The sequence below is a fragment of the Celeribacter halophilus genome (assembly GCF_900114135.1).
Taxonomy (GTDB): Bacteria; Pseudomonadota; Alphaproteobacteria; order Rhodobacterales; family Rhodobacteraceae; genus Celeribacter; species Celeribacter halophilus.
In genome coordinates this window covers 129,825-186,285 of sequence record NZ_FORY01000007.1, presented here as the reverse complement: position 1 = coordinate 186,285, position 56,461 = coordinate 129,825, and the positions used below count along the sequence as shown (strand labels likewise).

Annotated in this window: 54 protein-coding genes (1 of these 54 running past the window's edge); 21 read left to right on the top strand and 33 right to left on the bottom strand. The window is 59.0% G+C overall.

The genetic code is table 11. The features are described from left to right. Positions 1-486: the 3' portion of a glycosyltransferase family protein gene (locus BM152_RS09490; RefSeq protein WP_066604207.1), read on the top strand. Its footprint begins 735 nt before the window's first position; only the last 486 of its 1,221 coding nucleotides appear in the window; the start codon falls outside the window, past its left edge; it ends in the stop codon at positions 484-486. 22 nt (positions 487-508) lie between these two features. Here the strand turns inward: BM152_RS09490 and BM152_RS09485 are convergent, their stop codons facing one another. From BM152_RS09485 to BM152_RS09475, 3 genes are all read right to left on the bottom strand, one after another. After that, complete coding sequence (locus BM152_RS09485; protein WP_066604209.1) at positions 509-1,288, bottom strand: 3'(2'),5'-bisphosphate nucleotidase CysQ; 780 nt, start codon at positions 1,286-1,288, stop codon at positions 509-511. Beyond that, entirely contained in the window at positions 1,275-2,621 is a 1,347-nt protein-coding gene (locus BM152_RS09480) for a TldD/PmbA family protein (RefSeq protein ID WP_066604210.1), read from the bottom strand. Before BM152_RS09480 ends, BM152_RS09485 begins: the two co-directional genes overlap by 14 nt. An 87-nt stretch (positions 2,622-2,708) precedes the next feature. After that, a complete protein-coding gene (locus BM152_RS09475; RefSeq protein ID WP_066604211.1) occupies positions 2,709-4,259 on the bottom strand; it encodes a hypothetical protein in 1,551 nt (516 codons plus the stop codon). Positions 4,260-4,375: 116 nt separating this feature from the next. Between BM152_RS09475 and BM152_RS09470 the strand changes: the two genes are divergently transcribed. The 3 genes from BM152_RS09470 to BM152_RS09460 all read left to right on the top strand — a co-directional run bounded on the left by BM152_RS09470 (position 4,376) and on the right by BM152_RS09460 (position 6,977). Further along, positions 4,376-5,131, top strand: a complete 756-nt coding sequence (locus BM152_RS09470; RefSeq protein ID WP_066604218.1) for an SDR family oxidoreductase — start codon at positions 4,376-4,378, stop codon at positions 5,129-5,131. Continuing rightward, positions 5,128-5,742 carry an enoyl-CoA hydratase/isomerase family protein gene (locus BM152_RS09465; RefSeq protein WP_066604220.1) on the top strand — a complete coding sequence of 205 codons (615 nt, stop codon included), beginning with the start codon at positions 5,128-5,130 and terminating at the stop codon, positions 5,740-5,742. The genes BM152_RS09470 and BM152_RS09465 overlap by 4 nt, the downstream gene beginning before the upstream one ends. A gap of 68 nt (positions 5,743-5,810) precedes the next feature. Next, entirely contained in the window at positions 5,811-6,977 is a 1,167-nt protein-coding gene (locus BM152_RS09460) for a TIGR03862 family flavoprotein (protein WP_269446559.1), read from the top strand. Here BM152_RS09460 and BM152_RS09455 read toward each other — a convergent pair. The 6 genes from BM152_RS09455 to BM152_RS09430 all read right to left on the bottom strand — a co-directional run bounded on the left by BM152_RS09455 (position 6,961) and on the right by BM152_RS09430 (position 14,073). Next, entirely contained in the window at positions 6,961-7,956 is a 996-nt protein-coding gene (locus tag BM152_RS09455; RefSeq protein ID WP_066604704.1) for an LLM class flavin-dependent oxidoreductase, read from the bottom strand. The genes BM152_RS09460 and BM152_RS09455 overlap by 17 nt on opposite strands. A gap of 63 nt (positions 7,957-8,019) precedes the next feature. After that, on the bottom strand, positions 8,020-9,045 hold the full coding sequence (gene holA / locus BM152_RS09450; RefSeq protein ID WP_066604223.1) for a DNA polymerase III subunit delta: 1,026 nt from the start codon (positions 9,043-9,045) through the stop codon (positions 8,020-8,022). Further along, complete coding sequence (lptE, locus tag BM152_RS09445) at positions 9,042-9,527, bottom strand: LPS assembly lipoprotein LptE (protein ID WP_074914135.1); 486 nt, start codon at positions 9,525-9,527, stop codon at positions 9,042-9,044. The genes holA and lptE overlap by 4 nt, the downstream gene beginning before the upstream one ends. Beyond that, positions 9,514-12,087 (bottom strand): leucine--tRNA ligase, encoded by a 2,574-nt coding sequence (leuS, locus tag BM152_RS09440; RefSeq protein ID WP_066604227.1) that lies wholly within the window; start codon positions 12,085-12,087, stop codon positions 9,514-9,516. Before leuS ends, lptE begins: the two co-directional genes overlap by 14 nt. Before the next feature lie 102 nt (positions 12,088-12,189). Then, entirely contained in the window at positions 12,190-12,759 is a 570-nt protein-coding gene (locus tag BM152_RS18810; RefSeq protein WP_082715383.1) for a DUF3576 domain-containing protein, read from the bottom strand. A gap of 150 nt (positions 12,760-12,909) precedes the next feature. Continuing rightward, the gene (locus tag BM152_RS09430) at positions 12,910-14,073 is read right to left on the bottom strand and encodes a porin (RefSeq protein WP_066604229.1); all 1,164 of its coding nucleotides are present in this window, start codon (positions 14,071-14,073) and stop codon (positions 12,910-12,912) included. A gap of 324 nt (positions 14,074-14,397) precedes the next feature. Here BM152_RS09430 and BM152_RS09425 point away from each other — a divergent pair, with 324 nt between their 5' ends. After that, positions 14,398-15,051 carry a YggS family pyridoxal phosphate-dependent enzyme gene (locus tag BM152_RS09425; RefSeq protein WP_066604231.1) on the top strand — a complete coding sequence of 218 codons (654 nt, stop codon included), beginning with the start codon at positions 14,398-14,400 and terminating at the stop codon, positions 15,049-15,051. 84 nt (positions 15,052-15,135) lie between these two features. On the opposite strand, the gene BM152_RS09420 is transcribed toward BM152_RS09425, so the two are convergent. Next, complete coding sequence (locus BM152_RS09420; protein WP_066604238.1) at positions 15,136-15,636, bottom strand: L,D-transpeptidase family protein; 501 nt, start codon at positions 15,634-15,636, stop codon at positions 15,136-15,138. Then, complete coding sequence (ribA, locus tag BM152_RS09415) at positions 15,633-16,721, bottom strand: GTP cyclohydrolase II (RefSeq protein WP_066604245.1); 1,089 nt, start codon at positions 16,719-16,721, stop codon at positions 15,633-15,635. The genes BM152_RS09420 and ribA overlap by 4 nt, the downstream gene beginning before the upstream one ends. Positions 16,722-16,889: 168 nt before the next feature. Between ribA and BM152_RS09410 the strand changes: the two genes are divergently transcribed. From BM152_RS09410 to BM152_RS09390, 5 genes are all read left to right on the top strand, one after another. Then, the gene (locus tag BM152_RS09410; protein ID WP_066604248.1) at positions 16,890-17,576 is read left to right on the top strand and encodes a response regulator transcription factor; all 687 of its coding nucleotides are present in this window, start codon (positions 16,890-16,892) and stop codon (positions 17,574-17,576) included. Positions 17,577-17,803: 227 nt separating this feature from the next. After that, positions 17,804-18,592: an exodeoxyribonuclease III gene (locus BM152_RS09405; protein ID WP_066604251.1), complete on the top strand. Its 789-nt coding sequence runs from the start codon at positions 17,804-17,806 to the stop codon at positions 18,590-18,592. Between the two features lie 54 nt (positions 18,593-18,646). Next, positions 18,647-19,549, top strand: coding sequence for a thioredoxin family protein (locus BM152_RS09400; RefSeq protein WP_066604256.1), 903 nt, complete (start codon positions 18,647-18,649; stop codon positions 19,547-19,549). Positions 19,550-19,575: 26 nt separating this feature from the next. After that, complete coding sequence (locus BM152_RS09395) at positions 19,576-20,211, top strand: LON peptidase substrate-binding domain-containing protein (RefSeq protein WP_066604258.1); 636 nt, start codon at positions 19,576-19,578, stop codon at positions 20,209-20,211. After that, positions 20,211-20,417 (top strand): Trm112 family protein, encoded by a 207-nt coding sequence (locus BM152_RS09390; protein ID WP_066604264.1) that lies wholly within the window; start codon positions 20,211-20,213, stop codon positions 20,415-20,417. The genes BM152_RS09395 and BM152_RS09390 overlap by 1 nt, the downstream gene beginning before the upstream one ends. 83 nt (positions 20,418-20,500) lie before the next feature. Here the strand turns inward: BM152_RS09390 and BM152_RS09385 are convergent, their stop codons facing one another. Further along, positions 20,501-21,736: an FAD-dependent monooxygenase gene (locus BM152_RS09385; RefSeq protein ID WP_066604266.1), complete on the bottom strand. Its 1,236-nt coding sequence runs from the start codon at positions 21,734-21,736 to the stop codon at positions 20,501-20,503. 209 nt (positions 21,737-21,945) lie between these two features. On the opposite strand from BM152_RS09385, the gene BM152_RS09380 reads away from it, so the two are divergent. The 4 genes from BM152_RS09380 (at position 21,946) to BM152_RS09365 (ending at position 28,268) form a co-directional block, all read left to right on the top strand. Beyond that, positions 21,946-23,274, top strand: coding sequence for an amidase (locus BM152_RS09380; protein WP_066604268.1), 1,329 nt, complete (start codon positions 21,946-21,948; stop codon positions 23,272-23,274). Positions 23,275-23,403: 129 nt separating this feature from the next. Further along, positions 23,404-24,585 (top strand): aminotransferase class I/II-fold pyridoxal phosphate-dependent enzyme, encoded by a 1,182-nt coding sequence (locus BM152_RS09375; protein WP_066604271.1) that lies wholly within the window; start codon positions 23,404-23,406, stop codon positions 24,583-24,585. A 14-nt stretch (positions 24,586-24,599) separates the two neighbouring features. Continuing rightward, entirely contained in the window at positions 24,600-27,578 is a 2,979-nt protein-coding gene (locus tag BM152_RS09370; RefSeq protein ID WP_066604275.1) for a DNA translocase FtsK, read from the top strand. Between the two features lie 75 nt (positions 27,579-27,653). Beyond that, on the top strand, positions 27,654-28,268 hold the full coding sequence (locus BM152_RS09365; RefSeq protein WP_066604278.1) for a LolA family protein: 615 nt from the start codon (positions 27,654-27,656) through the stop codon (positions 28,266-28,268). Between the two features lie 12 nt (positions 28,269-28,280). Here BM152_RS09365 and BM152_RS09360 read toward each other — a convergent pair whose 3' ends face one another. Together BM152_RS09360 and BM152_RS09355 are read right to left on the bottom strand one after the other, a co-directional pair. Continuing rightward, positions 28,281-28,862, bottom strand: a complete 582-nt coding sequence (locus BM152_RS09360) for a transglycosylase SLT domain-containing protein (RefSeq protein WP_066604706.1) — start codon at positions 28,860-28,862, stop codon at positions 28,281-28,283. Positions 28,863-28,948: 86 nt separating this feature from the next. Further along, positions 28,949-29,830: an AEC family transporter gene (locus BM152_RS09355; RefSeq protein ID WP_066604281.1), complete on the bottom strand. Its 882-nt coding sequence runs from the start codon at positions 29,828-29,830 to the stop codon at positions 28,949-28,951. A gap of 85 nt (positions 29,831-29,915) precedes the next feature. Between BM152_RS09355 and hspQ the strand changes: the two genes are divergently transcribed. Further along, a complete protein-coding gene (gene hspQ, locus BM152_RS09350; RefSeq protein WP_066604283.1) occupies positions 29,916-30,242 on the top strand; it encodes a heat shock protein HspQ in 327 nt (108 codons plus the stop codon). 31 nt (positions 30,243-30,273) lie between these two features. On the opposite strand, the gene BM152_RS09345 is transcribed toward hspQ, so the two are convergent. Both BM152_RS09345 and BM152_RS09340 read right to left on the bottom strand, forming a co-directional pair. Continuing rightward, positions 30,274-30,777 (bottom strand): ATP-binding protein, encoded by a 504-nt coding sequence (locus BM152_RS09345; RefSeq protein WP_066604286.1) that lies wholly within the window; start codon positions 30,775-30,777, stop codon positions 30,274-30,276. Further along, entirely contained in the window at positions 30,767-31,111 is a 345-nt protein-coding gene (locus BM152_RS09340; protein WP_066604288.1) for an STAS domain-containing protein, read from the bottom strand. The genes BM152_RS09345 and BM152_RS09340 overlap by 11 nt, the downstream gene beginning before the upstream one ends. A 144-nt stretch (positions 31,112-31,255) precedes the next feature. Between BM152_RS09340 and BM152_RS09335 the strand changes: the two genes are divergently transcribed. From BM152_RS09335 to BM152_RS09320, 4 genes are all read left to right on the top strand, one after another. Next, on the top strand, positions 31,256-31,717 hold the full coding sequence (locus BM152_RS09335) for a GAF domain-containing protein (RefSeq protein ID WP_066604712.1): 462 nt from the start codon (positions 31,256-31,258) through the stop codon (positions 31,715-31,717). A 12-nt stretch (positions 31,718-31,729) separates the two neighbouring features. Next, positions 31,730-32,377 carry an RluA family pseudouridine synthase gene (locus BM152_RS09330; protein WP_066604294.1) on the top strand — a complete coding sequence of 216 codons (648 nt, stop codon included), beginning with the start codon at positions 31,730-31,732 and terminating at the stop codon, positions 32,375-32,377. A 102-nt stretch (positions 32,378-32,479) separates the two neighbouring features. After that, positions 32,480-33,133, top strand: a complete 654-nt coding sequence (locus BM152_RS09325) for a peroxiredoxin (RefSeq protein ID WP_066604299.1) — start codon at positions 32,480-32,482, stop codon at positions 33,131-33,133. A gap of 76 nt (positions 33,134-33,209) precedes the next feature. Further along, positions 33,210-34,103 carry a glycosyltransferase family 92 protein gene (locus BM152_RS09320; protein ID WP_066604302.1) on the top strand — a complete coding sequence of 298 codons (894 nt, stop codon included), beginning with the start codon at positions 33,210-33,212 and terminating at the stop codon, positions 34,101-34,103. Between the two features lie 103 nt (positions 34,104-34,206). Here BM152_RS09320 and pnp read toward each other — a convergent pair whose 3' ends face one another. Further along, entirely contained in the window at positions 34,207-36,339 is a 2,133-nt protein-coding gene (gene pnp, locus BM152_RS09315) for a polyribonucleotide nucleotidyltransferase (RefSeq protein ID WP_066604305.1), read from the bottom strand. A gap of 297 nt (positions 36,340-36,636) precedes the next feature. Here pnp and BM152_RS09310 point away from each other — a divergent pair, with 297 nt between their 5' ends. Next, positions 36,637-37,389: an SGNH/GDSL hydrolase family protein gene (locus tag BM152_RS09310; protein ID WP_231730530.1), complete on the top strand. Its 753-nt coding sequence runs from the start codon at positions 36,637-36,639 to the stop codon at positions 37,387-37,389. An 89-nt stretch (positions 37,390-37,478) separates the two neighbouring features. Here the strand turns inward: BM152_RS09310 and rpsO are convergent, their stop codons facing one another. Together rpsO and BM152_RS09300 are read right to left on the bottom strand one after the other, a co-directional pair. After that, the gene (gene rpsO / locus BM152_RS09305) at positions 37,479-37,748 is read right to left on the bottom strand and encodes a 30S ribosomal protein S15 (RefSeq protein WP_066604314.1); all 270 of its coding nucleotides are present in this window, start codon (positions 37,746-37,748) and stop codon (positions 37,479-37,481) included. A gap of 141 nt (positions 37,749-37,889) precedes the next feature. Continuing rightward, entirely contained in the window at positions 37,890-38,186 is a 297-nt protein-coding gene (locus BM152_RS09300) for a DUF5665 domain-containing protein (protein WP_066604315.1), read from the bottom strand. 169 nt (positions 38,187-38,355) lie between these two features. Between BM152_RS09300 and BM152_RS09295 the strand changes: the two genes are divergently transcribed. Continuing rightward, positions 38,356-39,435 carry a hypothetical protein gene (locus tag BM152_RS09295; RefSeq protein ID WP_066604317.1) on the top strand — a complete coding sequence of 360 codons (1,080 nt, stop codon included), beginning with the start codon at positions 38,356-38,358 and terminating at the stop codon, positions 39,433-39,435. 45 nt (positions 39,436-39,480) lie between these two features. On the opposite strand, the gene BM152_RS09290 is transcribed toward BM152_RS09295, so the two are convergent. From BM152_RS09290 to BM152_RS09225, 14 genes are all read right to left on the bottom strand, one after another. Next, positions 39,481-41,319: a polysaccharide biosynthesis protein gene (locus BM152_RS09290; protein ID WP_231730531.1), complete on the bottom strand. Its 1,839-nt coding sequence runs from the start codon at positions 41,317-41,319 to the stop codon at positions 39,481-39,483. 191 nt (positions 41,320-41,510) lie between these two features. Further along, complete coding sequence (locus BM152_RS09285; protein ID WP_066604322.1) at positions 41,511-42,128, bottom strand: sugar transferase; 618 nt, start codon at positions 42,126-42,128, stop codon at positions 41,511-41,513. Then, positions 42,125-43,018: an NAD-dependent epimerase/dehydratase family protein gene (locus tag BM152_RS09280; protein WP_066604324.1), complete on the bottom strand. Its 894-nt coding sequence runs from the start codon at positions 43,016-43,018 to the stop codon at positions 42,125-42,127. The genes BM152_RS09285 and BM152_RS09280 overlap by 4 nt, the downstream gene beginning before the upstream one ends. Before the next feature lie 109 nt (positions 43,019-43,127). Continuing rightward, complete coding sequence (locus BM152_RS09275; protein ID WP_066604326.1) at positions 43,128-43,964, bottom strand: TonB family protein; 837 nt, start codon at positions 43,962-43,964, stop codon at positions 43,128-43,130. Next, a complete protein-coding gene (locus tag BM152_RS09270) occupies positions 43,961-44,392 on the bottom strand; it encodes an ExbD/TolR family protein (protein WP_066604333.1) in 432 nt (143 codons plus the stop codon). The genes BM152_RS09275 and BM152_RS09270 overlap by 4 nt, the downstream gene beginning before the upstream one ends. Before the next feature lie 5 nt (positions 44,393-44,397). Then, positions 44,398-44,775 (bottom strand): ExbD/TolR family protein, encoded by a 378-nt coding sequence (locus tag BM152_RS09265; RefSeq protein ID WP_066604335.1) that lies wholly within the window; start codon positions 44,773-44,775, stop codon positions 44,398-44,400. 3 nt (positions 44,776-44,778) lie between these two features. Next, complete coding sequence (locus tag BM152_RS09260; protein ID WP_066604337.1) at positions 44,779-45,459, bottom strand: MotA/TolQ/ExbB proton channel family protein; 681 nt, start codon at positions 45,457-45,459, stop codon at positions 44,779-44,781. Between the two features lie 96 nt (positions 45,460-45,555). Next, positions 45,556-47,502, bottom strand: a complete 1,947-nt coding sequence (locus tag BM152_RS09255) for a MacB family efflux pump subunit (protein WP_066604339.1) — start codon at positions 47,500-47,502, stop codon at positions 45,556-45,558. 1 nt (position 47,503) lies between these two features. After that, a complete protein-coding gene (locus BM152_RS09250; RefSeq protein ID WP_082715386.1) occupies positions 47,504-48,676 on the bottom strand; it encodes an efflux RND transporter periplasmic adaptor subunit in 1,173 nt (390 codons plus the stop codon). Between the two features lie 205 nt (positions 48,677-48,881). Next, positions 48,882-49,772, bottom strand: coding sequence for a transglutaminase family protein (locus tag BM152_RS09245; protein WP_066604342.1), 891 nt, complete (start codon positions 49,770-49,772; stop codon positions 48,882-48,884). 3 nt (positions 49,773-49,775) lie between these two features. Then, the gene (locus BM152_RS09240; protein WP_066604345.1) at positions 49,776-52,196 is read right to left on the bottom strand and encodes a circularly permuted type 2 ATP-grasp protein; all 2,421 of its coding nucleotides are present in this window, start codon (positions 52,194-52,196) and stop codon (positions 49,776-49,778) included. A 28-nt stretch (positions 52,197-52,224) separates the two neighbouring features. Continuing rightward, positions 52,225-55,659: a transglutaminase family protein gene (locus BM152_RS09235; protein WP_066604347.1), complete on the bottom strand. Its 3,435-nt coding sequence runs from the start codon at positions 55,657-55,659 to the stop codon at positions 52,225-52,227. Positions 55,660-55,878: 219 nt separating this feature from the next. Continuing rightward, positions 55,879-56,136, bottom strand: a complete 258-nt coding sequence (locus BM152_RS09230; RefSeq protein WP_066604350.1) for a hypothetical protein — start codon at positions 56,134-56,136, stop codon at positions 55,879-55,881. 54 nt (positions 56,137-56,190) lie between these two features. Beyond that, positions 56,191-56,403, bottom strand: a complete 213-nt coding sequence (locus BM152_RS09225; RefSeq protein WP_066604352.1) for a hypothetical protein — start codon at positions 56,401-56,403, stop codon at positions 56,191-56,193. Positions 56,404-56,461: the final 58 nt, after the last annotated feature.

Here is a 56,461-nt window from a genome sequence, read left to right as displayed (position 1 = left end):
CTGGAAATCGGGCTGCTGTCCGAGGCGTGGCGCAATCTCAGCCCGCGTGCGGTCTGTCAGGTCGAAATCTCGGACCGCTACGATCATAAACATCAGGACCTCAGCGAGGAAGATGCCAAAACGGGCCTGTCGCGGATGTCGGTTGATATTTGCAAGGCGCTCTACCGCAAGCTGGCCGCCGATGGCACGGTATTTTCCGAAGAGATTTTCCGCTCCATCAAAGCGACCTACTATCGCGGTGCGCTGGACCTCATCGAGACCTATTTCAACGATGCGCGCATGAACGGGCTCTATGTGGATCGCCATGCCGAGGAAAAAGCCGTCGAGCTTTTCGCCAATAACATCATCCTCGCGGGCAGCGTGTTCCTCGACAATCCGATGGAAACCCCCTTCATCCCCAACTGGTCGCGGGTGCATTCGGCGGACCCCGACATCATCTCCGCCATGACCCGCGCTGTGGAAGAGGATATGGCCGAGTATCACTAGGCGCGGCTGAATCCGGTCAGGCTCATATGAGCCGTGCGAGGATGCCATTGGCCAGTGCAGGGCATCCCGCCACCAACCCGTCAAGCTGCGGGTGCGGCTGGTTGAAACGGGGGCGGATGCCGTGCCTGTCGGTGACCTGCCCTCCGGCCTCCGTGAGGATCAATGTCCCCGCCGCCACGTCCCATTCCCATGTGCCGCGAAACGAGAACATCGCATCATATCGCCCCTGCGCCACAAGGGTGAGGCGATAGGCCAGAGAGGGGCGGTATTTGTGAATGAATTTCGGTGATCCGCCCTTCCAGTGCTCATCCGCAAGATGCTGGCGCGGGGCCAGAACGGAGGCGCCATCGAGGTCGCATCGCTGTCCTGTCTGAAGAGGCTCGCCATTCAACTCCGCGCCGCCACCTTTGACGGCGGTGAACAGACGGTCCCGCAGCGGCAGATAGACCACGGCGGCAATCACCTCGCCCTCTTCGGCAATGGCCAGAGAATGCGCCCAGTTGTGATCCCCGTGGATAAAGCTGCGGGTGCCGTCGATCGGATCGACGATAAAGACACGCTCCTTGCCCAGCCGTTCGGACGTGGTGTCCACGGTTTCCTCGGACAGCCAGCCATATTCGGGGCGTTCCGACAGGAGATATTCGTGCAACATCCGGTCCACGGCTAGATCGGCCTCGGTCACAGGGCCTTGCCCGCCGCCCTTGTCCCAGACTTCGGGATCGGCCTTCCAATAGGGGCGGGCGATCTCTCCGGCGTTGCGCGCGGCCTCAATCAGCAGTTCGAGATCGTCAGTCGCCGGCAAGTGTCATCCCTTCCACCAAAAGCGACGGCACGACACGGCTCAAATGCAGCCGTGCGTCATTGGCGGGCACCAGCGTTTGCAGCATCTCGCGCAGGTTTCCGGCGATGGTGCATTCGTTCACGGGATAGGCAATCTCGCCATTCTCAATCCAGAATCCGCTTGCGCCACGGGAATAATCACCCGTGGTCGGGTTGATGGAGGCCCCGATCATGGAGGTGATCAACAGCCCCGTGCCCATTTCGCGGATCAACTCGTCGCGGCTCTTGTCGCCTTGGGTCAGGCTGACATTGCCGGAGGAGGGCGAGGGCGGAGACGACACGCCGCGCGCCGCATTGGCGGTGCTTTCAAGGCCCAGCTTGCGTGCCGTGGCAAGGTCTAGCACCCATGAGGCGAGTTGCCCGTTCTCGACCAGCGCATGTTTGCGCGTGGCCAACCCTTCGGCGTCGAACAGCCGCGAGGCGGAGGCACGCGGGCGGTGCGGGTCTTCGATCAGGGACAGGGAGGAGGGCAGGACTTGCTCTCCCATCGCATCGCGCAGCCAGCTTGCGCCACGGGCGATGGCCTGACCGTTGATGGCAGAAAGCAGATGTCCGATCAGCGACGATGAAATCCGTTCGTCAAACAGCATCGGATAGGCACCGGTTTTGGGTTTGCGTGCGCCAAGCCGCTCCACGGTGCGTTCGGCGGCTGTGCGGCCAATTTCTTCGGGGCTGGGCAGATCGGCGCCGAAAATTCGGCTCTCGCCGCAATAATCACGCTCCATTCCCGCGCCTTCGCCCGCAATGGCCACGGTGGAAATCATACGGTCCGAGCGCGCGTAGCCGCCGCTGAACCCGTTTGTCGCCGACATGTAAACCTGCCGCCGCCCGTAGGCAGCAGCCGCGCTATCAACTTGGGAAACACCTTCGAACGCAGCCGCCGCCGCTTCGGCGCGCAGCGCATCCTCTTTGAGCATTTCGGGCGAGGGTTCTTCGGACGGATCACAGAGTTCGAGTGCGCTGGCGTCCGTGTCTGTGGTGATCTGGGACGGATCGGCCAATCCTGCTGTCGGGTCTTCCGGCGCAAGCCGCGCCATCGTCACGGCGCGTTCGGCCATTGTGGTCAGGGTTTCGGGGCGTGTGTCAGAGGCGGACACGCAGGCCTGCCGTTTGCCGATCAGCACCCGCAACCCGATGTCCACGCCTTCGGAGCGTTCGGCCTGTTCCAGAGCGCCTTGCCGGACATTGATCGACAGGGATGTGCCATCCACCGCCATCGCATCCGCCGCTTCCGCTCCGGCCTTTTGTGCCGCATCAAGAAGCGCCTCGGTCAGGTCTTTGAGGTTCCGGGCCATGGCGTCTCTCCGTTCTTCGTCGCGTCTTTGTCTCAGATGCACCGCCTGCGCCAAAAGCGCAAGCGGGCGTTGTCACATGATCGGGGATCAGAAGGGCAAAGGTTGCCCGTTGGCGATGATCTGGCCGTCTTCGGTCATCTCGATTTCAGAGACCAGTTCACCGGCCGCATCCCCCGGACGGGCAAACAGGCCCAGCATCATCTGTGCCGACATTGCCTGTTCTGCAGGCAGGATGCCCGTGGCCGTTAGGTTGCTGATCAGATCCGCCACGCCCACAAGTTTGAGCGAGAGGTTTCCGGCAAAGGGCGGCATGCCACCGGCCACGGCGGGCTCTTTGTCCAGAAACTTGCCCGCGCCTTCGCCTGCGATTGAAGCGCCTGCGAGGCTGAGGAAAATCTCCGGCAGTTCGAGAGTTTGCAGCGCGAAGGGCATTTTCTCGCCGCTGGCCTCAAAGGCCGCCATGGCTTCCGCATCAAAGAGGTTCACGCCATTTTCCAACGTGCCTTCAAACGCAAGACGCAGGCTCGCCGGATCATGGGGCAACTGGCCGGACGGATCGGCGATCATCCATGCGATCTCGGGTAGGACCACCTCTTCAAGGCCGATCTTGGCCTCAAATGGCTGCGGCGCGTCTGAGGCTGCGAGGGGGAAGAGCAGCGCGGTGCTGTATTCCTTCATCGCAACTTCGACCTGACCGCCCGGAATCTGCGGGCCGCCTACGGTGATGTTCACATCTCCCGCCGTGGCATCATAGCCGATGGCCCCGCCTTTGAGCGTCAGCCCAAGGGTCGATTGACCGGAGGTTGCCTTGATGTCCATGCCGGAATTGGGCTCGTCGCTGGTCACGGCGACAAAGGTGGAACTGTCGGCAAAACCGAGGTTCACATCCACATCACTCTGGCCTACGAGCGCTTGCATCGCGTCATCCGGTTCGCCCTGAGCCAGCATGACCTGCCCCTTTACGGTCATCCCGTTGGCGGTAAAGCCCATGTCGACAAGATCACCTTCTTCGGTTTCCATCTCGTCGAATTCATAGCTCAGCGCGGCGGCGGTCATGTCGATGCCCGATGTCAGCGCCTCACCGCTGCGATCAATGCTGTAGGTGCCCGAGATGCCGGCAACCTTGGCCGACAGGCCCGGCTGGATCATCTCGCCGTCCATCATCACAGGGTCATTGACCATTTCAACGGTGCTGTCCTTGAAGGTGAACAGCATGTCGTCGGGCGCGCCGGACACAACGGAAGTCCCGTCAAGACGCATGGTCGAGCGGGTCTCGATCGTCTCGTCTTCCATGCCATCGTCCAGCCCGGCTTCGACCTGTGTGACCGAAACCGAGGTGAGCGGGGCAGGGAACCACATGGCGACCGTGCCGCCCGCGCGTTCCTGAAAACGGATTTCCGGCGCGGTGGTGGTGGAGGACACTGAAGACGCCCCCATATCCATTGTCATGTCATAGACCATGTTGCGCACCACCAGAGTATCGCCGTCGCGTTCGACTTCGGCAGTCGGTGTTGCGCCCGTTTTGGCCATCATCTCCTGATAGGCCCCCCAGACATCTTCGGGGGTGACATCGGCGAACATGGGGGTGGCCGATAAGCAGAGCGCGGTGAGCGCCGTTGCGGATAACAGGGAACGCATGATTAATCTCCTTGAACAGTCGCGCGTACACTTTCGTGCTTTGCGCGGAGGGTCAAGACTGGAACCCGCCGACACAAGACCCTAAAGTCGCAAATGAAAGAGGGAGAAGGTTCACAATGTCGAAACTCGATGGAAAAACCGTCGCCATCACCGGCGCGAGCCGCGGGATCGGAGAGGCCACAGCGCGTCTGTTTGCGTCCGAGGGGGCCAATGTCGCCCTGATCGCCCGCAGCAAACCCGCGATTTCTGCCATTGCCGACGACATCGGCCCGCGCGCTCTGGCGGTGCCTTGCGATATTTCGGATTACGCGGCGGTGGATGCGGCCATGCAGAGCATCGAGGAGCATTTCGGCCCCGTCGATATTCTCATAAACAACGCCGGTGTGATTGATCCGATTGGCGACCTGAAGGCGCTTGACCCCGAGGCGTGGAGCCAACTCATTGATATCAATGTCAAAGGCGTGTTCTACGCCATGCGGCGCGTGGTGCCGACTATGGTGGCCCGTGGCGGCGGCACGGTGCTGACCATTTCCTCCGGCGCGGCCCATCGCCCTGTCGAAGGGTGGAGCGCCTATTGCACATCCAAAGCGGGTGCGGCCATGCTGACCGCGATGCTGGACCTTGAAGAACGTGCCAATGGCATCCGCGCGATAGGCCTGTCTCCGGGCACGGTTGCGACCCGAATGCAGCGGGAAATCAAAGCCTCCGGCATTAACGCGGTGAGCCAGCTTGACTGGTCCGACCATGTTCCGCCCGATTGGCCCGCGCAGGCGCTATTGTGGATGTGCTCTGCCGAGGCGGACGCCCATCTCGGAGAAGAATTGCAACTGCGCGACGAGGATTTCCGGCGCAAGATCGGGGTGGTGGCATGATCGAACTTGACCGCGATGGTGCGCTTTGGGTTGTGACCCTGAACCGGCCCGAAAAGGCCAATTCCCTGACCTCTGACATGCTGTCGCGGCTCGTCGGGATCGTGGACGAGGCCGCAGACCAGGCGAAGGTCTTTGTGCTGACGGGGGCGGGAAAGGTCTTTTCCGCCGGTGCCGATCTCGACGAGGCCCGCGCGGGTCTTGCGACCTCGCCCTTGTGGGAGGACTTGTCGGGCAAGATCGCCGCTCTGCCCTGTCTCACCATCGCCGCGCTCAACGGCACATTGGCGGGCGGTGCTTTCGGCATGGCGCTGGCCTGTGACCTGCGCCTGTCTGACTCGAATGCGAAGTTCTTCTATCCGGTGATGAAACTCGGTTTTCTGCCGCAGCCCTCCGACCCAAAGCGACTGGCCGCACTCATCGGTCCGGCGCGGGCCAAGATGATCCTGATGGCGGGTCAGAAAATCCCCGCAGAGGAGGCTCTGTCTTGGGGGCTGGTGGACCGGCTTGTGCCCGCCGCCGAGATGAAGGATGCCGTGGCTGCCTTGGGCGAGGCCGCAATGGGTGCCGCGCCTGCGCATATCGCGGGCATCAAGGCGCTGGTCCATCCGTGACGCAAACGACCGTGAAACAGACTCTTGTGTCTCAAACCGTAGCGGATCACTCTCCCGCGACGCAGCGCGTGGAGCATAGTGATGTGCTCGTCGTTGGCGCGGGGCCTGCCGGTTTGATGGCGGCGGATGTGTTGTCGGCGGCGGGGCATCATGTGCTTCTGGCGGAGGCGAAACCCTCCCCCGCGCGCAAATTCCTCATGGCGGGGAAATCGGGTCTGAACCTGACGAAAAACGAAGCACTCGAGCCGTTCTTGCACGCCTACGCGCCTGTGCATCCCGTCTTGCAGCAGGCTTTGGAGGATTTCGGCCCGCAAGAGGCGATTGCTTGGGCCGAGGCGCTGGGCCAGGAGATGTTCACAGGCTCGTCTGGCCGTGTCTTTCCCAAGGCGATGAAAGCCTCTCCGCTTCTGCGTGCATGGCTCGGGCGCTTGGCGGAGCAGGGTGTCGACCTGCGCCGCAACTGGCGTATGGAGGCGCTCGGCGAGCGGGTAGGATTTGCCACGCCGCAAGGCTCTGTCGAGGTTGTGGCCAAGGTGGTCATTCTCGCGCTTGGCGGGGCGAGTTGGGCCAGATTGGGCTCGAATGGCGTGTGGGTGGAGATGGTGCAGGACTATGTGGAACTTCGCCCTTTCGCGCCGTCCAATGTTGGCGTGACGCTTGCGTGGAGCGGCCACATGGCGCGGCATTTCGGCCATCCGGTCAAAGGCGTGCACTTGCGCAGCGGGGCTTATGAGAGCAGCGGGGAGTTCGTGATTTCCGAGCGCGGTTTGGAAGGCGGCGGGATTTACAGCGTCACCCGTGGCCTTAGAGACGGAGCCCCCTTGGTTCTCGATTTGTTGCCGGACTGGTCCGCAGGCAAGCTCGAACAGAGACTGACCCAGCGCAAACCCAAGGAAACCCTGACGAAGTTCCTGAAACGTGCCCTGCGTCTGTCGCCGGAGAAGATCGCCTTGCTCATGGAATTTGCAGGGCCGCAGCCGGACGATCTGGCCGCATCGCTCAAGGCGCTGGAGATCACGGGGCTGGAGATGCGCCCAATGGACGAGGCCATTTCCACGGCGGGCGGTGTACGGTTTGAAAGCCTGACGGACAGTCTCGAATCCCGCAAAAAACAGGGGCTGTTCTTTGCGGGCGAGATGCTCGATTGGGACGCGCCGACAGGGGGCTATCTTCTGACCGCGTGCCTCGCCACCGGACGGCGCGCCGCGCAAGGGGCGCTTATGTCTCTCGCATGACCTCGGCGGCAATTTCGTAGGATCTGAGCCGCGCCGCATGGTCGTGGATATTGGCCGCGATGATGATTTCATCGGGCTGGTAGCGTGCGATTAGGGCGGCGAGTTTGTCTTTGACCATCGGTTTCGTGCCCGTGGCGGAGACGGTGAAAATGGCGTCCAGCGCAGGGAGAAATTGCGCGGGGATAACGGTCGAGATGTCCCGCACGGGGCGCGGCAGTTTTCCGGCCTTGCCGGTGCGAAGGTTGGCAAAGGCCTGCATCATCGACGAGCGCAGATAGATCGCGTCGTCTTCGGTGTCGGCGGCAAAGACATTGGTCGCCAGCATGAAGTGCGGTTTGTCGAGATAGGCGGAGGGGCGGAACAGATCGCGGTAGATTTTGACCGCCTGATCCAGCGCCGCAGGAGCGAAATGCGAGGCGAAGGCATAGGGCAGGCCCAGCATCGCGGCCAGTTCCGCGCCATAGGTCGACGAGCCGAGCATCCAGACCGGCACATGGGTGCCCGTCCCCGGAAAGGCGCGCACGGGGGCGTCTTCGGGCATGTCGCCCAGATAGCCCAGCAGCTCTTGCACATCTTGCGGGAAGGTCTCGCCATTGGCGGTGCCGGGCATCAGGTTGCGGCGCAGCGCGCGGGCGGTGGACATATCCGTGCCCGGAGCGCGTCCGAGACCGAGGTCGATGCGGTCGCCATACAATTCGCGCAGGGTGCCAAAGGCTTCGGCCACTTGCAACGGCGCATGGTTGGGCAACATGATCCCGCCCGCGCCGATCCGCATGGTCGAGGTCTGCCCCGCGATATGCCCGATGAGCACCGCCGTGGCGGCAGAGGCAATCCCTGGCATGTTGTGATGTTCGGCAAGCCAGTAGCGGTTAAAGCCCCAGCTTTCGGCATGTTGCGCCAGATCGACGGAATTTTTCAACGCCTGCGCAGTGGTGACACCGTCAGGCACGGGGGCAAGGTCAAGTAGGGAATAGGGGATCATGTGCGGCTCCTTTTCTCCCTATCTGGGATGTTTGCGCCGGCGTTCAAACCGCGTTTGCGCTCAGCGCCGGTGCGCTAACATAGCAAGCCGGATGAGCGCGCGTTCCATCACCGCCATGGTCGGCGCTTTCGACGCGGAGCGCAATGTCAGATCCGTGTCGGTCAGAATGCCAAGCGCGGTTTCCAGCTTGTACATGCCCCAGTTCTGCGCCTGTCGCGTCATCCGGTCACGGCGCGGTCCGAAAATCGGCGGACGCGCACGGGCAATGCCGGAGGCCGCGCCGCCCGGATCGGACGCCGCCGCATGCAAGGTCCGGAAATGCCGCATGGTAAAGATCGACAGCGCGACCGGATCAATCCCTTGCCCCGCGATCTTGAGCATCAAAGGCCCCAACTCGTTGGCACGCCCCTCGGCGACCGTGTTGAGCACATCATCCACCTCGGCCTCTGTCGTGGCGGGGGCGCAGTTCAGCACATCCTCGCTCGACACCGGCGTCTGGTCTCCGATCTTGTAAAGCGCCAGCTTTTCAAGCGTTTGCCGGAAATCTCCCGGATCAATCGTGCGCGAGAGCGCCTCGATATCCGTCATGGCATCGCGCGACACATCCTTGATCCCCGCTTTCGCAAGGGTCGCTTCGATCTCCGCGCGGGAGGGCGGGTCGGCATAGATCGCAATGGCATAGGCGCTGGGATGGCCCTCGAAGAGCTTGCGCAGCTTGGAACTGGCCTTGAGGCTGCCCGCCGTGATCACGATCTGCGCATCGCCTTCGCGCCAGTCGAACAAGGCATCCTTGGTCACATCCGTGATCTGGTCGGTGGCATCCTCGACAAAGACGACGCGGGCACCGGGAAAGAACCCCTGTGCCTTGAGCGCGTCCATCAAAAGCGCCTTGTCCTTGCGTAATTCCGCGCCGGACATGCGGGTGAGGCGCATTTCCTCCTCGCCCTGTTTGCCGATCAGCCCCTCGATAATCTCCTGACGCCGGATCGCGATTCGCATGGCATCCGGCCCGTAGAGCAGGACACCCGCCTTGCCCTTGTCGGGCTTGGCGAAATAGGACAGCGCGTCGCGGGCGGAGAGTTTCATGAGGGCAGCTCTACCGTGGCGATGATCTCGCTCACCATCTGGTCGGCCAGAATCGTCATCAGCCGCTCATAGGCATCGCGCGTGGCGGTCAGCGTGTCGACCGAATTCCCCGTTGCCGAGTAGGAGGTGAAATTCGAGGTGCTGCTGTCAAGAAGCGTCCGGCCTGTGGCAATGTCGCTCAGGGTGAATTTGACCGTCCCTGTGATGTGATAGCGGTTGATGTCGCCATCACGGGTCAGCCCGATGTCGTTCTCTTCCGTCGTGATGTCATAGCTCAGACGATAGAGCGGCGTCTCTGTCGGGCCGAACTGGTCAATCAGCCGGTTGCTGAGATTGTAGCTTTGGCGTCCCTTCGGCGCGGCGATCTCCACCTTGCCCCGCAAGGCCGCACCTGTGCCCCCCGGCCCGTAAGCCGGGGTAAAGCCGCAGCCCGCGAGGGCTACGAGCGAGATCAGAACTGTTCTGCGATCAAATGACGACATTGACGATGCGGCCCGGTACAACGATGAGTTTCTTCGGCGACCCGCCATCGAGCGCCTTTTTCACAGCATCGTTTTCCAGCACCAGCTTTTCAACCTCTTCTTTCGGCATATCCTTCGGAACAGAGATTTCATCGCGGCGTTTGCCGTTGATCTGGATCGGAAGCGTGACTGTGTCTTCAACCAGCATGGCCTCATCCGGCACCGGCCACGGCGCTTGTGCAATCAGGCCCTCGCCGCCCAGCATGGACCACATTTCTTCCGCGAGGTGCGGGGTCATGGGGGACATGAGTTGGGCCAGCGTCTTGAGCGCGTCCGTTTTAGCATAAACGCTCGCTTTAGACTTGGAAATTGCGTTTGTGAAAGCATAGAGGCGCGCAATAGCGGCGTTAAAGCCAAAGGTTTCGATTGCAGACGTCACATCATGGATGGTTTTGTGCATTTCTCTCAAGAGCGCACTATCGTCTTTGTTTGGTTCGCGGTTTCCTTCACCGGCGCTAGCAGCAGCCGCCAGACGCCAGACACGGCCAAGGTGTTTGCTTGCTGCCTCGGCCCCGCTTGCGGTCCATTCCACGTCGCGCTCGGGCGGGCTGTCGGAGAGCACGAACCAGCGTGCGGTGTCGGCCCCGAACTGTTTGATGATCTCGACCGGATCGACCACGTTGTTCTTGGATTTGGACATCTTGGCGGAGGGCACGATCTCGACTTCGGTGCCATCTTTCAAAAAGCCCTTGCCGTCGCGCAATTCGACCTCTTCGGGGTAGTGATACACCGGACGGCCATCCGCGCCTGTGGTCTTGTAGATCGCGTGGGTCACCATGCCTTGCGTGAACAGCGCATTGAACGGTTCACGGGATTTCTCCGGCAGATGCCCTGTCTCGTTCATCGCGCGGGCGAAGAAGCGGGAATACAAGAGGTGCAAGATCGCGTGTTCGATGCCGCCGATATACTGGTCGACGTTCATCCAGTAATCCGCATCCTCTTTCACCGTCGGCGTGGTCGCACGGGGCGAGGTGAAGCGGGCGTAATACCACGAACTGTCCACGAATGTGTCCATCGTGTCCGTCTCGCGCAGTGCCGCGCCGCCGCATTTCGGGCAGGTCGTGTTGCGCCATGTCGGGTGACGGTCAAGCGGGTTGCCGGGGATGGAGAAATCAATCGGTTTGCCATCTTCGTCGAAGGGCAGTTCGATCGGCAGGTTCTCTTTTTTCTCCGGCACCACGCCGCAGCTTTCACAATGCACCACGGGGATCGGACAGCCCCAGTAGCGTTGCCGTGACAGGCCCCAGTCGCGCAGGCGGTATTTCGTGACGCCGTGGCCGACGCCGTTCTTTTCGCAGAAATCAACCGCGCTGTTCACCGCCTCTTCGCCGGTCTGGACCTCTTCGCCCGCAAAACCGCGAATGTATTTCACCTTCTCGGATTTGACCGGGACAAAGGCTTCGGTCTCGTTCAGATCGCCCTCGACGGGGGCAAAGACATAGTTGATCGGCAGGCCGTATTTGGTCGCGAAGTCGAAGTCGCGCTGGTCATGCGCCGGACAGCCGAAAATCGCGCCGGTGCCGTAATCCATCAGGATGAAATTGGCGATATAGACCGGCAGTTCCCACGATGTGTCAAACGGGTGGCGCACGGTCAGGCCGGTGTTCAGGCCCAGTTTCTCGGCCTTTTCAATCGCCTCTTCCGTGGTGCCGCCTTTGCGACACTCCTCGCAGAAGGCTGCAATCTCGGGGTTCTGCTCGGCCAGTTCTTTGGCCAGCGGGTGATCCGCCGAAATCCCCACAAAGGACGCGCCCATCAGCGTGTCGGGGCGGGTCGTGTAGACCTCGATCCGGTCGGTGTGGGCGGTCGGTTCGGTCACGGAGAAGGCGAATTGCAAGCCGCGCGACTTGCCGATCCAGTTCTTCTGCATCGTCTTGACCTTGTCCGGCCAGTCGTCCAGCCCGTCAATCGCGCTCAGAAGGTCTTCGGAATAATCGGAAATCTTGAAGAACCACTGGGTCAATTCCTTGCGCTCCACCGGCGCACCGGAGCGCCAGCCGCAGCCGTCAATCACCTGTTCGTTGGCCAGAACCGTCATATCCACCGGATCCCAGTTCACCGTGGCGTTCTTGCGGTAAACCAGACCCTTGTCCAGCATGTCGATGAACATGGACTGCTGTTGGCCGTAATACTCCGGATCACAGGTCGCAAACATCCGTGTCCAGTCGATCGACAGACCCAGAGGCTTCATCTGGTCAACCATCGTGTCGATGTTGTTGTAGGTCCATGTCTTCGGATGCCCCCCCGAGGCCATCGCCGCATTCTCCGCAGGCATCCCGAAGGCGTCAAACCCCATCGGATGCAATACGTTGAAACCGGTCGAAGACTTATACCGCGCCACAACATCGCCCATCGTGTAGTTGCGCACATGCCCGATGTGTATGCGCCCCGACGGGTAGGGGAACATCTCCAAAACATAATACTTCGGCTTGCTCTCGTCCCGCTGGGCGAGGAACACATCCGCCTCATTCCAGGCGGTCTGCCATTTCGGTTCGATCTCGCTGGGCGCGTAGCGGCTCATGGTCACATCCTTAATCTCAGACAAACGCCGGGCATCCTGGGCCCGGCGTGGTCATAAATCCTTGGCTCTCCGGGGTCCAGAGGCCTTGTTGACTTCGCAACTTTACTTGCCCGACCGCAACTGCCGCGCGCGGGTCAAAATCGCATCTTCCACGGCATGAACCGTCTCGTCGCCCACCGCACCGCCGCGCGTGTAAAGCGACACGTTCAACGTGCGCGCATCCAGTGCCGGATCGGTCACATGAATCACCGCACGATAGGCGCGACCGCCACCCGGAGGCGTGCCGTATCCGGTGATGATCACACCCGTGAACGGATCGGCCTCCTGCACAGGCAGAAAGGACAAGACATCCAGCGCCGCATTCCAGATATATTTGTTCACCTGAACCGTGTCGGACACAGACCCTCGACCGCCGCCGAAAATCGTGCGCCGCTTGGACTGTTCAATCACGATGGTCTCGCCATTGGGAATCTCGACAACCTGACCCGTGGTCTTCGTGTCCACGGTCTCCACCGTGCCATCCGTGGTGACAACCGTCTCCTTTTTGCCGCCGGAAAACGGCAGGGAACCGGTGCTGTCCCCGATAGAGCCGACGCTGTCAAAAGCGCCACAGCCTGTCAGCGTGAATCCGGCAATCAGCGCAGAGGCCAAAACATAGGGTGGGCGAAACATCAAAGGCTCCCTTTCAAGATATCGCCGCAACCGTATCGCCCAAGCGCAAAAGGGACAAGGCCCGAAAATGCCTCAAGGCAAAAGGCTCCTCACAAAAGGAAAGGGCCGCTCCTAAGAGCGGCCCTTGAAGAATTTCAATTCCGTCAGGAATTAGAATTCGAAGGACAGAGCCATGGTTGCACCGGAGTACAGCTCGTAACCGTTAACACCGGTGTCGATGTCGTCGGTGGATGCTGCTGCGGTGGAGTTCGCATCGGCGTAGGAAGCGAGGAAGGAAGCGCCGCCGCCAAGGTCGTATTCAGCAACGATGTAGGTTGCGAGATCATCGTCAGTTTCGTCGTCACCGTCGATGTAACCGGCAGTCACAACGAGACCCATGCCGAAGTCATAAGCGCCTTCGATGCCGTACTCTTTGCCATCGTCGAGGATGTTGGTGCCGTCATACATCAGACCGCTGCCGTAGTAAGCGGACACAGTGACGGGGCCGTCAGCGTAGTCAACGGAGATACCGTAAGCGCCGTCAACGTCTGCACCGTCTACGTCATAGCCAGTGTAGTAAGCGCCGAGGGTCACAGCACCAATCGGGTAAGCAACTTCGATACCGTATGCGCTGCCGTCGCCGAAGCCGAAGTAATCGGTTTGGCCGTAGGAACCGGTGACTTCAAAGCCTGCGAAGGAGCCGGAAACGGTCAGGGCGTATTGCTCAGTAGCGATTGCATAGTCAGTGTCTTCTTCTTGGTAGAAGAAGCCAACTTCAACTACGTCAAAGTCGCCGCCGAGGAACAATTGCTGAGCGCCGAGCTCGCCATCAACGCTGAGTGCGGAGTAAGCACCGGAGAACTGGCCGTAGGTGGCGGAGATCAGGATGCCAGCATCGGGAGTGCCAACCCAAGCTGCGTAGTCGCTGGAGTCATCAGACAGGCTGTCGATGCCAATTGCATCGTCGATGGCATCGGTTGCAGCGAACAGGCCGGTCACATAGTCGAAGGACGCCATGGCGGTGTCAACGTCACCGAAAGACAGGGAGAACATGTCGTTAGACAGGGTCACAACCCAATCGGAAGAGTCCACATCGCCGAGGCTGTAGGTGGAGCCTTGCGAGCTGTCTTCGAGGTCGATGTCGAGCGACGCGGAAGCTGTCCAGCCGTTGTTCAGCTCTTGGGACATGTTCACGTAGAGACCAGCGTCCCAGTAGACACCGTCTTCGAAGTCATCGTTGTAACCGATTTCGGCGTCGCCGGACCAGGTTACTTCTGCGGAAGCGGCGCCTGCAAGCAGGGCGATCGCTGCGGAAGAAAGAAGGATGTTTTTCATTTTGTTCCCTCGTGGAATTGTATGAATATCAGACATGCCGGCTTACCCGACACCTGAGCATTGGAATGCGCCGAGAAGCGTTTTGGGTCAAGAAAAGGCGGAGGTCTGTGGCAAGCTGGTTTAAAAATGATGCAAGTTGGTCACACACCTGTTGCATGACGGGCAGGCTGCATTTTAAGAACCCCTATGAATAAAGGGCCATATCGCGCCTGTATGATCCTGCACAGGATTTCGGCAAAATGCGATCTGGTGTCCGGATATGGTGGTTTTGCCACGCATGAGCATGTGTGTGGCGGGAATCGCAGAGGTTTTAAGGAGGCCGGAATGGGGCTTGCAGAGATCAAGGAACGGATTGCGGCGGAGGCCGAGCGGGTCGGACGTGCGCCCGATAGTGTGCAGTTGATTGCTGTGTCCAAGGTGCAGCCGAACGAACGGGTCGCGGCGGTGCTGGACGCGGGGCAGCGGGTCTTTGGCGAAAACAAGGTTCAGGAAGCGGCGGGCAAGTGGCCTGCGTTCAAGGAGCAATATGACGGTGTCGAGTTGCATCTCATCGGTCCCTTGCAGACCAACAAGGCGCGTCAGGCGATGGAGCTTTTCGATGTGATTCATACGGTGGACCGTCCGAAGCTGGCCAAGACCATTGCGCGGCTTGCGGGAGAGTTGGGCCATTGTCCGCGTCTGTTCGTTCAGGTGAACACCGGTGAGGAGCCGCAAAAGGCGGGTGTTCTGCCTGTGGATGCCGATGGCTTTATACAGGAGTGTCGGGATCTGGGTCTTGAGATCGGGGGGTTGATGTGTATTCCCCCCGCCGATGAGGAGCCGTCCTTGCATTTCGCTTTGCTCAAAAAGATCGCGGCGCGCAACGGGGTCGACGGTTTGTCTATGGGCATGTCGGGGGATTTCGAGACCGCAATTGCGCAAGGCGCGACCCATGTGCGGGTCGGCTCCGCGATTTTTGGTGAGCGGGATTATGGGTGAGGCGGGTTGATTGTGGTCTGAATCCTCTCTGGGAATGTGCCCGACACAAGTCCGACACATATCCGACAGGGTGCAGACCGCGTTTTAGCGGATGATCAGCCGTGTTCTCGGGGTGGCTCGTTCCGCGATCCAGCGCAGGTGATCGGCGCGGAACGCGACGCATCCTTCGGTCGGATGGCGTGGTTTGCGCCAGCGGTGGACGAAGATGGCGGAGCCTTTTCCGGGGGTGGCATCGGGCCAGTTCCAGTCGGTGATCAGCACCAGATCATATAGCCTGTCAGCGCGGCGCATCCGCTCGTGGCTGGCCTTGAGCGGGGCGCGTGTGAGGTGGTTGTAGGCGGGGTGGTCGGCGGCGTCACACCACAGGTCGCGCGGGCCTATCTTGTTGCCATGTAAGGGAAAAATCCGGTCGGCGCGGTAGTAGAGTGCGGGGAGTGTGAGGTTGGCACGCGGGCTGGCCCCATCGCCTTCGCGTTTGGTGTCGGTGATCCCGCCCTTGCCGATGGAGCAGGGAAACCGCCGCCCCATAAACCGTGCGCCCCAGCGTGTGACGACGATGTCGGCGGGCGAGAACGGGCGGGTCATAGCAGGTGCCCCGACTTGCGCGCCTTGGTGGCGAGATAGGCTTCGTTATAGCGGTTTTCCCCGACCTTGAGCGGCACGCGTTCGGTCACCATGACCCCCTGATCCTCCATCCGCGCGATCTTGTTCGGATTATTCGTCATCAACCGCACCCCCCCAAACCCCATCTCCTTGAGAATCGCGGCGCCAATGCGGAAGTCCCGCTCGTCGTCCTCAAAGCCCAGACGGTGATTGGCTTCGACCGTATCAAATCCTTGATCTTGAAGGGAATATGCCCGCATCTTGTTGGCGTGTCCGATGCCGCGGCCTTCCTGATTCAGATACAGGAGGATGCCCTCTCCCTCCTCACCCATCTGCGCAAGCGCGGCGTTGAGTTGGGGGCCGCAATCGCATTTCATGGAGCCGAAAATATCGCCGGTGAAACAGGCGGAATGCAGGCGTGCGAGGACGGGTTTGCTGCGGTCCGGACGGCCGACTTCGACCACATAATGCTCCTCGCCGCCATCATCGGGCCGGAACACATGGACGCGGGACTTTTCAGCGGCCAGCAAGGGCACGCGCGCGTGGATCATATCATGCAGCGGCGCGAGATCGGCCATGAGCGGCAGGGCGGGTTCGACGGGCAGGAGCGTCAGCCCGTGCGTGGCCGCCAGTTCATAGGCATTGTCGATCCCGACCATCACGGCAGCGGGCAACAGGCGCGCGGATTTTGCCAGTGCAATTGCCGCACGGGCACATTGCGCCTTGCCGCCACGCAGGGATTGAAACGGGCCCTTCATCGGGTGTGTCAGGTCATCTGCAGGGTTGGCCACTGCTTCGATCCAGGCCACATCCGCGTCATCCGGCAGAACAAGCCGTGCCAGATCGCTATCATAGGCCCGCGCAGACAGGGTCTCGGCCCGCCGTGCGGTGATCGCCAAGAAAGCCTCGCCAAGTCCGCGCAGATCGTCCAGTCGCGCAGGAGACAGGTCTTCGGCGGCAATCGCGAGCGCCGCCCCGTTCTCTGAGCGCAGAACAACGGGCATACCCATCCGCAAATCGGAGCGGGCACGGGCGATGAGTTCAGAGAGGTTGGGGGCGAGGCTCATGAGCGGGTCCGTGGTTTGATCTGGCTTCTCATGTAGCGATCTTTGTCACAAAGTGAAACATTTCCGGCCGTTTTCACACGCTTGCGTGAGACGATTGTTGCAAATCTTGTTTTGGGCTGCCTGTGCGCGCACATCACGTTCAATGCACAAACAAAGGAGGTCAGTGTGATGGCCACTCTCAAAAAAATCCTGCTCGTGGATGACGACGACGATCTGCGTGAGGCGCTGAGCGAGCAACTGGTGATGACCGAAGATTTCGACGTGTTCGAAGCAGACAGCGGCGCAAGCGGCATGGAAAAGACCAAGGAAGGTCATTACGACCTCATCATGCTGGACGTGGGTCTGCCGGATACGGACGGGCGCGAGCTTTGCAAACGGATGCGTAAATCGGGCGTAAAAGCACCGATTTTGATGCTCACAGGTCATGACACGGACGCGGATACGATCCTCGGGCTTGATAGTGGTGCGAATGATTACGTGACCAAACCGTTCAAGTTTCCGGTGCTTCTGGCTCGTATCCGTGCGCAGTTGCGGACCCACGAGCAATCCGAAGCGGCTGTTTTCCAGCTTGGACCGTATACGTTCAAACCGGCGCAAAAGATGCTGGTTACGGAAGACGACAAGAAAATCCGCCTGACCGAAAAAGAGACCAATATCCTCAAGTTCCTCTACCGCGCGACCGACGGTGTGGTGCCGCGGGATGTGCTTTTGCACGAGGTCTGGGGCTATAACGCCGGTGTGACGACGCACACGCTTGAAACCCATATCTACCGCCTGCGTCAGAAAATCGAGCCCGATCCCTCGAATGCGCGGCTTCTGGTGACCGAAGCGGGCGGGTATCGTCTGGCCTCCTGAAGCGCCAATTGAAAAAAGTTAATTTGTGCGGGAACTTTCCTGCGCCCGTACGAGTTAGTCCTGTGAAGACCCCGCGCACATCGGGGTGATAATGTGCAGTCCCTCGTTCCACGACTTATGCCCGGCCTTTGTGTCGGGCATTTTTTGCGCTCAGCCCTGCGGCTTTCGGGTGGAGTCATCCGATCCATAGGGATAGGGTTTGACGAAATTGCATCTGAGGACCGGATATGCCCTTTACCCTTGCCACATGGAACATCAACTCCGTGCGCCTGCGCGAGCCGATCGTGCTCAAACTTCTCGAAGAAGAAGCTCCCGATGTGCTGTGCCTTCAGGAATGTAAGTCGCCGGTCGACAAAATCCCGATGGAGGGCTTCCGAGCGCTGGGCTATACCCACATGGTTGCGCGGGGGCAAAAGGGCTATAACGGCGTTGCGATCCTGTCGAAAATTCCGATGGTGGAAGCAGGGGCCGAAGATTACGCCTCCTTGGGTCACGCCCGCCACATCGCCGGAAAACTTGAGAACGGCGTCACGATCCACAATTTCTATGTGCCTGCGGGTGGCGACAAGCCGGACCGCGAAATCAACGAAAAGTTCGGCCAGAAGCTCGACTATCTGACCGAGATGCGCGATGCGTTCCACGCCGAGAAACCGGAAAAATCAATCCTTGTGGGCGATCTCAACATCGCGCCGCGTGAGGACGATGTCTGGAATCACAAGCAGCTTTTGAAAATCGTGTCGCATACGCCTGTTGAGGTCGAGCATCTCGCGCAGACGCAGGAGGCTGGCAACTGGGTCGACATCACGCGACAGGATATTCCCGAGGGCCAGCTCTATAGCTGGTGGTCCTATCGTGCGCGGGACTGGGATGCTGCGGACAAGGGGCGTCGTCTTGATCACGTCTGGGCAACGCCGGACATATCCAACGCCGGACATTCGAGCCGCGTCCTGCGCGATGCGCGCGGCTGGGAAAAACCCTCCGACCATGCGCCGGTCTTCGCCACCTTCGACCTTTAAAACCGATGCCGGAAGGCGCATATAGGGGCCAAACAGATACAAAGGAGAACCGATATGGATCTCGGACAATCTACCGGTGCCGCTCCTGGCGCATATGTGAAAGATGTTTACGAAGCCGATTTCATGGCGGAGGTGATTGAAGCCTCGCAAGAAACACCTGTGATCGTTGACTTCTGGGCCCCTTGGTGCGGCCCGTGCAAACAGCTTGGACCGGCACTTGAGGCGGAGGTCAATGCTGCTGGTGGCGCTGTGAAAATGGCCAAGGTCAATGTGGACGAAAACCAGATGATTGCAGGCCAGATGCGCGTGCAATCCATCCCGACCGTCTATGCCTTTTTCAAAGGTCAGCCGGTGGACGGGTTCCAAGGCGCGTTGCCACCGTCGCAGATCAAGGAATTTGTGGCCAAGGTTGTGGCGCTCAATGTCGACGAAAGCCTGAGCGATGCGGTTGCGGCTGCGGATGAAATGTTCGAGGCGGGCGAGATCGAGGATGCGGCACAAACTTATGCGGCGATCCTCGAAGAAGACGACAAGCTCGCGGGGGCCTATGCCGGTCTGGCTAAATGCCGCCTTGCCAAAGGTGAGGTCGAAGAGGCCGAAGCCCTGATCAACGGTGTGGCGGCGGAGATTTCCTCCGATGCGGCCATTGAAGCTGTGCATGCCCAGATCGCATTGGCAAAAGAGGCGGCGAATGCCGGTCCCGTGGCAGAACTGGCGGCCAAAGTCGAAGCCGATCCGAGCGATATGCAGGCGCGTCTTGAACTGGCTGTGGCGCAACACGCAGATGGTCAGATCGAAGCGGCAGTTGAAACGCTTCTGGCGGCGTTCAAGCAGGATCGCGACTGGAATGACGGGGCGATCAAGGAGCAACTGTTCAAAATCTTCGACAGTCTCAAGCCCAATGATCCGATTGCCCTGGCCGGCCGGCGCAAACTTTCTTCCATGTTGTTTGCCTGATCGTGTTTGCGGTCTAGTTTAAGGCAATGTTGACTTCTGCAAGCCTTCCAGAGACGATCCCTGTCTTTCCGCTGCCCGGTGCGCTTTTGCTGCCTCGGGCGCGGTTGCCGCTGCATATTTTCGAACCTCGCTATTTGCAAATGGTCGAAGATTGCATGAAAACCCCTGCGCGCCTGATCGGTATGGTGCAGCCGCGCAGCGGGGCAGGGGAGGGCAAGCTGAATGCGATCGGATGCGCCGGACGCCTGACGGCTTTCTCCGAAACCGAAGACGGGCGCTATATGGTCACCCTTTCCGGCGTGTCGCGGTTCCGGCTTGTATCCGAGGAGACCGGTTTCTCTCCCTACCGGAAATTCACGGTGAACTGGGCTGATTTTTCCCATGATCTCGGCGCGGCAGAGGCCGACTCAGGGCTGGATCGCGCCGCCTTCATGGACCTCCTGCAGCGTTATTTTTGTGAGGAGGAGTTGCAAACCGACTGGGGAAGTCTCGGTCAGGCGGATGACGAGCTGCTGATCAATTCCCTGTCGATGCTGTGTCCTTTCGGACCGGAGGACAAACAGGCGCTTTTGGAGGCGCCTTCTCTTTCCACCCGACGTGAAACTCTGGTAACGCTTATGGAGTTCGCCCTGCATGGCGGCTCCAGCGAGGATATGATGTGATGAGCAATGACCTAACGCCCGAAACAACAGAACAGGCTTTTGACCGCCGGATGCTGGAGGCGCTGGTCTGTCCGCAGACCCATGCGGTTCTTAAATATGACCCCGAGGCGCAAGAACTGATCTCGAAAACGGCGGGTCTTGCCTATCCGATCCGGAACGGTATTCCGATCATGCTGGTCTCGGAAGCGCGTCAACTGGAGGGCTGATCCTCCGTATGTCTTTCTGACACGCGCCGCTTGCACGCGCTTTCTCTCCGGCGTTTCCTTTGTGCCTTCAAATACTCAGGCTCTCAAAGCGCGATTCCGCGCAGCAGCTTGGGCACATCGCCATTGACGCCAGCGGCCTCGCGGATGGCCGCACGGCGCAGTCCTGTGACCGAATTGACCACGCCCATCCCGAGATCCCGCGCGAGGCGGAGGAGCGGGTTGTCGTTTGAAAACAGCTTGTTGAAACTGTCGGTCATCAGCGCCATCGTGGCCACGTCGAACCGCCGCCATTGTGCGTAGCGTTCCAGAACATCCTCGCGCCCGATGTCTTCGCCACGGCGATGCGCTTCCACCAGAACCTCGGTCAGTGCTCCGACATCCTTGAGGCCTGCATTGAGGCCCTGTCCTGAAATCGGGTGCATCCCGTGCGCGGCATCACCGACCAGCGCCACGCGCGTCGCGGTAAAGCTGTTCGCCAGCGTGATGTTCAAAGGGTAGGTGAACCGTTTGCCGACGAGGGAAATCTCGCCCAGAAAATCCCCGAAGCGAGGCCGCAAGACAGCGAGGTAATCCTCGTCAGTCAGCGCCTGAATGTCGGCGGCCATCTTGTCCTTTTCGGTCCAGACAATCGAGCTTTGATTGCCCGGCAGCGGCAGGATCGCCAGAGGGCCGGACGGGAGGAAATATTGATGCGCGCAGCCGTCGTGGGGCCGTTCGTGCTGGATCGCGCAGACCTGCGCCGTTTGGCCATAGCTCCAGCCGGTGCGCTTGATGCCTGCGCGTTCGGCGGTGCCCGATTTGCGTCCGTCACATCCGACGATCAGTTTGCCGGTGATCTTCGCGCCCGTGTCCAAGGTCACGCTGGCACCATGCAAATCAACCTCTTGTGCTGTGACCAGCCCCTCAACCTGAGTGATGCGGGGTTGCGCATCCAGCGTGTCCAGAATGGCCTGACGCAAGAACCTGTCTTCCACCATGTAACCCATTGGACTTTCGTCGATCTCGCCATCACGAAATTCCAGCATGAAGGGGGCAGGGCCTTCGCCCGGTTTGCCGTCCGTGACTTTCACGTCAAGGATGGGTTGGGCCATCTTGCTCACCCGCTCCCAAAGCCCGATCGCTTTGAGCAGCTTTTGCGACCCCAGCGAGAGCGCATAACCGCGCCCGTCGAACTGGTCATTCATGCGCGCGGTCTTCGGGAGGCTGTCGATCAGCGTTACAGTCAATCCGGCATTGGCCGCCGCAAGGGCCAGCGCAGGTCCGTTCAGCCCGCCGCCGACAATGATGAGATCACTTGGCTTTGTCTTGGATGAGGTCATGATTGTCTCCTTGCCGCAAATATGACGCGCCGTGCGGGATTGTCCATGCGATGTAGCGCCGCGAGGGGGCTTCGTGAAACCCTAAATCACAGAATTTCCGAAAGCACAGCGTAAGGTCTTGATGTAGCGCAGCTTTTGCAATCAATTTGTATTTCAACTTGACTGCGAATGGCTTTAGGGTGCCGCAAGTATAGAAAAAGGGCGAGATGATGGTCGATTATACGAAGATGAGCATGTGCGATTTGGGGCGGGCCATCGGATCGGGCGATATCGACCCGCGCGACGTGGCGGCGGCCTTTCTGGACGCGGCGAAAGCGCATCCTTTTTCCGACCGTATCTATGCCCGCTTCATGGAAACGCGCGCAATGGCGGAGGCACAGGCTGCGTATGAACGGGCGCAAAATGGTGTGCGTCGCGGGCTTCTCGACGGGGTGCCCGTGTCTTGGAAAGACCTGTTTGATACGGCGGGCGTGGCGACGGAAGCGGGTTCTGCGCTTCTCAAAGACCGCATCCCGACACGGGACGCCGAAGTGCTGCGCCGCGCCTCGAATGCCGGTCTGGTCGCTTTGGGCAAGACCCATATGTCGGAACTGGCCTTTTCCGGTCTCGGGCTCAATCCGGTGACAGCCACCACACCTTGCGTGAATGATACCGATGCCGTGTCGGGCGGGTCGTCTTCCGGTGCGGCCGGATCGGTCGCCTTTGGTCTGGCCCCCGGTGCGGTCGGCTCCGACACAGGCGGTTCCGTGCGCATCCCTTCGGCGTGGAATGATCTTGTGGGGCTCAAGACCACGTCGGGTCGCATCCCCCTTGATGGCGTTGTGCCCTTGGCGGCTGGGTTTGATACGGTGGGACCATTGGTCAAAACAGTGGAAGATGCCGCCGAGATGTTCGCCATTCTCGACGGATCTCCGGCCCCTGATCTCAAAGGCGCGTCGCTTGAGGGAACACGCCTTCTGGTGCTGGAAAATGTTGTTTTCGACGATATTCGTGATGCCCCGCTGGATGCGTTTGAAGCGGCGGTTGAAAAGCTGCGGGCCGCAGGGGCGGAGATCATCCGCGCACCGGTCGAGGCTGTGACGGAGGCGATGGACCTGTCCGGCATCCTGTTCACCACAGAGGCTTATGCCGAGTGGCGCGACCGGATCGAGGCCAATCCCGATGTGATGTATCCCCGTATTCTGGAACGCTTCCGCGCAGGGGGCAGTTTTAACGGGGCGGATTTCGTGGCCGGTTGGAAGAAACTCGCCCGTCTGCGGGATGACTATCTCAAGGCCACCGCCGGATATGATGCGGTGATCCTGCCCACGGCCCCGATCCTTCCGCCGGATGCCGAGCGGTTGATGACGGATGCGGATTATTATGTGACGGAGAATCTCCTGGCGCTGCGTAACACCCGTGTCGGAAACCTGATGGGGCTGGCGGCGTTGACGCTTCCTACGGGTATTCCGTCTTGCGGCATCCTGTTCCAGACGCCTCCCATGAGCGAAGCGCGGTTGCTGCGGCTTGGTGCGGCGGCGGAAAAGGCGCTGGCCTAAAAGTCACAGCTTTTCCACGGGGACGCCTGTCAAGGACGTCTTTCTCTGGACCAAAGGCTGCGCTCTCGTTATCTTGGCCTCAAACACCCGGGCAAAAAGATCCGGAAAAACAGAGGCAGTAGCAGTTTCATGACGTTTCCTGAGCGGTTTTCCAACCTGCCGGAATATGCGTTTCCGCGTTTGCGGAGTCTTCTCGACGCGCATGCTCCGGGTGGTGAAGTGACGCATATGACCATTGGCGAGCCGCGTCATGCGATGCCGCCTTTCGTGGGGGATGTGCTGGCGGAGAATCTCTCCGGCTTTGCAAAATACCCGAACAACAACGGCACGGATGACCTTTTGTCTGCGATTGCGGGCTGGCTTGACCGGCGCTTTGGCGTCATGGTGTCGCCCGCGACTGACATTATGGCGTTGAACGGCACGCGCGAGGGGCTGATGAACGCCTGTATTGCGCTGTGCCCTGAACACAAGAACGGCAAACAGCCCGTCGTCCTGACGCCCAACCCGTTTTATCAGGTTTACGCGGTCGCAGCCGTGACAGTCGGGGCCGAGCCGGTTTTTGTGCCCGCCATGCGGGAAACCGGTTTCCTGCCGGATTATGCCGGTTTGCCTGCCGAAACTCTTGAGCGCACGAGTATCGCCTATATCTGTTCGCCCTCCAATCCGCAGGGGGCCATTGCGTCGCGTGCCTACCTGCGCGATCTGATTGCGCTGGCCGAGAAGTATGATTTCAAAGTCTTTTCGGATGAATGTTATTCGGAAATCTATCGCGACGAGGCACCTGTGAGCGCATTGGAAGTTGCGCGCGACATGGGGGCTGATCCTGAACGTGTGGTGATTTTCCATTCCCTGTCGAAACGCTCCAACCTGCCGGGGCTGCGCTCCGGCTTCGTGGCGTCCGGCCCTGAAAACATCAGTCATATCCGCCGCTTGCGCGCCTATTCCGGTGCACCGCTTCCTGCACCGATTCAGGCCGTGTCGGCGCGGGTTTGGGCCGATGAGGATCACGTTATCGCCTCGCGCAAACTCTATGCCGAGAAATTCGATATGGCAGACGAGGTGTTCTCCGGCATTCAGGGCGCCGAGGCGCCACAGGCCGGATTCTTCCTCTGGCTGCCCGTCAATGACGGCGAAGAAGCGGCAATGAAGCTCTGGACAGAAACCGGCGTTCGGGTGTTGCCCGGCGCGTATCTGTCGCGGGACGTGAACGGGGACAACCCCGGCAAGCATTACATCCGGGTCGCTCTTGTGGCCCCAAAAGAAGAAACACAGCGCGGGCTTATCCGGCTTCGCGACTGTTTGTACGGTTAAGGTAAGAGGCAGTCATGGCATCCTATCAGGCGCGTGGTCGCGATCCGCTTTTCGACAGAAACACGCAGGCGCTTTTGGAGCGACGCGGCAAAGAGCTTATCGGCCTTGGGCTTTTGGGGCTGGGGTTTCTGATTGCGCTGATGCTGGGCTCGTATGTGCCCGAGGATCCGAGCTGGCTGTCTGCCACCGAAGCGCCGGTGCACAATATTCTGGGACGCTTGGGGGCTTCTGTCGCTTCGCCGCTGATGATTATTGTCGGTGTGGCCTCTTGGGGATTTGTGCTGGGCTTTGTGGCTTGGGGGCTGCGCTTCGTGCTGCATCGCGGTGAGGAACGTGCTCTGTCGCGCGCCGTGTTCGTGCCCATCGCCATCGCCGTGGCTGCGATTTACGCCTCTACTCATGCTTCGACCGCACCTCAGAGCTTCGGCGGGTTGTTTGGCGACACGGTGCTCGCGGCGCTCATCCAGATTTTGCCCTTCGGCGCTGCGTTCAGCCTGAAAGCTCTCGCGTTTCTTGCCTTTTTTGGAACCGTGGCGCTGGGCCTCTTTGCGCTAGGTGTCACGATGGTGGAATTGCGTCTGGCGGGGCAGTTCCTGCTTGTTGGAATGGTGTCTCTCTACGCGCTGGTCCTGCACCTGCTTGGACGGGGCGCGCGCACATCTGTCTCCGTGGGTCAACAGGTCGCGCGTAGTGCTGCGGCTCGCCGTGAGGAGCGGCGTACAGAACGTCAGATGCTTGCCGAGCAACAGGCCGCTTTCGAGGCGCAAATGGCGCAACCGGAGCCGCGTGCCACTCATCGTGTCATTCGCGCGGAACAGCCGCTTGTCGAGAGCGATCCGGTGCAACCTGAACCGAAACCGTCGATCCTTGCCAAAGTTCCGAGCCTTTTGAAACGCAATGCGTCCGAGGATCTGGAACCCGAATTGATCGAGCCTGATTTGGCGCCGGATGTGAAAACAGAACCCGGACAGGATGATCGCATCCGCTCGAAAATTTCCTCGGCCATCAGCGCACGGGCGCGTGCTGTGCCGCGTGGGGCGGTTGTGGGCAATTCGCGCGTCGAGCCTCCTCTGACCGCAGCGCAAAAAGCCGCTGCCAAATATCGCAAGGGGCCAGCGCCGATTGTCTTTGATCCGTCCGTGAGTGCCGATCAGCCCACCGCCTCTGCCGCTGCACCTGCGCCTGAGGCAGAGATGCAGGCCGCGTCTGCCTCGGAAGGGTATGAGCCGCAGACATTCGGTTATGAACAGGGCCCCGTCGAATACGATGCCATGTCCTTCCATGAGGTGCCTGTTGACGAAGAGGCGCTGGAGACACCGGAATATGTGGCTCCGGAGCCTGTACGCTACGAGCCTGCTGCGCCCGTCGTGCCGGAGCCGAAACGCGTTGTCCAGCACCCTGTGCGCAAACCGGTTGCCCCGAGCAAACAGGCGCAGGCCGAAGCGCAGCCGACGTTGAAATTCGACCCGAAAGAGGCTGAATACGAGACGCCGCCGCTGTCCTTGCTGGAAAATCCGGTCAATATTCCGCGTCACACCCTGTCTGACGAGGCGCTGGAAGAAAACGCGCGGATGCTCGAAAGCGTGCTGGATGACTATGGCGTCAAGGGCGAGATTGTCTCCGTGCGCCCCGGCCCTGTTGTGACCATGTATGAACTGGAACCTGCACCGGGTCTCAAAGCCTCGCGGGTGATCGGTCTGGCCGATGACATTGCGCGTTCCATGTCGGCCCTGTCCGCGCGGGTTTCTACCGTGCCGGGACGTTCGGTGATCGGGATTGAATTGCCGAACGATCATCGTGAAATGGTATCCTTCCGCGAAATTCTGTCGACCCGCGACTATGGCGATGGCAAACTGTCCTTGCCGCTGGCGCTCGGGAAAGACATTGGCGGCGATCCGGTTGTCACCAACCTCGCGAAAATGCCCCACCTCCTGATCGCAGGGACCACCGGTTCCGGTAAGTCCGTGGCGATCAACACGATGATCCTGTCTTTGCTTTATCGTCTGACGCCGGATGAGTGTCGCCTGATCATGATCGACCCGAAGATGTTGGAGCTTTCCGTTTATGACGGCATCCCGCATCTCCTGTCGCCGGTTGTGACCGACCCGAAAAAAGCGGTTGTGGCGCTCAAATGGGTCGTGGCGGAGATGGAAGACCGCTATCGTAAAATGTCCAAAATGGGCGTGCGTAACATCGACGGCTATAATGGTCGCGTGAAAGAGGCGCTGTCCAAAGGCGAGCTGTTCTCGCGCACCGTGCAGACGGGGTTTGACGACGAGACCGGTGATCCGATTTTCGAGACCGAGGAATTCCAGCCGGAAACCCTACCTTATATCGTCGTGATCGTGGACGAGATGGCCGACCTCATGATGGTGGCCGGAAAGGAAATCGAGGCCTGCATCCAGCGTCTGGCGCAGATGGCGCGGGCCTCGGGGATCCACCTCATCATGGCAACACAGCGGCCTTCGGTCGATGTCATCACCGGGACGATCAAAGCCAACTTCCCGACGCGGATTTCCTTCCAGGTGACCTCCAAAATCGACAGCCGCACCATTCTGGGCGAGCAGGGGGCGGAGCAGCTTCTGGGCATGGGTGACATGCTCTACATGGCTGGCGGCGGACGTATCCAGCGCTGCCACGCGCCGTTTGTCTCGGATGAAGAAGTTGAAAAGGTGGTCTCCTATCTCAAGGCTTACGGTCCGCCCGATTATGTCGGCGGCGTGGTCGAGGGGCCGGAGGACGAAAAAGCGGCCAGTATCGACGCGGTTCTGGGCCTCAATACCGGTGGCAACACAGGCGGCGAGGATGCGCTCTACGATCAGGCTGTGGCCATCGTGATCAAGGACCGCAAATGCTCCACCTCCTACATCCAGCGCAAACTGGCGATCGGTTACAACAAGGCCGCACGTCTGGTCGAGCAGATGGAGGATGAAGGCGTCGTGTCCTCGGCCAACCATGTGGGCAAACGCGAAATTCTGGTGCCGGAGCAATAGGAGTTCACGCAGTTTTCGCCCTCTTGTGAGCAGAAGAGATGTGGAAGGGCGGCAAATCTGGCGTATATCTACGGTATGAAAAGATTTCTGACCGCTCTTGCGCCCGCCGCCCTGATTGCTTTGTCTTCTGTTGCTCCCGCAGCCGCGGAAAAGCTGTCCCTGTCCACGCTCTCGACCTATCTGAACAGTCTTGGCACGGTTCAGGCCGATTTTGTGCAGACCAATGACGACGGGTCGAAATCCTCGGGTGAGGTGACGATCAAGCGTCCGGGGCGGATGCGGCTTGATTACGGCGGGGGCAATGATGCTCTGGTGCTGGTGTCCGGCGGTCAGGTGGCCGTATTCGATCCCGGCTCGAACGAGCCGCCGCAGCGGTTCCCGCTCTCCCAGACCCCGCTTTCCGTGATCCTGAAACGCAATGTCGATCTGAATGCCGCGAAAATGGTTGTGTCCCATCGCGAGCAAAACGGGGATACCATTGTGCGCGCGCAAGATCCGGATCATCCGGATTATGGCTATATCGACCTGATCTTTAGTGCGACCCCTGTGCTCAAGGCGTGGGTCATTCATGATCAGGGAGGCGGCTCGACAACTGTGCAGCTTACGAAAATGTCGCTTGGCGGCTCTGTGTCTGATCGCACGTTCAATATCCGTGCCGAAGCCAACCGGCGCGGAACGCCGATTGACTGAGTTCTGTAATGTTTAGAGCTTGCCGCAGGCCAGCAACTGGCTGCGGTAAGTGTCAGAACGCGCAGCTACTTCGGAGGCAACGCGCATCAACCATGGTTTGGAGCGATAGCTGCCCCGTGCGTAGCCCGTCCGTCCCTCATGATAGGCGAGGTATTGTGCACGGGCATCGGCTTTGGAGACGCCGAGGTCTTCGTAGGTCTGGTTCATATACCAACCCATGAAATCGGTGGCGTCTTCGATCCGGTCGCGTTTCGCGCCCCAGCCACCTTCCTCGCGGCGATATTCGTCCCAGGTTGCATCCAGCGCCTGTGCATAACCATAGGCCGAACTTTGGCGGCCCATCGGAATCACGCCAAGCACGAAACGGTATGGCGTGCGTGCGTCGCCGATGAATTTGCTTTCCTGATAGAATGTGGCCATTTGCACATAGATCGGAACGCCCCATTTGCGCTCCGTTTTCTTCATGGCCCGATGGTATCTCGGGCGTTCGGATACAATGGCGCAGGCGTTATCCAGATTGCGCGGTGCGGAGTAATTTCCACCGCAGGCGGCAACCAGTAGACATAAAGCCAATGCGCGAAGACGTCTGCTCATACCGGCCTCTCGCTTGTTATTTCCGGAGATCATAGAGGATTCTGCCAGTCTGTGAAATGGCATTACTGTGAACAATTTCCCACTGTTCAGATCAGGAGGGCGAGCAGGAGGGGCAGGTAGAGAACGGAGAGCAATGTCGAGGAGACGACGAGGGCTGCGACCTCGTCTGAATTGGCACCGTATTTCTCAGCCAGCATGTAGGAGGTCACGGCAACGGGTGTTGCTATCTGCACGACGAGCACGGCCAGAGGCACAGGGGCGAGGCCGAAGAACAGGCCGGCCAGCGCGGCGATACCGGCACAAAGGATGGCTTTGCCCAGAGAGATGATGGCGGCGCGGCCAAGCCCGTGCGGATGCAGACGCGCCACCGCGACCCCCAGCGTGATCAGCATGAGCGGGATCGCGATCTGGCCCAAAAGTTCGAGCGTGTTTATGGCAAAACGGGGCAGGGTCCAGCCTTGCCACAGAAACAGCGCACCCAGTGCGGTTGCCCAGACCAGTGGCTCTTTGAAGGCCTTGCCGAGGGAGCCGCCGCCTGCCGTGACATAGACCCCGAAGGTGAAGGACCAAAGCGCCATGACCGCAAAGACCACGACGGCATAGCTCAACCCCGCTTCGCCAAAGGCAAATAGCGCAAGCGGCAGACCGAGGTTGCCCGTGTTGCCGAAAATTAACGGGGCAAGGTAGGTGCGTGCGTCGAGGCGCAGCAGTTTGATCGCGAGCCAGGCGGCAATCGTCACTCCTCCATATGCGACCACGGAGGCAATGGAGAGAGCCTTGAGCGCAGCGGGTTCGATGTCGGCATTGACGAGCGCGGTAAAAATAAGCGCGGGGACGGACAGCGTCATGGTGAGCTTGGTGACGAACTCCAACCGATACTCGTGACCGGTCTTCACCCAAGTGAACCCGACCAGCGCCAGAAGGAACACCGGGGTCACGATTTCAAGCACTGTCACGACAAGGTTCACAGACTGTTTCCCAATTCTTTGGCCTTCCCCCGTGGACAGCCGTTGTTTTTAGGGTCTACTAACCAACTATAGGGGTTGCAATGTTATGATGAAAACTCGGGCGAAATATCATCTGGGCCAGATTGTGCGCCACCGCAAACATAGTTTTCGCGGTGTGGTGTTCGATGTGGACGCAATGTTTTCCAACACGGACGAGTGGTATGCCGCCATTCCCGAAGACGTTCGTCCGGACAAGGATCAGCCGTTTTATCATCTGCTCGCGGAAAATGACCAAAGCTATTATGTCGCTTATGTTTCCGAACAGAACCTCGTGGCCGATTATTCGGGCGAACCTGTCGAACATCCCGACCTTCCGGATTTGTTCGGTCCGTTCTGTGACGGGGCCTATCCCCTGCATTTCCAGCTGAATTGACAGGTTTGCACTCGCGTGGGACGGGCTTGGGTCACGCTTCGGGCGGTGAGTTGGTTCGGACCTCCATGCTGAAACTCAACCTGTTCTGGCCGTTTTCACGGATATAGCCCACCTCATGCGCCAGTTTGCGAATGAGGCCCCAGCCAAATCCTCCCTCTGGCAAATCCGCAATCGTGCATCTCAGGTCGGCTTGTTGATCTGACGGAAGTGCGCCGTTGGGCATTTGCTGGCCTGTGTCGCAGATCACGCAATGCAGCTCGTGTTCGGAGCGAGACAGATGAAGTTCGATGATCCCTTCCGGATGTCCTGAATAGGCGTGTTTGACGACATTGTTGAGCGCTTCCGCGAGAATGATTTCGAGGTTGGAAAGCGTGTCAAAGGGCAGTCCTGAAAGTCTTTCGCTACGTTTGATCGTTTGCAGTCCTCGCCGGACGGCGGCCATTTTTGCCGGTAAAACGATCCTCAACTCATGATCTTTCGGGATGTTGCGGGCCTTTGGTGAGGTCTCGCAACTGTGGTTCCCCTCAGGATGCATTCGCGATTCCCTCGATGGCCGTCGTCACGTCCGGATGGATCGTGAAAACTGTATCCATACGGGTCAGGTGAAAGACACGCATCACCGTGGGGTGTAGCGCCGCAAGGTCCAGACTCTGCCCGTGCCGGATCGCTTTGAGGGCCGCTACAACAGCGCCAAGACCCGAACTGTCGAGAAATTCGACACGACCCATATCCAGTATAATACGCGCGGGCCCACTGTCGCTCAGCGCACGCATCGTATCCTTGAACTGAATGGCGCAAGCTGCATCAATTCGTGTTTCATCGACGCGGACAACGCGCAGCCCATCAAAGTCCTGATGTGTCAGTTGCATGTGCCATACCCTATTGCCGTAAAGTGATTTGCTTTCGGCGGGCTTTTGTTTGAAGTCCAGTCGAAGGCAAAGGCTATATTGGGCTTGATCCTAGAGACAAAACCTTACCAAAAGCTTTGCGAGACGAAGAAAGTGGAGAAAATCATGACCGACTATGCTGGCCTGTCCGCCCGACTTGATGCGCTTTGTGCGGGAGAGACGGATGAAGTGGCTTTGATGGCGACGTTGGCCTGTGAGGTACATCAGTCGGATGAACGATTCCACTGGACGGGGTTCTATCGGGTGGTCGAGAAGGATGTGTTGAAGATCGGCCCTTATCAGGGCGGGCACGGGTGCCTTGTTATTCCGTTTTCCCGAGGTGTTTGTGGTGCTTGCGCGCGCACTCGGGAGGTTCAACTCGTCCCAGATGTCGAGGCTTTCTCCGGCCATATCGCCTGTGCGTCCTCGACACGGTCCGAACTGGTGTTGCCTGTGCAAAATGCAAAGGGCGAGCTTTTGGGGGTTTTCGATATTGATAGCGATTTCCTGAACGCGTTCACGGAGGAGGATGCAGAGCATCTCGGTGCCATACTGGACCGGAGTTTTGCCAATGTCCGTCGGACATGATACGCGCCTGACATGAAAGATGATTATAATCCACCGCAAGAGCCTTTGGACATTCTCCACATGGATCATGAAATCCTCGTGGTGAACAAACCGTCCGGCTTGCTGTCGGTTCCGGGCAAGGGAGAACATCTTGCCGATTGCCTGATGGCCCGCATTCAGGCGGTGTTTCCCGAGGCCCTGCTGATCCACCGGCTGGATCGTGACACTTCCGGCGTTATGGTGTTCGCGCTGACACGACATGCGCAGCGGCACATCGGGCTGCAATTCGAAAAGCGTCAGACGAAAAAGACCTATGTGGCTTGGGTGCATGGTCATATGGCGGAAAAGACGGGCACTGTGGACCTGCCCCTGATTGTCGATTGGCCGAACCGTCCGAGGCAGATGGTGTGCCATGAAACCGGCAAGGCGGCGGTGACCGACTGGCGGGTGGTGCGGTATCGGGACGATCAGACGCGTGTGCGCTTGATGCCGAAAACCGGTCGCTCGCACCAGTTGCGGGTGCACATGTTGGCTCTTGGGCATCCGATCATGGGCGATCCGTTCTATGCGACCGGCGAGGCGCTGGCTGCCCCGCGCCTTATGCTGCACGCGGAGCAACTGCGGTTGCGTCACCCTGATGGCGGGGCGGGGATGTCCTTCACCGCGAAATGCCCGTTTTGATGATACCCGAGTAAAATTGTCGCGCATCGCTGTTGCGGGGTTTAAATTTAAAATTTAGAATGTATCTAAGTTTAAGGAAACGCATTTGCAAAGGAGATGACCATGGGTCTTCGCATCAACGACATCGTTCCGAACTTTACCGCCAAAACCGATCAAGGTGAGATCGACTTCCACGAGTGGATTGGCGACAGCTGGGCGATCCTGTTCTCCCACCCGAAAGATTTCACGCCGGTTTGCACCACCGAATTCGGTGCCGTGGCACAGCTTGCGGATGAGTGGGAGAAACGCGGCACGAAAGTGATCGGCCTGTCCGTGGACGGTGCCGATGAGCACGTTAAGTGGAAATCCGACATCGAAGGCTTTGCAGGTGCCAAAGCGGGCTTCCCGATCATTGCCGATACCGATCTGGCGGTTTCGAAAGCCTTCGACATGCTTCCGGCAGAAGCCTATCTGCCCGATGGTCGCACTGCTGCGGATTCTGCATCCGTGCGCTCCGTGTTCATCATCTCGCCGGACAAGAAAGTTCAGCTCATCATGACCTATCCGATGTCCGTGGGCCGGAACTTTGCCGAAGTTCTGCGTGCTCTGGATGGTCTGCAAAAAACTTATGGCGCACCGCTCGCAACACCGGCGAACTGGACTGTGGGCCAAGACGTGATCGCGGCTCTGTCGCTTGACGATGCGGCTGCCGAAGAAAAATTCGGTGCGGTCGACAAGAAGCTGCCATACCTGCGGTTTGTCAAAGACCCCAAGTAAGCTCTAAAGCTGCTTGAAAATCGCCCTGTTCGCGGACAATGATCTCTTTTAAGATGTTCGTGAATGGGGTTTTTTTATGCTATCTTTCTTACGACGCACCAGATCCATCTCGCGCATCGCGATTGATCCGCTGGCACCTTCTCCTGATCGGGAAGGTTTGGCGATTGTTCTCATCGTGAAAAATGAGGAAACTCATATCGGGGAATGGGCGCGGTTCCATCTCAAGGCTGGCGTGCGACATTTCTATGTGTATGACAACGGCTCCACCGATGGCACTCTGGTGCAGATCGTGGCGGCTGCGGGCGTTCAGAATGTCACCGTGATCCCGTGGAACCAGAAGCTCCGCGACGGGGACAGTGGCGCGGAAATCCACAATCAGGTTCTGGCCTATGCCCATGCCGTGCAAAATTTCGGTGATCAGTTCCGCTGGATGGCCTTCATTGATGCTGACGAGTTTCTGGTCCCGAAATCCGGCGAGACTTTGATCGATTGTCTGGCTCATCTGGACAACGAGGTGAATATTTCACTGCCGTGGCACATGTTCGGGCGCAACGGCTTCGAGGAACCGCCGGAAGGCGGCATCATCGCCAACTACACCCGCCGCCATCCGGACCCGATGAGCCCGCTCAAAGGCATGTGTAATTTCAAGATGATCGTCGACCCGTGTCATGTCACGGCGCTCAAGGTGCATTCGATTGAAACGGATGGCTCAACGGCGAGCGTGAATGACAGGGGGGAGAAAGCCTCTGCCCCGGACCGGAAAAAACCGGAATTCTATTCCGCCGACCATATTCAGCTCAATCACTATTACACTCGCTCGAACAGCGAACTTCAGGCCAAGATCAAACGCGGCTCGAACATGACACGCAACACCTCGTCACATCTTCGCCGCGTAATGCGCAAAGTCGAACAGACGGAGGCCGAAAGCGTTGAGGATCTGGTGGCGAAACGGTGGTTCGAAAGCCGGTAGTGGCCGGGCTGGAAACGTTAAACCCGTTTCCTTTGCTGCCATAAATACTCAACAAAAAGCCCCGCCAGAAGCGGGGCTTTCTCAATTTCGATAGAGAAGAGGATCAGTCCTCTTTTTTCTCCGGAGCAATTTCTTTGCCGGTTTCCTGATCGACCATTTTCATGCCAAGGCGCACCTTGCCACGGTCGTCGAAGCCGAGCAGTTTCACGAAGACTTCCTGGCCTTCTTTGAGGACATCCGACGGATGGTTCAGACGGCGGTTCTCGATTTGCGAGACGTGCACAAGGCCGTCGCGTTTACCGAAGAAGTTCACGAAAGCGCCGAAGTCGACGAGTTTCACGACTTTACCTTTGTAGACCACGCCTTCTTCCGGCTCTGCCACGATCGAGTGGATCATGTCGTAAGCTTTCTGGATGGCTTCACCGTTGGCGGAGGCGATTTTGATGATGCCTTCGTCGTTGATGTCCACTTTCGCACCGGAGGTTTCGACGATCTCGCGGATCACCTTGCCGCCCGAGCCGATCACTTCGCGGATTTTATCCGTCGGGATCTGCATGGTTTCGATGCGCGGGGCGTGTGCGGAGAATTCACCAGCGCCGGAGAGCGCTTTGTTCATCTCGCCAAGGATGTGCATCCGGCCTGCTTTCGCCTGAGCGAGAGCTTTCTTCATGATCTCGGGTGTGATGCCTGCGACCTTGATGTCCATTTGCAGCGATGTGATGCCGTTTTCGGTCCCTGCGACTTTAAAGTCCATGTCGCCGAGGTGGTCTTCGTCGCCAAGGATGTCGGTCAGGATCGCGAATTCGCCATCGTCTTCGAGCACGAGGCCCATTGCAACACCGGCCACAGCGGATTTGAGCGGCACACCGGCATCCATCATCGAGAGCGAGCCGCCACAGACGGAAGCCATCGAGGAAGAGCCGTTGGATTCGGTGATCTCGGAGACCACACGGATCGTGTAGGGGAAGTCGGTGGCTGCGGGCAGAACGGCCTGAAGCGCACGCCAAGCCAGCTTGCCGTGACCGATTTCACGACGGCCCGGAGAACCGACACGACCTACTTCGCCAACCGAGTAGGGCGGGAAGTTGTAGTGCAGCAGGAAGTTGGAGCGGAAGTTGCCGTGCAGCGCGTCGATCATCTGCTCGTCGTCGCCGGTGCCGAGCGTTGTGACCACGAGACCCTGCGTTTCACCACGGGTGAAAAGCGCGGAGCCGTGGGTGCGCGGCAGGAAGCCGGTTTCGCACTGGATCGGGCGAACCTCGTCCAGAGCACGGCCGTCGATGCGCTTGCCTTCTTTCACAACAGTGCTGCGAAGCACTGTGGATTCAAGTTTTTTAAGCGCGGAGCCGAGGTTCTCGTCTTCGAGTTGCTCTTCGGTGAGACCTTCTTTGATCGCTTCCTTGGCGGCGGCGACTGCGGCAACACGTTCCTGTTTGTCGAGGATCGCGTAGGCTTCTTTCATGGCGGTTTCGCCAGCGGCTTTTACCGTTTCGTAAAGCTCGGAGTAATCCGGTGCTTTGAACTCGAACGGCTCTTTCGCAGCGTCTTCGGCCAGATCGATGATCAGGTCGATGACCGGCTGGATTTGCTCGTGAGCAAAGGTCACAGCGCCGAGCATTTCGTCTTCGGAAAGCTCGTAGGCCTCGGATTCAACCATCATCACGGCGTCTTTGGTGCCTGCGACAACCAGATCGAGACGCTGGTCCGGATTGTTGCGCAGACCCTGCATGTCGTCCACGGTCGGGTTCAGGATGTATTCGCCATCCTCGTACCCAACGCGGGCACCGGCAATCGGACCCATGAAGGGCGCACCGGAAATGGTCAGCGCGGCAGATGCGGCGATCATCGCCACGATGTCCGGATCATTGACCAGATCGTGAGACAGAACAGTACACATCACCAGAACTTCGTTTTTGAAGCCGGGGACGAACAGCGGGCGGATCGGACGGTCGATCAGACGCGCAGTGAGCGTTTCTTTTTCCGTCGGACGAGCTTCACGTTTGAAGAAGCCGCCCGGGATTTTACCGGCCGCGTAGTATTTTTCTTGGTAGTGCACGGTCAGCGGAAAGAAATCCTGCCCCGGCTTTTGTTGCTTGGCAAATGTGACGTTGGCCATCACGGAGGTTTCACCAAGGGTGGCGATGACAGTGCCATCAGCCTGACGGGCAACCTTGCCCGTTTCCAGAGTGAGGGTTTCTTCGCCCCACTGGATAGATTTTTTAACTTCGTTGAACATTCAGCGTATCCTGTTTGGGAGCACTCCCGAGCCCTCTCGGGTCTCCCGTTTTGCGTGGCGGCCCCATTGCCGCCGACCCCATATCTTACTCTCACAACGCCGGGGTCTTTTGCGTTACGTCTCAGATGATGTGGCGCATACATGAAAAGTAGCGTTTTGTAAAAGACTTCGTGCAAATATGGCCCCATCTGCGCGTTTCTTGCCGGCGTGTCGAATTTTCGACATGTTCTCTTGGCATCACGCAGTTCTGGCCTGGGCCGACTTTGAAAATTTGAGCTACAGACGAGGGTGTATTCTGTGCGATTTCTTGATTTTGTGACTCCGAAATGGATGTCCATGGTTTTCGGGATGGTTTGTGTCGGTATTTTGATGACCGGACTTGCTGTGCCCGGGGCGCGGGCCGAGTCCGCGCGTGCGGCGCCAGACAGTGAAACCTCGCGGATTCTGGCGCTTGGAGATTCGATGATGGCGTGGCACGCGATCTCCAACAGTTCTATCGCGGATGCGATGTCTGAAATTCTGGGTGAACCGGTCGACAATCGGGCCATCGGTGGCGCACGGATCATCTACGGCTTGCCAGTGACGGGCGCGATCGGGATGAAAATCTCGAAACAGTATCGCGGCGAAGATGCGGATTGGGTTGTCATTAACGGTGGCGGCAATGACCTCTGGTTAGGCTGTGGCTGCGGCAAGTGCGATCGCAAGATGGCGCGGATGATCGCGCCCAATGGCCAGTCTGGCGAGATTCCACGGCTTGTCTGGAGGATTCGCGAAACCGGCGCGCGCGTCATCTATCTGGGCTATCTGCGCTCTCCGGGCGTCGATTCCGTGATTGATGCCTGTCGTGAGCTTGGAGATGAATTCGAGACCAGGATCGCGCGTATGGTGCGGGCTATGGACGGAGTCTATTTCCTTGATGTGTCGAATTTGGTGCCCGATGGTGACCGGTCATTTCATGGTGTGGATATGATCCACCCGTCAAAGAAAGCATCGCGCGTGATCGGTCACAAGTTGGCGGAAGTCATCCGCATGGTGGACGAGACACGGTAAAGCCTTTCGGCAGGTATCGGAACGGTTCTACGAAAAAGGCTCCCCGGATATCCGAGGAGCCTCTTAATTTCGACGTGCGCTGTGTCGGATTAACGACGCAGGCCCAGACGCTCGATGAGGGACTGGTAACGGGCTTCGTCTTTGCCTTTGACGTAGTCCAGAAGCTTCCGGCGCTGCGCAACCATCATCAAAAGGCCACGGCGACCGTGGTTGTCTTTTTTGTGGGTTTTGAAGTGCTCGGTGAGCGTGGCAATACGCGAGGACAGAATTGCGACCTGAACTTCGGGGGAACCTGTGTCACCTTCTTTGGTGGCGAATTCCTTGATCAGGCGGGCTTTTTCTTCAGCAGTAATCGACATCGGGGTCTCCTTTCGAGAAGATTGAGTTATGGCACAAGCCGGGATGTCGTCCAGCAGGGCCCTTGGAGAGTATTTCCCGCAGATTCAGTGCAGGAATGCGCGCGTTTAGCCGGATTCTCTGAAAAAAGAAAGTCTTTTCATTTACTGGCCCGTTTCCACGCGCTGGGTCTCGGTCATGATTTCACCGGCCAGTTGCTTGGCCCAGTCACCGATGATGGGCACCACTTCCATTTGGTTGAGGACAAAGCCGACGATCGAGACGACAATCGAGGCACCAACGACAGAGCCAAAGCCGAACGCGAGCCCTCTGAGAAACTGAAACCACATCATGCGGAATTTGGAATTGTAGACGCGAATGAAGCGATGCCCGTTCAGCCGCGCCAATTCGTCTCTAAGCTCATTGATATCTTGTGATAAATTTACTTTGTCGTCTGCCATTCCTGACCTCTTTCAGGTATCTGATGTGTTTGGTGTAGCTGATTTTTTTCAAAATGAGAATGAGCCCTCTTTCACCGGCGGTTAGATCAAATTTTCCCTATAATTTTCTTTCGCTTTGGCGGGAGGAACCTAAATTCCGCACGAGGGTATTGTGTGAGAGGCGCGGCAAATGTTGTGGGCTTTGGCATTGCTGGGATTGGTCCCCGCTGCGTTGACGGTTGCGGATCTGGGGGAGAAGGCTGCGGATGAGCCGGACAATGAAGCGCAAAGCACGGATGGTTTAGAGGCGGGCAACAAATCCGAGGTGTCAGACGGCAGTGAGGATCTATTAACCATTGCTGACGCGTCCGAGGAGGATGAGAGCCTCGCGGCAACTGAACCCGAAATCGGCGCAGATGCGGGCGATGATTATCTTGTGACACGCGGGTCTGGGGAAACCATCTTTTCCGAATTCACGGCAGAGGAAGATCATATCACCCTCAGGCTTGAAGGTGACGGAGAGGGGGTGTTTGCCGTTAAGCCCATGCTTGATGAAAACGCGAAACCAATCGGGATAAGCCTGTCATATGTGGCGGAACAAGATGAGACTATCCTCTCATTTCTGGGCCATGACGTTCTGCCGACCGGTGATATTTCTGTCGAACGGGTTGATCCGGAAAGCGGGGATACTGTCCTTTATACGCTGAGCGAGCTGGGTGATTTTGGCCCGATTGCTCCGAACGATCCGTCGGTCGCGGATGAGGCGGGACCTGAGGGTGCGGAAGATGATGTGGTGCTGGCCCCCAATGATCCTGATCTGCCTGACGAGGCTGGTCCTGTGGGGCGCGAGGATGATGTGGTGTTAATGCCGGAGGGGGGCGAGGTTTATGCAACCGGAGCCTCGAGGGGCGAGGGCGCTGACATGCTGTATGGCAGCCCTTCGAATGATATGCTTCTGCTGGATACGCAGGATATGGCCTCTGGTGGAGCCGGAGCCGATGAGTTCTGGCTCGACATTGGGGTGGCACCGGTTGCCAATGCGGTTGTGATCACCGACTTTGCCGAAGGCGAAGATATGCTGCGCATCAGTCTTGATCCAAGTGATGACTATGTCAGGGCTGCGAATGTAGAGGTCCGTGTGACGGAGGGTGGGCACTCCAGCCAAGTGACCATAAATGGAGCCATTGTTGCCGTGTTGCGAGGGGCTCCGAATGTCACTTTGGACGATGTTGTCGTGGAAATCAGTTCGGAGACCTTTCCCAAAATTTGATTTCCTTCAGCCATGGCTTTTAATGTTTTTCGGGTGGGGTCGTTACTAACGAGTGCTGTGGTGAGACATGGTCTCCGCTTGAGCGGGACGATTGCCGCACAGTTTTTGGCTTTCTGCGACAACCAGTTTACGCAGCATCCCAGTGTCTTCTTTCGCAATGGCGTTTTGGATTTCACGCATCAGTCCGGCAATTTCTATTTCGCTTAAAATATCTTCTTCAGCTCGAAAAATCTTCGTATGTGGCGTCGTGCGCAGGTTCTTGGGGGAGATGAAGAGCTCTTCATAAAGTTTTTCTCCGGGGCGTAGTCCCGTGACCTTGATCTCGATATCACCTTTTCTCGTTTTGGGATCAAACTCCTGACGTCCTGACAGGTGAATGAGTCTGCGCGCGAGATTGATGATTTTTTGTGGTTTGCCCATGTCGAGCACAAAAACATCGCCGCCGCTGGCAAAGGCCCCAGCCAGCAAAATGAGCCGCGTCGCTTCGGTTGCTGTCATGAAATAGCGCTGCACCTCGGGATGGGTAACGGTAACCGGCCCGCCGGCTTCGATTTGGGCTTGAAACAGCGGCAGAACCGAGCCGGATGATCCAAGAACATTGCCGAAACGCACAATGGAGAAGGTCGTGTCCTGCGCCCGTGTTTGGATGTCTTGAACCAGAAGTTCCGCTATACGCTTTGTGGTTCCCATGATGCTGGTCGGGCGCACGGCCTTGTCCGTAGATACAAGGATGAAGCGTTCCACTGCCTCTTCAACGGCGACATGTGCAAGCGTTCGGGTGCCGATAATATTGTTCCGGGCGCCTTCGATCTCGTTGTGCTCTACCAAAGGCACATGTTTGTACGCCGCGGCATGGACAATAATCTCGACTTTTTCTTTTCGGATCACATGACGCAGGCGGTTTTCATTTGTGACCGAACCGAGATACGCAGAAAGACAAATGTCATGTTGATGCGCCGGCTCCCGCAAGTCCCGTTCAATCTTGTAAAGGTTGTATTCTCCAATTTCGAAGAGAATGATTTTCGCGGGCCGACACTTGAGCAACTGGCGGCAAAGCTCGGCCCCGATTGAACCGCCGGCTCCGGTGACCATGACCACACGTCCGGCATAGGTTTGCACCACTTCCGGAGCGTCAAGGTTGACCTTGTCGCGATTGAGAATCTCGTGAGGCTCTACCGTGCGGAGCTTGGAAGACCCGCGCTCAACCAGTATGTCGGCAAAAGAGGAAAGGGCCTGTACATCCAGATCGGCATATTCACATTGCTTTATAATGCTGTCGCGTCGCTGTGGTGCGCTGTCCGGTAGCGCAATCATCATTTTCGAGATGGAATTGTGATATATGTGCGCCATGAAATTCTTGGACGGGAATACCGGGATCCCGCCTATTTCCATGCCGTGCAGGGCGGGGTTGTCGTCAAAAAAGGCGACAACTCTGGTATTTGAGGACTGGTTGAGTGCGGCGGCAAGCTGAATACCGGTTGCTCCGGCCCCGAAAATCGCGACTTTTTTCCGCCGCTGCATGTGTTCGCGCAGATGGCTCAAAAGTGCCACGGCGATAGCCCGCGAAGAGACCATGCCTGCGAGGGAAATTGTGCCGAATATAAATGTTGTTGCAACCGGTCGTTCCGCCGCGAGAAGGGCGAGGAGCGTGAGGTGGGCCGCGGCGGTCATAAAGTTGGCCCGCGCGATATTCAGGACATCATTTGCGTTGAAAGTAACCAGCTTGATGCGATGCAATCGAAAACCGAAAATCAGGCCTGCGCCGAGCAACAGTGTGCCTGAACAAGCCCAAAGGTTGCCTCTTGGCCAGCTTCCCAAGTCGATGCCATGTAGGAAGAGATTGCTCAGGGACAAGGCCATCACGAGAACCGCAATATCTGTCACCAGTAGGATCGCCCGCACGACGTTTCTCGGCAAGGAGGTCAAGCCGGCGATGAGCATTTTCCTATACAAGTTACGCGCGCCTCAAAGGTTTCAAGTCATTGTGTTTTTCTTCGGCGCAGGAGTTCCGCCGACCGTGGAAGCACTTTAGGAAAATTCCATTTACAAATGGTTAATGACGCGACCGGAGTCGGCTATTTCCCACGTTTTTGCAGGACGTTTGCGAGCGTTTTGATGAGAATAAGCAAGTCGAAACAGATGTTTTGGTGTCTCTGATAGATCATGTCGAGCCGCGCTTTTCTTGGGATGCATCGCCGTCTGTAGACCCGGTCGGTTTCTTCCGCCGTTTGGCAAGTAGCGAGAAGGCGGGCCTCATGTTCGTGAAAATGCAATGAGGCGAGGCCCGTGACGCCGGGGCGATTGCGCAGCACGCGGGTGTAGGTTTGCGGAAACTCCTCAACATAGAGGCGAAGGGGCGGGCGCGGGCCGACAAAGGACATGTCGCCTTTGAGAATGTTCCAAAGCTGTGGCAATTCATCCAGCCGCGTGCGGCGCAGCATGGCGCCAGTGGTCGAAATCCGGTCGCTTTTGTCGCCGCCGGATACACCCTGATCGTTTGCGTTTTCCGTCATGGTGCGGAACTTGATCAATCGAAAGGCCCGATCCGGCGTTTGCATGCGTTCTGAAAGATAGAACACAGGGCGTCCGTCTCGCACCAGTATGACGAATGCAAGCAAAGCTATGACAGGCAAAAGCAATATGCCGAGCGTTATGGCAAACAGGATGTCAAAAAGCCGCTTTCCAAAAGTCATGTTTGCTCCAGACAGCTCGCCCATTCCGCAACGATACTTCGGGCAGTGCTTTCAAGATCAACTCCGGTGCACAGCGCGGCCAAAGTCGAGCAGTCGAGGGTGATGTTCTGATGGGCAAGGTCGCTTTTAGGTCGCTTGCGCCAAGATATTTGCGCGGCATCGAGTAGAGCATTCATTTCGACAGGCCTTGTGGACGAGAGATTCAGGCGTGCGGGTAGGGGGTGTGTCGAGAGGGATAAAGCTATGAGCGTTTTCAACAAAGTCTGCGGGCCGATATAGGATCGGCGTGGCCCCGCCCCATCGGGGAAGATGTCGAGATCAAGCGGTGGGTCATCTTCGGTGCGCGCGGAGGCATTGCCCAACAACATATCCGCACCGGCGACATTGCCGATACGCAGGGCGCATAGTTCGATCCCTTCGGCACTCGCGCGCCGCGCAGCCAAGTCTTCCATCTCGGCTTTGGCCATACCGTAAGCATTGATCGGCGCGAGAGCATCTTCTTCGCGGAACGCGCGGTCTTTCCCCGCGCCGTAGACCGCAGAGGACGACGCAACGAGCACACGCGGCACGCCTGCCAGTGCTGCGGCGGTGATGGCCTGATCCACCAAGGAGATATGCGCCTGCATCGCCTTGGCATCATCTTTGCCTGCCGGTTGTGAAGGGCCGGTAAAGACGAGAATTGCTGCGAATGGCGTTTTGCTTTGTGCGGTGATGAGAGGCCGAGGATCGGAAAAGTCCGACCAGAGAAAGCCCTTTGTGCCAAGGGGCAGATGATCGCGAAACTGCCAGACGATTTGCGCGTTGGCATCACCATCAATGCGCTCCGCCTTGCGCAACAAGCGGCCAATGCGGCCGGATGCACCGAGAAAGGCGATGTGAGGGCGAGGCATGAGGGCGCTCCGTGTGATGGGAGGCCCTATGCTAAGGGAAATAGGTTAACAAATCCTGAACTCTGAGCTTCCGCAGGCCAATACGAAAGAACAAAGCCTGCGAGAGAGTTTAATAGTCAAACCGCATCGGCAGTTGGAAACGGAAAACCGGATCCTTCAACTCCGCAGGAGCCGCCGGAAAACGGGCGCTGCGTACGGCTGCTACGGCGGCATTGTCCAGCGCGGAAATCCCTGAACTTCTTGACACGCTGACCCCTTGCAATGCGCCACTGTTGGCCACGGTGATCAGCAGGGTCACAGTGCCCTCACCCGCCCCACGCGGTGCGCGTTTGCGACGTTCGATACGGGAGCGGATGACGGATTGCCATTTGCTCAATGCCGATTGGCGGGCGGCTTTGGTTAAACCTGCGGCTTGCGAGGCGCGGGCCTGACCCGCTTGTGCGCCACCACCGCTCCCTGCAGCACGGGTGGCCTGACTGCTATGGTCGCTGCCTGCACGCGCCTGCTGCGTCTTGGGGGCCGGCTGGGCCTTGGGCTGTTCGACCTTTTGGGGAGGCGCGGGCGGTTTGGGAGGCGGCGGTGTCGTCGGAGGCTTCGGAGCCTCGAAAGTCTCCGCTGTTTCGGGCGGTTGCACGGGGAGAGGCAAAGGCTTCGCAGTCGGCGCGAGGTCGATTTCAGGCTGCACCAAAAGCGGTTCTGCCGGTGCGGTCGGCGTCGGAGGCTGGGGCGTGTCCAGCGCGTCAAGCGGTTGCTCCACGGGAGTTTCCCACTTCTCAACCATAGCGGCCAATGCCAGATCGGAGGCCTGAAGCGTCAAATGTACATCCCCGCCCGCGCCGGATGCTTCGGCCCCTTCGGACATGTCCAGCATACTGATAGCAGCGGCTGCAAAATGAACAAAGACAGCCAGAGACAAAAAGAGGGCGGCCGTGAGAATGCGCTTCATGGGGCGCCCCCGTTTTGACTGGTGACCAGTTCTACTTGGGAAAATCCCATCGCGGTTAGTTTTGGCAGGAGTGCCGCGACTTCGGAGGCGGGCACGTTCCGGTCTGCGTGGAGGGCTATGGACGGGCCTTCAAGCCCTTCGCAACCGCCATCGGCACAGGACCTCACCCGTTCGACTTCCAGAGCGCGCAATGCTTCGTCGGTGCCTTTGGCATCCTGAAAGGCCAATGTGCCATCGCTTCCGAGGAAAAGCTGAAAGGGCGCGGCCACCTCCGTCTCGCTTCCTGCGTCGGGCAATTCGACGTCAATCGGTTCCGGAGGCGCGATCTGGGCCGTCATCAGAAAGAAGATCAGCAACAGAAAGACCACGTTGATCATGGGAACAACGCTCTCGGTGGGTGTCTTGCGGGGCGCGTCGGAGAAATCCATGTTGTTCACTCCACCAGAACGAGATTGCTGTAGCCCGCGGTGCCGAGCCATTCCATCGTCTCGATCACTTGCTGGAGCGGCACGTTTTCTTCGGCGCGCAGAATGATCATGTCTTCGGGCGTTTCGGTCAAATCGGGCAGAGCGGCGATGATCTCCGCTTCGGTGCGCGGGGTCCCGTTGAGTTGCAGGTCATCCTCACCGATACGGATCAGCCGTGCGGGGCCGGTGTAGCTGCTCGACGCTCCGCCGCCCAAGGTCAGCGGGAGCTGCGCGGGGCTGCCGAATTGTGAGGCCAGCATGAAAAAGACCAGGAGCAGAAACACCACGTCGATCATCGGGGTGAGCGACATGCGGTGTTTGCGCCGGGGTGCGCCGAAATCCATCGGTTACTCCGCCGCTTGTGCGATGCTCAACGCGGTATGGTCTTTGTCACGGCTGCGCAGGAACACACGGGTGGCCATGTCTTCCAACTCGTGACGCAAACGGTCGGCCACTGCTTCAAACCCTGTGAAGGCGATAGAGGCGGGTATCGCCACGGCCATACCGGCGGCTGTGGTCAGAAGGGCTTCCCAAATCCCACCGGCAAGCATGGCAGGGTCGGCTTTGGCGCCGGCTTCCTGAAGGGTCTGGAAGGCGGTGATCATGCCGAGCACGGTGCCCAACAGACCCAAAAGCGGGGCAATCGTCGCGATCAGTTCAAGCGAGCGCAGCCCTTTGCGTGTGCGCTCCAGATCTTTCTTGGCGATGCGGGTGGTTTCGGCCTGTGCAGCCTCGTCGTCGAACATGGGATTCTCATGGGCGGCATAGGCTGAGCGCAGAAAGCGCGAGCGCAAACCGCGTCGGTTTGCAATCAATGCGCGGGCGCCTTTGGTATCGCCTGTCGCCCAAAGTGCGAGGGATTTTTCCCCGCAAGCACCGCTACGCCACGCGCCGAGATAGGCCAAGTCCCAGATTTTCCAGAAAATGAGCGCCACAGTGATAACGGACAGTGCCGCAATGGCCCAGATCGACGGCCCGCCTTTCAGCAGGAAGTCGAAAAGGGAGGTGAAAACGTCCGCATAATCCATGAACCAGGTCCTGTGTCTTTTGAATCAGCTTGCAGCCCTACTGCTGGCCTTTTGCACGGGATAGATTATCCTAGTTTTTTAGTCAAGAACTGCGCATCACTCGCGGCTCAGTGCCACTACCGGATCAAGACGTGCGGCATTGCGTGCGGGCAGGTAGCCGAATGTGATCCCGATGAGGGTTGAAGACAGGAAGGCGACGACAATCGCTGTTGTCGAAAAGCTCAGCCGGACAGAGCTGGCAAACTCTTCGATGAGATAGCCGCCAGCCAGCGCGCCGAGGATGCCCAATACGCCGCCGACGAGACAGACCATCACCGCTTCGATGAGGAACTGGCTGACAATATCTGAGCGTCGCGCCCCGATGGCGATGCGCACTCCGATCTCTTTTGTGCGTTCGGTGACAGAGACCAGCATGATATTCATCACGCCAATGCCGCCCACGACAAGCGAAATCACCGCAATCATCGCCACCAGATAGGTCAGCGTTTCTGTGGTCGAGGTGATGGTTTCGCGGATCGTATCGGTATTGGAGAGGAAGAAATCCGTGGTGCCGTGGCGCGAGGTCAACAGTGAGGAGATTTCAGCCTCGGCCTGTGTCATGTCGTAATCGTCCGTCACGCGCACGTCGATGCTGTCGAGATTTCCCTGACCTGATATCCGCGCCATAGAGGTGGTGTAGGGCACCCAGACGTTGAGCGAAGAAGGCCCGAAACTGGCGCCGGTCGTGCGTACGACGCCGATGACACGCACAGGAACATGGCCAATAAGAATGACCTCACCCAAAGGATCTACCCCGTCATCGAAGAATGTATCCTGTGTGTCTTCGTCAATGACGGCAACTTGTGCATAGGTGTCCACATCCTCTTCGGTGAAGGCTGCGCCGGTGACGGTTTCATAGGCATGCACCTGAAAATAGTCGCCGGTGACACCGTTGATCGAGGCGGAGGCCTCCGTGTTGCGGTAGCGCACGGTGGAGGATGAGGAGACGGCGGGCGATACGCTATCGGCCAGATCCAGTAGCGTGAGCGCATCAGCATCCGAGGGCACGAGCGTTTCGATCCGGCTCTGGTCGCGTGCGCCAAAACCGGAACCGGCCCGCACGGTGATGGTGTTGGTGCCCAGAGAACTGATGTTCTCCAGAACTTTCTCCTGAGAGCCGTTGCCGAGCGCGACCACAAGGACCACAGAGGCGATCCCGATAATGATCCCCAGCATGGTCAGGAAAGACCGTGTGCGATGGGCCAGCATGGCCTTAAGCGAGATGTTGAATGCTTCGATGAGGCGGCGCACTCCGGCCCCAACACTCGCAGGTTTCGCGTTTGGGCGTGCCCACTGGGCCTTGGTCGGTTGGCTTGTTTCTTTGCGCTTGTCCGACACGATCCGCCCGTCGCTGATTTCGACAATCCTATGTGCGTGTTCGGCCACGTTCGGGTCATGGGTCACCATGACAATCGTGTGTCCCTTGGCATTCAGGTCCAGCAGAAGCTGGATCAAGTCTTCCCCGCTTTTGGTGTCGAGAGCGCCGGTTGGCTCATCGGCGAGGATCACTTCGCCGCCATTCATCAAGGCGCGGGCAACGGAGACCCGCTGCTGCTGTCCGCCCGACAATTCGGAGGGGCGGTGGTCTAGGCGTGTGTCCAGCCCCAGTTGCTCCAAAAGCGCACGGGCATGGTCGCGCCGCGTGTTGCGGCTGGCTCCGGCGTAGATGGCGGGAACTTCGACATTTCCCACCGCATCCAGATCGGGCAAAAGTTGATAGCGTTGGAAGATAAAGCCGAAATGTTCGCGCCGGAGTTGCGCTAGCTCATCGGGTTGCAGGTCGCGCACGTCCTTGGCATCGAAGCGGTAGGTTCCTTCACTGGCGCGATCCAGACAGCCGAGAATGTTCATCAGCGTGGATTTGCCGGACCCCGAGGTGCCTATGATTGCGACCATCTCGCCGGGATATATGTCGATGTCGACATCGCGCAGAACGGTGATGGTTTCATCACCCGCCTGAAACGAACGGCTGATACCGCGTGCGGAAATAAGTGGTTCGGTCATTTTAGAACATCCCTCGCGGAGCGCGCATCCGTTCGCTGCTGGAGGTTGGTGCGGAGGTGACTGTCCCGCCTGTGACCACAACATCGCCTTCTTCCAAGCCGGATTTGATCTCGGCTGTTACCTTGTTATTCAGGCCGACCTCAACGGGCTGTGGATGGACTTCGCCGGTCTCTGCATCATAAATTTCGACCATATAGCGACCGCCACGCCCGCTGGTGAGTGCCGAAGAGGGAACTGTCAGCACATCCACAGCTTCATCCAGAACGATGGAGACCTCTGTGGTCATGCCGATGCGCAGCTTGTGGTCCGGATTGTCGACTTCGAGCCGACCATTGTAATAGATGGCCTCATCGGTATCGATGGTGTCGCTGTCCTCGATTTCTGAGGGTGCGGGTTCCACATCACGCACGATGGCCTCGAACGGGGCATCCGGTTCACCAAGGATGGTAAAGCTCACCTTTTGCCCGGGGGCGACATGCACCACGTCAGCCTCGGAAATTTCGGCTTTCACGATCATTTTGTCGAGATTTGCCAGTTTGACAATGGTCGGTGTGTCGGTGCTGGCGTTTACAGTCTGGCCCTCATCCACGACGACCGCCACAACAGTGCCCGCCATTGGGGCTGTAATCTGTGTCCGGTTCAAAGCAATCTGTGCGGTGGAGACGGTGACATCGGCACTGGATTTTTGGGCATTCAGCGCGTCGAGCTCGGCCTGATACACTTCAAGCGTGGCTTCGGCCGCTTCGACGTCTTCCTGAGAAGCGTAATTCTGGGCGTGCAGACTGTTTTCCCGCGCCAGCGTTAGTTCCGCCTGTTTGATATTGGCCTTCTTCGCTGCGATCTGTGCTTCGATATTGGCGAGGTCGGCTTGGGCCTGCAAAAGATCGTTCTGTTGATCTTCGTCGTCAATCTGCGCAATCAGATCGCCCGCTGCCACTTCGTCCCCCAATGAGACGACAAGCTGTTCAATCTGACCGGAGGTGCGCGCGCCGACGCTGACCAGCTGGCTGGCTTCGATCACACCAGAGGCCAGCACGGTTTCCTGCACCGTGCCGCGTGTGACCGTTGCGGTTTGGGGCACGACAGCATCCCCCTCCCCGTGATATTGCGTCCAGCCGAAATATCCGGCCAGAAGAACAAGAGCGACAATCACCAAGCGAAACAGCGTTTTCATACGAGACCTTTCAGGGGCCCACAGGGCCATCAAGACGGAATTTATACCTGTGATACGAACGCAGGCCGGGTTTCCGTCGCGAGGCGGGGGCCGGAAGAACAGGCTTTCCTGCAGACGGTGCTTGTCTCGGGGCTAACGGCTGCGTGCGTGCGCCGCTTTGGTCTGGATCAAGGTGCCGGTGTCTTTGTCAGGCAATGCCCTTTGGTCAGGACGGGGTCTCGTCATGGGGGATGACGTCCACGGCCTGTTGCGTCCGGTGCCCACCCGCAGAACGGACCGCGCCTTTCACGGGGGCCACATCGCCATAATCGCGGCCATAGCCGATGGTGATGTAATCCGTTCCGGCAAACTGGTCATTCGTCGGGTCGAATTCGATCCAGCCATGTTCTTTTCCGACCCAGGCGCGCACCCAAGCATGCATCGCATCCGCACCCTCAAGCTGCGGTTGCCCCGGTGGCGGAAAGGTGCGTAGGAAGCCCGACACATAGCCCGCCGGAATCCCGACCCCGCGCAGTGCGGCGATCATCACATGGGCGAAGTCCTGACATACGCCGTGGCGGTTCTCGAAAGCGTCTTCGGGGGAGGTGTCGACATCGGTCGCTTCGGGGTCGAACCGCATGTCGCGGTGCAGCGCCTGTCCCACCGCTTCGACTGCTTTCAGGGCCGTCATGTCGGGTGTCAGACATTCCCGACCATAGGCGGTGATCTGCGGCAAAATCGGCACGCGCGGAGAGCTGGCGAGGAAATGATGCGGGGCGGATGCAGCAAGGGATTTCTGTGCGATCACTTCACGGTAGAGATCTTTCAGTGGGGCCGAGAGGTCCAACCGTGATGCCGGTTCAAACCGTTCGATCTGTGCCGTCAACTGAAGGCTCAGCGCGTCAATCGGGTGATGCCATGCGACCATGCTGACTTCGTTGCCGAAAAAATCTGTCCCGTCACGGCGTTCGTCCGGGAGGGGGCTGACGGTCAAAAGCCTTTGGCGCACTTTCTGCACGCCGGTTATGTCAGAAGGCAGCAGGCGCAGAATGTTCCGCGTCCGGTCGGAGGCGGCGTCATAGCTGTAATCAATGGTCAGGCTCAGGTCATACAGCATGGCTCACCTCAGATATATTGACGAGAGCAAATCGGACACTTCCGCCAGTTCGGCGCGTATGCCCTGCAAATCCTCGGAGGTGATCTCGTCCGGATGCGCACAGGCCAGACGGGCTTCCAGCGGCAGGATTGTGCGCAAAAGTTCGGACGGGCGACCGTTCAGGCTGGCGCGGGGCAGGGCCTGCGCATGGGTGCGCATGGCGCGGATCAGGAACAGGATGGCCCGCGGGTTGTCTGCATCAAGCGTCATGAGGTCGATCACCGCGTTGCGACTGGTTTCGATCCGATAACGCCTCTGGTGGGTAATTACAGAGTCGCCGACTTCCACCGCCAGATCGAGCGAGCCTTCCGGCGCCTGTCCGTCCGCGAATTGCGCCAGAAGAGCGGCCATCGCGTCGGCGCGTTCCAAGGCACGGCCAAAGCTCAGGAACCGCCAGCCTGCGGAGCGATACATATTCTCATGCACAAGCCCCGTGATCCCCGCGATTTTGCGGATCAGAACCGACATGGCGCGGGCACAATCGTCGCCGGGTTGAACGGTTGCGGTCATACGCGATGCGGTCTTCAAAAGATCGTTGAGCGCGGCCAGCCCGTCGGAAGAGAAACGGTCCCGCACCTTGGTCGCACAGGACCGCGCGGAAATCACGCGGGCAATCAGCGCCTCGGGCAGGGTCTGGTCCAGATCGACCCCGTATCCCGCGAGATATAGATGCAGTGATTTGAGCCGTGGATCGTTGCGGTTGTCTGTTGCCGCCAAGCGCAGATGATAGGCCCGCACCAGACGCGCGGCATCCTCGAAACGTTCCAGATAGCGGCCTAGCCAGAAAAGGTTGTCCGCAGCCCGTGCTGGCAACCACCCCGGACTGGAGCGTAGAAAGGTTCCTTCATCCGGCAGTTGTGGTCCGGTTTTGGGCAAGGGACGGTCCGAGACGACCCAAACATCGGCCACCGATCCGCCGCGCTGCATCGCCAGTGCGGTCGCATCGCCGGAGCGTCCGATGCGGGCATAGCCGCCCTTCATGAACTGCCAGCCGCTAGCTGTGCGGGCTGCAAACACCCGAACCGTCATCGGGCGCGGCACCACAGCACCGCCTTTGACGCTCTCGTCCCAGCTTGGCGTGGTGGACAGGGTCACGGCCTCTTGCCCGACGAGATTGTCGCCTTCGCGGTCGAGCCATTCGGCAATCGACCCTTTGGGCGCACCGCGAAACTCTCCGCCAAGCGCGGTGGTCGCGTCCAGATCGAAGGGCAGGTCCACCGCATCGGCAGGGCTGATCAGCATGTTCTGGGCATTGTCGCGCACATAGGCGCGTTCGGCGGCGCCTCCGCACCACCATGTTGCGATATTGGGCAGGTCAAGCGGCGCACCAGTCAGCACCTTGCTGATCCGTGGCAGAAACGCCATCATCGCCCGCATTTCCAGCACACCGGAACCCAAGGCATTGGCCATGGCCAGATGCCCCGTGCGCACGGCTTCCATCAGGCCGGGAGTGCCGATCTGTGAGCGGGCGTCAAATTCCAGCGGATCGGCAAAGCTCGCGTCAATCCGCCGCCATAGCAGGCCAAGTGGTTGCAGCCCTTCAATGGTGCGCACCATCGCTTCGCCATTCTCGACGACAATATCCTCGCCTTCGAGCAACATCATCCCGAGGTAACGCGCGATATAGGTGTGTTCGTAATAGGTGTCGTTCGACGGGCCGGGCGTCATGATCCCCGTCACGCGGGGACGTTTGGAGGAGGCGGAGGCCAGATCCTCCATCGCGTCACGAAAGGCCCCGAAGAAACCGGCGAGCTTGTGGATATGCGCGCGCGGGAAACGCTCCGGAAAAATCCGCCCTGTTGCCATGCGGTTTTCAAGCGCAAATCCCGCGCCGGAGGGGGCTTGTGTCCGGTCGCCCAGAACAAACCACGAGCCATCGGGAGAGCGCCCGATTTCAAAGGCCAGAAAATGCAGATAATGGCCGCCAACGGGTTTGACCCCCACCATCGGGCGCAGCCATTGCGGCGAGCGTGCGATGAGATCGGCGGGCAGATGTCCTTCGGTCACCAGACGTGCCGGACCGTAGAGGTCGGCCATGACCTGTTCCAGAAGGTCAGCACGTTGCGCCAGTCCTGCGCAGATGTGATCCCATTCCTGCTCGTGCAGGATCACGGGAATATGGCTCAAGGGCCACGCGCGTTCGGTGAGCGGATCGTTGGAATACTGCCGGTAGAACACCCCCGCATCGCGGAGGTATTGGTCACCGCGCTCGAAACGGGTGTGGATTTCCTCTGGCGAGAGCCGTGTGAAACGATCCACAAAACGTCGCCAGACAGGCCGCATCCGGCCTGTGGCGTCGAAAAGCTCGTCGGCCACATCCGGAGTTTGCTTGTATGCGGCAAAAAGATCCGGTGTGGCGGAGCCCGAGGGAAGGCGCTGCGACATTGTTTGTGTCGTTTCTCATGGCTGACGTTCAGACAAGCCCAATGGGCCGTCTGAGGTCAAGGGTCAAGGGGAACTCCGGATGCGGCACTTCGGTGGCCGGTGTGTAATTGCCGGGCGAATGCCCGTTGGGTTCAAACCGCGCCAGACGCCGTGCTTCGGCTTCGTTGCCGTTCACAGGGAAGGTGTCATAGCTGCGCCCGCCCGGATGCGCGACGTGATAGGTGCATCCCGCAATGGGTCGACCTGTCCAGTCGTCATAAATGTCGAAATGCAGCGGTGCGTTCACCGGCAGGACCGGATGCAACGCCTCGGACGGTTGCCATGCCTTGAACCGGACACCCGCGACGGATGCACCTGATGTTTGGGTTTTCGCGAGAGGCAGCGGTCGGCGGTTGCACATGACGCGATAGCGGTCCTGATGCAGCGTGGTCAATTTTACCTGAAGCCGTTCAACCGAACTGTCCGTGTAGCGCACTGTGCCGCCGATTGCGCCGGTCTCGCCAAGCACATGCCACGGCTCCAGTGCCTGACGGATTTCGAGATGCACGCCTTCGGCCTCGATCTGGCCGCAGAAGGGGAACCGGAATTCGGCCTGTGCCTTGAACCACTCGGGATCCATCTCGAACCCGTGGTGTTTCAGGTCGGCCAGAAGCGACAGAAGGTCTTCCCAGAGATAATGCGGCAACATGAACCGGTCGTGCAGGACAGTGCCCCAGCGCACGGGTTTGCCCTCCACCGGCGCATTCCAGCAGCGTGCAATGATGGCGCGTAAAAGGAGCTGCTGGGCAAGGCTCATGCGCGGGTCGGGCGGCATTTCAAAGCCGCGAAATTCCACCAGCCCCAAACGTCCGGTCGGCCCGTCGGGGGAGTAGAGCTTGTCGATGCAAATCTCTGCCCTGTGCGTGTTGCCAGTCACATCGGTGAGCATGTTGCGCAGCAGGCGATCCACCAGCCACGGCGGCGGCACGGAGCCTTCCGCCGGAGGTTTGATCTGGCTGAGGGCGATTTCCAGTTCGTAAAGCGTGTCATGGCGCGCCTCGTCGATGCGCGGGGCTTGCGAGGTCGGGCCGATAAACAGGCCGGAGAAGAGATAGGATAGGGACGGGTGCCGCTGCCAAATGAGGATCAGCGACTTGAGCAAATCGGGCCGCCGCAGGAACGGGCTGTCCGAAGGTGTCGCGCCGCCGACGACCACATGGTTACCGCCCCCCGTGCCGGTATGACGCCCGTCGATCATGAATTTGTCGGCGCCAAGACGCGACAGACGCGCCTCTTCGTAAACCGCTTCGGTGGTGGCGACACATTCGTCCCAACTGTGGGCGGGATGAATATTGACCTCGATCACCCCCGGATCGGGAGCCACGCGGATCACGTTGAGACGCGGGTCTTCGGGCGGGGAATACCCCTCCACATGAATCGGCAGACCCAGCTCGGCGGCGGTTTCTTCGGCAGTTGTCAGAAGTTCGAGATAATCTTCCAGCGCTTCGCAGGGCGGCATGAACAGGCACAAACGCCCGTCACGCGGTTCAATGGCGATGGCGGTGCGGACCTCGCTTTTGGACGGATCAACACCCTGCCCGATCAGGGCCTGACGTTCGGTCTCGTCGCGCTGGCTCTCGGAGACCATCTGCGTATGGTCCTGAGAGGTTTCCGGCAGAAGACCGGCCTTTTCCTGTGCCTCTTTGGCGGCTTCCTCGGCGGCAAGGCGCGCGATTTCCGTCTCGATCTTTTTGCGGCGCTCGGACACTTCGGCATGGAAATCCGGCAAGGCCCCGTGATCGACCATCGGATCAGAGGGGTAGGAATAGGGAAATGACTCCGGCGGAATATGCGGCAACGCCCCCAGCGGGAGGCGGAAGCCGACAGGGCTATCGCCGGGCACGAGGAACAGATGCCCGCGACGGGTTTTCCAGACTTCGGAGAGCCAGTGCGATCCGGCTTTCGACTGCCAGCGCTGGATCGGCAGCACATAGCCCGAAGGCTCGGTCAGCCCGCGCTCGAACACGCGGGCATAGCGCGCGCGATCTTCGGGATTCTTGAGCTTGCTGTTGTCCGGGCTGACGTTGGGAGGTAGGAGGGATTCCTTCAAAATCCACTCGCCGGGATCTTCATAAGCGGGCTGGGCGCAGACCGGATCGACGCCAAGGTTCTTGGCAAACAGCGTCATGAACTCGCCCGCATCCTTGGCCCCTGCGGGGGTGACCTGCTTTTCCTTGGCGATGAGATCGGGGTTTTTCCAGACGGGTTTGCCGTCACGACGCCAGTATAGCGAAAATGTCCAGCGCGGCAGGCTCTCGCCCGGATACCATTTGCCCTGCCCGTAATGCAGGAAGCCACCGGGGGCGAAACGGTCCCGCAGGCGGCGGATCAGCTCGTCGGCCAGCCCGCGCTTTTGCGGCCCCACTGCGGCGGTGTTCCATTCGTCGCTTTCGAAATCGTCAATGGAGACAAAGGTCGGCTCCCCGCCCATGGTCAGCCGCACGTCGCCCTCTTCGAGTGATTTATCGACTTTCTGGCCAAGCGCGTTGAGCCGCTCCCATGCGTCTTGCGAAAACGGTTTGGTGATGCGCGGATGTTCGGCCACGCGTTTGACCTCCATCTGGAAGTCAAAGGAGACCTCCGGCGTGCCGACAGAGGAATAACCGCCGGAAATCGGCGCGGCGTTGCGGTAATGCGGGGTCGCGGCCAGCGGGATATGGCTTTCGCCGGTCAAAAGCCCCGAGGTCGGATCAAGCCCGATCCAGCCTGCGCCGGGCAGGTAGACCTCGCACCATGCGTGCAGATCGGTGAAGTCCTGTTCCGTGCCCGACGGTCCGTCGAGTGCTTCGATATCGGGTTTGAGCTGGATGAGATAGCCGGAGACAAAACGGGCCGCAAACCCCAGATGGCGCAGAACCTGCACCAGCAACCATGAACTGTCACGACAAGAGCCGGATTTTTTCTCCAGCGTTTCGTCCGGTGTCTGCACGCCGGGTTCCATGCGGATGGTGTAATTCACATAATCGGCAATCCGTGCATTGAGACCAACAAGGAAATCGACCGTGCGGGTCTCTGTGTAGTCAATCGACCCCACGAATTGCGCCAGAAGCGGGCCTTCGGGTTCGGGGGTGCGATAGATGACCAGATCGTCTTTCAGATCATCGGGATATTCAAACGGCCAATGTTCCGCGTTTTCCTCGACGAAGAAATCGAACGGGTTGTAGACCGTCATATCGGCCACCAGATCGACCTCGATCTTGAACTCGCGCACCGGCTCCGGAAAGACGAAGCGGGATTGCCAGTTGCCATAGGGGTCTTGCTGATGGTTAACGAAATGCCCCGTCGGGGTCACTTTGAGCGAATGAGAAATTACGCGGGTGCGTGAATGTGGCGCCGGACGCAGGCGGATGATTTGCGGTCCGAGTTCAATATTGCGATCGTATGTGTAATGAGTGACGTGGTGAATGGATGCGTAAATCGCCATGTGTCAGACTGCGCCTTTTTCTCTGATCCTGCCCGAATAGGCTATAAGGCCGCCGGTAAAGCTACACGGCCAAAAGCCCGCATTGTCGGAAATGCGTCCTATATTCAGGCGGAACGCCTTCTTTTTAATCAATGTGCGCGACATATCTGCCTGCGCCACGCGAGATGTTGGTCGTCACGGGCGTGGAGCAGGCCGGAGGGATGCCTGTGGATTGTTGCGTCAGGGACACCTTGGAATGCCCAGCCGGATCAATTCGCGTCCTTTGATTTTCATCGGGTTGTGAATGCGGAAACGTGCGGTTTTCATATACCATGAGCGTAGAAAAGACGGATAGTGCGCGGCGATCACGCGTGACCACTGGTCAAACTCCAGAGATGTCAGTTTCGAGAAAAAACGGTATGGCCCGTGAAAGGCAAACGACGTCTCCGGCAGGATGCAGACGGTGTTGGCCCCCAGAAACATGGTGCAGCTCGACATACAGACCCGTCCGCGGATTTCCACCGCCTGTCCGAGCTGGTTGATTTGCCGGATCTATTCCGTGCGCTTTCGGACGCTGCCGCCATAGTCGTTTGGAATGACGACGATGGCACCGGGCTTTTGTGATCCGGGTTTTGCAGCATGAGCTGCGGACTGCATGGAAACGGCAAGGGCCGCAGCCAGACAGAGTGAGAGAACCGGACGGCGTAAGGCATAGGCCGCCAATGCGCATGCCGGACGCATGCGCAGAAGATTGAATGTTGTCATGATATCACCCCACGTGATTTCAGAGGCTTTCTAGCCTCGGCACGCCGACCCCAATCGG

What these genes read in the sequence shown, in the direction of transcription:
- BM152_RS09260 (WP_066604337.1), bottom strand. Translation starts at nt 45,459, where the DNA reads ATGGATTATGCGGACGTTTTCACCTCCCTTTTCGACTTCCTGCTGAAA.
- BM152_RS09335 (WP_066604712.1), top strand. Translation starts at nt 31,256, where the DNA reads ATGACCGACTATGCTGGCCTGTCCGCCCGACTTGATGCGCTTTGTGCG.
- BM152_RS18810 (WP_082715383.1), bottom strand. Translation starts at nt 12,759, where the DNA reads ATGTTTCGCCCACCCTATGTTTTGGCCTCTGCGCTGATTGCCGGATTC.
- BM152_RS09410 (WP_066604248.1), top strand. Translation starts at nt 16,890, where the DNA reads ATGGCCACTCTCAAAAAAATCCTGCTCGTGGATGACGACGACGATCTG.
- BM152_RS09360 (WP_066604706.1), bottom strand. Translation starts at nt 28,862, where the DNA reads ATGAGCAGACGTCTTCGCGCATTGGCTTTATGTCTACTGGTTGCCGCC.
- ribA (WP_066604245.1), bottom strand. Translation starts at nt 16,721, where the DNA reads ATGAGCCTCGCCCCCAACCTCTCTGAACTCATCGCCCGTGCCCGCTCC.
- BM152_RS09380 (WP_066604268.1), top strand. Translation starts at nt 21,946, where the DNA reads ATGGTCGATTATACGAAGATGAGCATGTGCGATTTGGGGCGGGCCATC.
- BM152_RS09425 (WP_066604231.1), top strand. Translation starts at nt 14,398, where the DNA reads ATGGGGCTTGCAGAGATCAAGGAACGGATTGCGGCGGAGGCCGAGCGG.
- BM152_RS09385 (WP_066604266.1), bottom strand. Translation starts at nt 21,736, where the DNA reads ATGACCTCATCCAAGACAAAGCCAAGTGATCTCATCATTGTCGGCGGC.
- BM152_RS09285 (WP_066604322.1), bottom strand. Translation starts at nt 42,128, where the DNA reads ATGACTTTTGGAAAGCGGCTTTTTGACATCCTGTTTGCCATAACGCTC.
- holA (WP_066604223.1), bottom strand. Translation starts at nt 9,045, where the DNA reads ATGAAACTCTCCGCCCGCGACGCGCTGTCCTATTTCGCCAAGCCCGAC.
- BM152_RS09475 (WP_066604211.1), bottom strand. Translation starts at nt 4,259, where the DNA reads ATGCGTTCCCTGTTATCCGCAACGGCGCTCACCGCGCTCTGCTTATCG.
- BM152_RS09365 (WP_066604278.1), top strand. Translation starts at nt 27,654, where the DNA reads ATGAAAAGATTTCTGACCGCTCTTGCGCCCGCCGCCCTGATTGCTTTG.
- BM152_RS09325 (WP_066604299.1), top strand. Translation starts at nt 32,480, where the DNA reads ATGGGTCTTCGCATCAACGACATCGTTCCGAACTTTACCGCCAAAACC.
- BM152_RS09280 (WP_066604324.1), bottom strand. Translation starts at nt 43,018, where the DNA reads ATGCCTCGCCCTCACATCGCCTTTCTCGGTGCATCCGGCCGCATTGGC.
- BM152_RS09330 (WP_066604294.1), top strand. Translation starts at nt 31,730, where the DNA reads ATGAAAGATGATTATAATCCACCGCAAGAGCCTTTGGACATTCTCCAC.
- BM152_RS09255 (WP_066604339.1), bottom strand. Translation starts at nt 47,502, where the DNA reads ATGACCGAACCACTTATTTCCGCACGCGGTATCAGCCGTTCGTTTCAG.
- BM152_RS09250 (WP_082715386.1), bottom strand. Translation starts at nt 48,676, where the DNA reads ATGAAAACGCTGTTTCGCTTGGTGATTGTCGCTCTTGTTCTTCTGGCC.
- hspQ (WP_066604283.1), top strand. Translation starts at nt 29,916, where the DNA reads ATGATGAAAACTCGGGCGAAATATCATCTGGGCCAGATTGTGCGCCAC.
- BM152_RS09375 (WP_066604271.1), top strand. Translation starts at nt 23,404, where the DNA reads ATGACGTTTCCTGAGCGGTTTTCCAACCTGCCGGAATATGCGTTTCCG.
- BM152_RS09345 (WP_066604286.1), bottom strand. Translation starts at nt 30,777, where the DNA reads ATGCATCCTGAGGGGAACCACAGTTGCGAGACCTCACCAAAGGCCCGC.
- rpsO (WP_066604314.1), bottom strand. Translation starts at nt 37,748, where the DNA reads ATGTCGATTACTGCTGAAGAAAAAGCCCGCCTGATCAAGGAATTCGCC.
- BM152_RS09370 (WP_066604275.1), top strand. Translation starts at nt 24,600, where the DNA reads ATGGCATCCTATCAGGCGCGTGGTCGCGATCCGCTTTTCGACAGAAAC.
- BM152_RS09270 (WP_066604333.1), bottom strand. Translation starts at nt 44,392, where the DNA reads ATGGATTTCTCCGACGCGCCCCGCAAGACACCCACCGAGAGCGTTGTT.
- BM152_RS09480 (WP_066604210.1), bottom strand. Translation starts at nt 2,621, where the DNA reads ATGGCCCGGAACCTCAAAGACCTGACCGAGGCGCTTCTTGATGCGGCA.
- BM152_RS09230 (WP_066604350.1), bottom strand. Translation starts at nt 56,136, where the DNA reads ATGTCGAGCTGCACCATGTTTCTGGGGGCCAACACCGTCTGCATCCTG.
- BM152_RS09405 (WP_066604251.1), top strand. Translation starts at nt 17,804, where the DNA reads ATGCCCTTTACCCTTGCCACATGGAACATCAACTCCGTGCGCCTGCGC.
- BM152_RS09265 (WP_066604335.1), bottom strand. Translation starts at nt 44,775, where the DNA reads ATGGATTTCGGCGCACCCCGGCGCAAACACCGCATGTCGCTCACCCCG.
- BM152_RS09430 (WP_066604229.1), bottom strand. Translation starts at nt 14,073, where the DNA reads ATGAAAAACATCCTTCTTTCTTCCGCAGCGATCGCCCTGCTTGCAGGC.
- BM152_RS09470 (WP_066604218.1), top strand. Translation starts at nt 4,376, where the DNA reads ATGTCGAAACTCGATGGAAAAACCGTCGCCATCACCGGCGCGAGCCGC.
- BM152_RS09320 (WP_066604302.1), top strand. Translation starts at nt 33,210, where the DNA reads ATGCTATCTTTCTTACGACGCACCAGATCCATCTCGCGCATCGCGATT.
- BM152_RS09295 (WP_066604317.1), top strand. Translation starts at nt 38,356, where the DNA reads ATGTTGTGGGCTTTGGCATTGCTGGGATTGGTCCCCGCTGCGTTGACG.
- leuS (WP_066604227.1), bottom strand. Translation starts at nt 12,087, where the DNA reads ATGAGCCGCTACGCGCCCAGCGAGATCGAACCGAAATGGCAGACCGCC.
- lptE (WP_074914135.1), bottom strand. Translation starts at nt 9,527, where the DNA reads ATGTCGTCATTTGATCGCAGAACAGTTCTGATCTCGCTCGTAGCCCTC.
- BM152_RS09275 (WP_066604326.1), bottom strand. Translation starts at nt 43,964, where the DNA reads ATGAAGCGCATTCTCACGGCCGCCCTCTTTTTGTCTCTGGCTGTCTTT.
- BM152_RS09300 (WP_066604315.1), bottom strand. Translation starts at nt 38,186, where the DNA reads ATGGCAGACGACAAAGTAAATTTATCACAAGATATCAATGAGCTTAGA.
- BM152_RS09240 (WP_066604345.1), bottom strand. Translation starts at nt 52,196, where the DNA reads ATGTCGCAGCGCCTTCCCTCGGGCTCCGCCACACCGGATCTTTTTGCC.
- BM152_RS09225 (WP_066604352.1), bottom strand. Translation starts at nt 56,403, where the DNA reads ATGACAACATTCAATCTTCTGCGCATGCGTCCGGCATGCGCATTGGCG.
- BM152_RS09235 (WP_066604347.1), bottom strand. Translation starts at nt 55,659, where the DNA reads ATGGCGATTTACGCATCCATTCACCACGTCACTCATTACACATACGAT.
- BM152_RS09465 (WP_066604220.1), top strand. Translation starts at nt 5,128, where the DNA reads ATGATCGAACTTGACCGCGATGGTGCGCTTTGGGTTGTGACCCTGAAC.
- BM152_RS09400 (WP_066604256.1), top strand. Translation starts at nt 18,647, where the DNA reads ATGGATCTCGGACAATCTACCGGTGCCGCTCCTGGCGCATATGTGAAA.
- pnp (WP_066604305.1), bottom strand. Translation starts at nt 36,339, where the DNA reads ATGTTCAACGAAGTTAAAAAATCTATCCAGTGGGGCGAAGAAACCCTC.
- BM152_RS09390 (WP_066604264.1), top strand. Translation starts at nt 20,211, where the DNA reads ATGAGCAATGACCTAACGCCCGAAACAACAGAACAGGCTTTTGACCGC.
- BM152_RS09340 (WP_066604288.1), bottom strand. Translation starts at nt 31,111, where the DNA reads ATGCAACTGACACATCAGGACTTTGATGGGCTGCGCGTTGTCCGCGTC.
- BM152_RS09245 (WP_066604342.1), bottom strand. Translation starts at nt 49,772, where the DNA reads ATGCTGTATGACCTGAGCCTGACCATTGATTACAGCTATGACGCCGCC.
- BM152_RS09420 (WP_066604238.1), bottom strand. Translation starts at nt 15,636, where the DNA reads ATGACCCGCCCGTTCTCGCCCGCCGACATCGTCGTCACACGCTGGGGC.
- BM152_RS09395 (WP_066604258.1), top strand. Translation starts at nt 19,576, where the DNA reads ATGTTGACTTCTGCAAGCCTTCCAGAGACGATCCCTGTCTTTCCGCTG.